Origin of the sequence: Vibrio sp. Vb1755 (genome assembly GCF_033338635.1) — a bacterium.
In the GTDB taxonomy this organism is placed as follows: domain Bacteria; phylum Pseudomonadota; class Gammaproteobacteria; order Enterobacterales; family Vibrionaceae; genus Vibrio; species Vibrio alginolyticus.
On the sequence record NZ_JAWOTA010000007.1, the window covers coordinates 57,672 to 115,342 of the forward strand.

Genomic DNA, 57,671 nt, shown 5'->3' on the forward strand with positions numbered 1-57,671 from the left:
AAGGAGCTGAGCCACATCTTTTGCCATATCGGTATAGTTATGGACTTCGGAGTGGAAAGAGAGGCCGTGATTTCTCAGATCAATACTGATCACCGTGTGATCTTTAATAAGATCGCGGGCGAGTAGACCCAGATTACTTAAACTACCAAACAATCCGTGAATCAAAACAACTGTTTGGCCTTGGCCTTCCTGCTTATAGTTGAGTAATGCTGACATTTTATCTTATTCGTGATGGGTTTAACGTGGAGTATCCGCGTGGATCTCGTTATAATCCCCCAGAGTTTAAACATTGAGAATGTGAAAAGCGAATGAAAACAATTGAGGTTGATGAGGATCTATACCGTTATATAGCTAGTCAAACTAAGCATATCGGTGAAAGCGCCTCGGATATTTTGCGACGCCTTTTAAACCTTGATGGTCAGTTGCAGGAAGCTAAAGCCGCGCCTGTAGTAGAGAAGCCACAAGGGATTGTAGTAAGTAAAGATGCGGGTAAAACGGAATCTGTTGATGTAGTGAAAGAAATGCGTTCGCTGCTTATTTCTGATGAGTTTGCCGGTCTAAAAAAAGCGATTGATCGCTTTATGTTGGTATTATCGACCTTACATAAATTGAATCCAGAAGGTTTCGCCCAGGCTACGAATGTAAAAGGACGCAAACGCGTGTACTTTGCAGACAATGAAGAAACCTTGCTAGCAAACGGTAATACGACCAAGCCAAAAGCCATTCCTGGCACACCGTTTTGGGTTATCACGAATAACAATACAAGTCGTAAAAGACAGATGGTTGAACAAGTGATGGCACACATGGGGTTCCAACCTGACTTAATAGAAAAAGTAACAGGTTCAATCTAAGAAACCTGATAGAAGCCTCATAATGCGTCGCAGTGAGCGGATATTATGAGGCTTTTTTAATTTTATTTGTATTGAAAGAAAGGATGTCAAACATGGCTATGCACCCTCGTGCTGGGCAAAAAGCGCAGCAGGAAGATCTTCACAATATCCCAGCACTCGTTGCTAACTACTTCTTACTTCAACCAGACGCGGCAAACGCAGAACACAAAGTTCAATTTGGTACTTCTGGCCACCGCGGTACTGCAGACAAGCACACTTTTAACGAAAACCACATTTTAGCGATCGCTCAAGCGGTAGCAGAAGTTCGTGCTGAGCAAGGCACAACTGGCCCGTTGTTTGTGGGTAAAGACACGCATGCGCTATCTGAACCAGCTTTTTCAAGTGTGATTGAAGTATTGATCGCAAATGGTGTGAAAGTGATTGTCCAACAAGACAACGGTTACACGCCAACACCGGGTATTTCACACGCGATTCTGACTTACAACATCAAACACGATGAAAAAGCAGACGGTATCGTTATTACCCCATCACATAACCCACCACAAGACGGCGGTATCAAATACAATCCGACACATGGTGGTCCTGCTGAAGCTGAGTTGACTCAAGCTATCGAAGATCGTGCGAACGAATTGATTGCTGAAGGTTTACAAGGTGTTAAACGCCTACCACTAGCAGAAGCAAAAGCATCGGATCTGTTTGTAGAGATGGACTTGGTGAAGCCATACATCGATGACCTGGTGAACGTTATCGATATGGAAGCAATCCAAAAGGCGAACCTGAAGATTGGTGTAGATCCATTGGGTGGCAGCGGTATCGATTACTGGCGTCAAATTGGTCAAGCATACAACCTAGACCTAACGCTAGTAAGTGAATCGATCGATCCTTCTTTCCAATTCATGTCACTAGATAAAGACGGCGTTGTGCGTATGGACTGTTCTTCTCCTTACGCAATGGCGGGTCTATTGGCACTGAAAGACGAATACGATTTAGCATTTGGTAACGATCCTGACTACGACCGTCACGGTATCGTTACGCCAAAAGGTTTGATGAACCCGAACCACTTCTTAGCCGTTTGTATTGACTACTTGTACCGTCATCGTGACGCGTGGGGTAAAGACGTCGCTGTTGGTAAAACACTAGTTTCAAGTGCGCTGATTGACCGTGTTGTTGCGGATCTAGGTCGTGAGCTATGTGAAGTGCCTGTTGGTTTCAAATGGTTTGTAGACGGTCTGTACACTGGTAAGTTTGGTTTCGGCGGCGAAGAAAGTGCTGGTGCGTCTTTCCTTCGTAAAGATGGCACGCCTTGGTCAACAGACAAAGATGGCATCTTGCTATGCCTTCTAGCAGCAGAGATCACTGCGGTAACGGGTAAGAACCCTCAAGATTACTATGAAGAGCTTGCAGCGAAGCACGGTGAATCTAAGTACAACCGTATTCAAGCTGTAGCAAATGGCCCACAAAAAGACGTGCTGAAGAAGTTGTCGCCAGAAATGGTCGCGGCTGAAACACTAGCGGGTGATCCAATTACGGCTCGTCTCACGCATGCGCCTGGTAATGGTGCTGCAATCGGTGGTCTAAAAGTAACAACAGCGAATGGCTGGTTTGCTGCTCGTCCATCAGGCACAGAAGATATCTACAAGATTTACTGTGAGAGTTTTAAAGGTGAAGAGCACCTAAAACAAATCGAAGCAGAAGCACAAGAAATAGTTAATCAAGTGTTTGCAGCCGCTGGTTTGTAAAACATCCAATGGTCAATGTATCTAGCAAAGGGTTGATGTGAAAACATCAACCCTTTCATGTTTAAGTGCCCCGAACAGCTTTATCTCCGGGCCATGAATCTGGTACCACAAACCAGAATTGACCGTCTTCCGTTTGTGCGTGTATGAATCGATCTAAAGGCTTTTCAATAGGTTGAGAGAAATCGTCTGTTCCGATCGCCCAGCATGGTTTATGTAAATGATAAAGGGGTTTACCAATTAAATCCCATTGACTTTGATAGCACCAGTAACCACTAATCTGACTTGGATTTAATTCATAACCCAAGCACTCGCTAGGAGTTGGCTCTGGAGTAAACGGATTAATATAGAGTCGTCCTTGCATCAATAGACGTTCTTGTGGAGCGTCGTTTAACGGAATTATTTTTTGAAATTCCGGGCGATCGCTCATTTTCAACTGATGAGTAAGCATTCTATTCAGTTTTGTATGCAGCTGGTCGTGAGCATTCGGACCATACCATACGCCGTTATAAAGAAGATAAAACTTAATCGCTACTTCCCAGTGTTCTATTTGATTTGATTCTGTATTCCGCAACACCAAGTCGATAGCACCAATAGTCTTACCTTCGATGTCGTTTAACTGAACCTCTTCCGCGATAACCTGATATCGTTCTGAACTAGAGAGAACTGCAGTGCATAAGTGCTGATATAAAAAGCCCAATCTTGGATTACCATTGTATTGCTCAGCGTTATTTAAAGGCGTTACCGAAAGATCCTCTAAGGTTGTAAACGGAGGGCGTAACTTGAAAAGAGGAGGTGAAGTGGCGATCCATTGGTAAAAGCGTTGCAGTTGGTTCATCCGTATCCCTATATGTATGGTGAGGCGACAAGCTTTGTTATTGTAACTAAATTTGCTTTTGAGGGTAGGGTGGCTAGCATCGATATTAGGGTTCGAGATACACTTTAAAGACCTAAATGATATCAAGGTGCCAGATGTCAAAACGTTGTTGTATCAACTAGGTTGCACACTCTCGGTCTGATTTCATCGAGAGGTTATTTAGGTTTACATGCGCTAGAAATTGGAAGTAATAATGAATAACTTAAAGCTAGAACAGATTCTTAATGACAAACTGTCACCGCAGTTAATTAAAGATTACGCACCAAACGGGTTACAGGTAGAAGGGACGCCAGCCGTAAAGCGTATTATCACTGGCGTAACTGCCTCTCAAGCCTTAATCGATAAAGCGATTGAGCTTAATGCAGACGCATTACTCGTTCATCACGGTTATTTTTGGAAAGGTGAACCTGAGCCAATTCGTGGTATGAAAGGTAAACGAATTCGTAGTCTGATCAAAAACGATATCAACTTATATGGTTATCACCTTCCTCTGGATATTAACCCAGAGCTAGGCAACAACGCCGAATTAGCTCGCTTACTTGAAATCGAAGTAGAAGGTGGACTTGAAGGACACCCTCAATCAGTAGCCATGTTTGGACGCTTGAAAAAACCGATGTCTGGTGCTGAGTTTGCGAGCAAGATCAATCAAGTTCTTGATAGAGAACCACTGCATATTGCTCCAGAGAATACCGATAAGATGATTGAGACAGTCGGTTGGTGCACTGGTGGAGGGCAAGATTTCATTGAACTTGCTGTACAACACGGGCTGGATGCATTTATCTCTGGAGAAATTTCAGAGCGTACCACTTATACCGCTCGTGAAATGGACATTCATTACTTTGCTGCAGGTCATCATGCTACTGAGCGTTATGGTGTTCAGGCTTTAGGAAAATGGCTAGCGGATGAATATGGCCTACATGTGGAGTTTATCGATATTGATAATCCGGTTTAGTGTTCGCTATTCATAACGTGAAACGCTGAAAAGAAAAAAGGGTTGAGACAAAATCTCAACCCTTTTGTTTATCTTCTAACTAAAAAGATCATTCACGTTCGTGAAGTGGAGAAAACTCACGCTGTGTCTCACCAGTGTATAGCTGACGAGGACGACCGATGCGGTTCAGTGGATCGCTGTGCATTTCGTTCCAGTGAGCAATCCAGCCGATGGTACGAGAAATCGCGAAGATAACCGTAAACATAGAAACTGGAATACCAATCGCTTTAAGAATGATACCTGAGTAGAAGTCTACGTTCGGGTACAGCTTCTTAGACACGAAGTACTCATCAGAAAGCGCAATGCGCTCAAGTTCCATTGCAACGTCTAGCAGAGGGTCTTGAATGTTTAGCTCTTTGAGAACTTCATGACACGTTTCGCGCATTACTGTCGCACGTGGGTCGTAGTTCTTGTAAACGCGGTGACCAAAGCCCATTAAGCGGAATGGGTCATCTTTGTCTTTCGCGCGGTCTACATATTCAGGGATGTTATCGACGCTGCCAATCTCTTCTAGCATTCTCAAGCAGGCTTCGTTTGCACCACCGTGAGCAGGTCCCCAAAGGGATGCAATACCAGCGGCAATACATGCAAATGGGTTCGCACCAGAAGAGCCAGCTAGACGAACAGTTGATGTCGACGCATTCTGTTCGTGATCCGCGTGTAGAGTGAAAATCTTATCCATCGCACGGGCAACCACAGGATTTACTTCATACTCTTCGCAAGGGTTTGCGAACATCATATGCAAGAAGTTCTCTGCGTAGCTAAGGTCGTTACGAGGGTAAATAAATGGCTGACCGATAGAGTATTTGTAACACATCGCCGCCAGTGTTGGCATTTTTGACAGCAGACGGTACGCTGCAATTTCGCGGTGTTCGTCGTTGTTAATGTCAAGAGAGTCGTGATAGAAGGCTGCAAGTGCTCCAACTACACCACACATTACCGCCATTGGGTGTGCATCGCGTCGGAAGCCATGGAAAAAGCTTGCGATTTGCTCGTGTACCATTGTGTGACGAGTAACGGTCGTTTTGAATTGCTCGTATTGTTCTCGGGTAGGGGCTTCACCATAAAGAAGGATGTAACATACTTCTAAGTAATCTGCGTTATTGGCTAATTGATCAATCGGGAAACCGCGGTGCAAAAGAATACCTTTGCCGCCATCGATGTACGTGATTGATGATTCACAAGATGCAGTGGCAAGAAAACCTGGGTCAAAAGTAAAGTAACCATTGGCTCCCAGCTTACGAACGTCAATTACAGGTGTACCTAGCGTACCGTCCATAATTGGCAGTTCGATTGGCGCTTGACCTTCAACATGAAGGGTCGCTTTCTTATCCGCCATAACAATCTCCTTTGTTTATTATTTAATCCGTCCAGGATGTTTATGTGCCATTTTTGTACTGTTGTTAAAGCTTAAAGTCAATTTTTCTCCATCTTTGTGTGCACTTGTTATGATTTTTCTCATGAAAATCGTTAAAAATCTGTTCTATGTAGCATAATTTGTTACACCAATTGTATTAGAATGTTGCTCGCCGTATATTGGCAAAGAAAATTTTAGTTAAATCCTTATAAATTCGGGGCTAGAAACAAAGAGTGAGGTTTGTTGCTGGATTCCGTTTGTTAACAACTTGTTTACACTTATCTGAGTGGTTACTCGCGATATTTGTTAAATAGATGTTAACTTTTGTACGTTTGGAAGCTGAAATTGGTTATAACAATAAATGCTCAATGGAGCTGAGTGAGCAAGCCCGTGAAAGAAAGAAAGTCAAGACCTGTTAATTTAGATTTACAGACCATCCACTTTCCTATCACAGCAATCGCATCCATCCTACACCGTGTGTCTGGGGTAATTACGTTTGTTGCGGTGGGTATATTACTGTGGTTACTATCCATTTCTCTGTCATCCCCAATGGGTTTTATGGAAGCCGCTGACATCGTCGATAGCTTCTTCGTAAAATTCATCCTGTGGGGAATTCTTACTGCACTTGCCTACCACATCGCAGGTGGTATCCGTCACTTATTGATGGATCTAGGTCACTTTGAAGAACTAGATTCAGGCACGATGAGCGCTAAAGTCGCGTTTGGTGCAACAGCAGTATTATCATTATTGGCGGGGATCTTGGTATGGTAAAACACGTATCTTCATTTGGTCGTAATGGTGTACACGATTTCCTACTAATTCGTGCAACTGCAATCATTATGACGCTATACACGATTTATCTGATTAGCTTCTGTGCATTTTCAGATATCTCTTACGCATCTTGGACCCAATTCTTTGGTGGTACCTTCACTAAAGTATTCACCATGTTGGCACTTGTCTCGATCCTGATTCACGCTTGGGTTGGTTTGTGGCAAGTATTAACTGATTACATTAAGTGCGCGAAACTACGTGGCGCACTACAACTTGGTGTTATTGCCGTGCTATTCGGCTATGTCTTCTCTGGTCTATTTATTCTGTGGGGTGCGTAAGTGTCTATTCCAGTTCGTGAGTTTGATGCCGTAGTAATCGGCGCTGGTGGTGCAGGTATGCGCGCTGCACTACAAATTTCAGAGCAAGGCCTATCATGTGCTTTGTTGTCAAAAGTATTTCCAACACGTTCTCATACTGTGTCTGCACAGGGCGGCATTACCGTTGCTCTGGGTAACTCGCACAAAGACGATTGGCAATGGCACATGTACGATACCGTTAAAGGTTCCGACTACATCGGTGACCAGAACGCGATTGAATACATGTGTAAAAATGGTCCTGAGTCAGTTATCGAGCTTGAAAAAATGGGTCTTCCATTCTCTCGTTTTGATAACGGTACCATATACCAACGTCCATTCGGTGGCCAATCTAAAGAGTTTGGTGGTGAGCAGGCTGCTCGTACAGCCGCTGCTGCAGACCGTACTGGTCACGCACTTCTTCACACGCTTTACCAGCAAAACGTAAAACACAAAACAACCATCTTCTCGGAGTGGTACGCTTTGGATCTTGTGAAAAACCAAGACGGCGCAATCATGGGTTGTACTGCGATTTGTATGGAAACGGGTGAAATCTGTTACTTCAAATCGAAAGCAACCATTCTAGCTACAGGTGGTGCAGGTCGTATTTACGCATCGACCACTAACGCGCACATCAACACGGGTGATGGCGTTGGTATGGCACTTCGCGCAGGCGTTCCAATGCAAGACATGGAAATGTGGCAGTTCCACCCAACAGGTATTGCTGGCGCGGGTGTTCTAGTGACGGAAGGTTGTCGTGGTGAAGGTGGTTACCTTCTAAATAAAGATGGTGAACGCTTCATGGAGCGCTACGCACCAAACGCGAAAGACCTTGCTGGTCGTGACGTGGTTGCTCGTTCAATGATGATTGAAATTCGTGAAGGCCGCGGCTGTGATGGTCCTTGGGGTCCACATATCAAGTTGAAACTTGATCACCTTGGTAAAGAAGTACTTGAATCACGTCTACCAGGTATCTGTGAACTGTCTCGTACATTTGCACACGTTGACCCAGTGAAAGAGCCAATTCCAGTAATTCCAACTTGTCACTACATGATGGGTGGTGTACCTACTCAAGTCTCTGGCCAAGCAATTAAGCAGAAGGCCGACGGTAGCGAGATGGAAGTACAAGGCCTTTACGCATGTGGTGAGATTGCTTCTGTATCGGTACACGGTGCTAACCGTCTGGGCGGCAACTCATTACTAGACTTGGTCGTATTTGGTCGTGCTACTGGCTTGCACCTTGGCGAAACGCTAGCAGCGCAAGCAGAAGCTCGTCCTGCAACAGAATCTGATATTGAAGCGTCTCTAGCGCGTACTATGCGTTGGGAAAACAGCACTGGTGGTGAAGATCCAGTTCAGATTCGTAAAGACCTACAAGCATGCATGCAAAACAGCTTCTCGGTATTCCGTGAAGGCGATGCGATGGCAACCGGTCTAGAAGAGTTGAAAGTGATTCGCGAACGTTTGAAAGATGCGCATCTAGCGGACAAGTCTTCAGAGTTCAACACGCAGCGTATTGAGTGTCTAGAACTTGATAACCTGATGGAAACCGCGTTTTCAACTGCCGTTGCAGCAAACTACCGTACAGAGAGTCGTGGCGCACATGCTCGTTTCGATTTCCCTGAGCGTGATGATGAGAACTGGCTATGCCACTCTATCTACAATCCGGAAACAGAAGCGATGACTAAGCGTGATGTGAACATGACGCCAACGCATCGTGAAGCTTTCCCGCCGAAAGTACGTACATACTAAAGGGAGGATACGACTATGAAATTAAACTTCTCTTTATACCGTTACAATCCGGATGTGGATACCAAGCCTTACATGAAAGAGTATACCCTTGAGGTAGACGAAGGCTCAGACATGATGGTGCTTGATGCATTGATTCTGCTAAAAGAGCAAGATCCAAGCATCGCGTTCCGTCGCTCATGCCGTGAAGGGGTATGTGGTTCTGATGGTTTGAATATGAATGGTAAAAACGGCCTAGCGTGTATCACACCGTTATCTGCTCTACAAGGCGATAAGATAGTTATTCGTCCACTACCAGGGTTACCTGTCGTGCGCGATCTTATCGTTGACATGACGCAGTTCTATGATAACTATGCGAAAGTTAAACCATTCTTGATTGATGATGGTGCATTACCACCATCACGTGAGAACCTACAATCGCCTGATGATCGTGCGCATTTAGATGGATTGTACGAATGTATCATGTGTGCATGTTGTACAACGTCTTGCCCATCATTCTGGTGGAACCCTGATAAATTCATCGGCCCAGCTGGTCTTCTCGCAGCGTACCGTTGGCTAATTGATAGCCGCGATACGGCAACAGATGAACGTTTGTCTGATCTTGATGATGCATTTAGCGTTTTTCGTTGCCATGGCATCATGAATTGTGTAAGTGTTTGTCCTAAGGGATTAAATCCGACGAAAGCCATCGGTCACATTAAGTCGATGTTGGTTAATCGTTCGGTTTAATTTACTCGCTCTTAGGAATGTCGCAGTGTTGCGGATCACCCGATATGACCGCTTCACTGCTTCAGTAATATTCGAGTAAAGAATACAAAAATTGCCGACCGTATTTTTAGTCGGCTCTTATAGCTCGGCAAAGACCGAAGCAAACGTGAAAACTACTGGTTAAGGGAAAATATGCACAACGGCGTGATGAAGGCATGGCTCGAGTCTTCACACTTGGCTGGCGCCAATGCAACGTATGTAGAGGACCTCTACGAACTGTATCTAAGTGATCCCGATCTGGTAAGTGAGGAGTGGAAACGTGTTTTTGAAGGCTTGCCTAAGCCATCAGAAGAAGTGGCAGAACAACCACATTCACGTGTCCGTGACTACTTCCGACGACTCGCTAGAGAAACAAAGCATTACAATGTCCAAGTTAGTGACCCAGATGTCGATGCAAAACAAGTAAAAGTTCTACAGCTAATCAACGCATACCGTTTCCGCGGGCATGAAGCTGCAGAATTAGACCCACTAGGTCTATGGCAACGCCCAACAGTGGCGGAGTTAGACCCTGCTTTTCATAATCTTACCGAAGATGACTTCGAAGAAACTTTCAACGTAGGTTCTTTTGCTGTTGGGCAAGAAACCATGAAGTTGAAAGATATCTATGAAGCCCTCAACAAAACTTATTGCGGTTCCATCGGTGCTGAATACATGCACATGACTGACACAGAGCAAAAGCGTTGGATTCAGCAACGCCTTGAGTCTGTCGTAGGCCAGCCATCATTCAACAAAGATGAGAAGCGCACATTCCTAGAAGAGCTAACAGCCGCTGAAGGTTTGGAGCGTTACCTCGGGGCGAAATTCCCAGGTGCAAAACGTTTCTCTTTAGAAGGTGGTGATGCGCTGATTCCGATGACGAAAGAGTTGATCCGTCATGCGGGTACAAGTGGAATGCGTGAAGTGGTTATCGGTATGGCTCACCGCGGTCGTTTGAACATGCTGGTGAACGTACTTGGTAAGAAACCTCAAGACCTGTTTGATGAGTTCGCCGGTAAACACGACGAAACTTGGGGTACGGGTGATGTGAAATATCACCAAGGTTTCTCTGCTGATTTTGCGACTCCTGGCGGTGATGTTCACTTAGCACTTGCATTTAACCCGTCGCACCTAGAAATCGTAAACCCAGTAGTCATGGGCTCAGTTCGAGCACGTCAAGATCGCTTGGGTGATAATCAAGGTAGCAAAGTGCTTCCTATCACCATCCACGGTGATTCTGCAATCGCTGGTCAGGGTGTGGTTGCCGAAACGTTCAACATGTCTCTTGCTCGTGGGTTCCAAGTTGGTGGTACGGTACGTATCGTCATCAACAACCAAGTAGGCTTTACGACGTCTAATCCTCGTGACACGCGTTCTACGATGTACTGTACCGATATCGCGAAGATGGTGCAGGCGCCAATTTTCCATGTAAATGCAGATGACCCAGAAGCAGTTGCTTTTGTTACTCGCATTGCATTGGATTACCGTAACGAGTTCAAGCGCGATGTCGTGATCGATCTTGTGTGTTACCGTCGCCACGGCCACAATGAGGCGGATGAGCCAAATGCGACTCAGCCTTTGATGTACCAGAAAATCAAAAAGCATCCTACACCACGCAAATTGTATGCAGATGTTCTGATCGATAAAAATGAATCAGATATCGAGACAGCGACTCAGTTAGTCAATGAGTATCGCGATGCATTAGATCGCGGTGAAGTGGTTGTTAAAGAATGGCGTCCAATGGCGTTGCACTCTGTAGACTGGTCCCCTTACTTAGGGCACGAATGGGATATGGAGTGGGATTCAAAATACGACAAGACACGCCTTATTGAGCTAGGCAATCGTCTGTGTCAGTACCCAGAAAGCCATAAACTGCAAAGCCGTGTTAATAAGCTATACAACGATCGTCTAGCAATGATGACCGGTGAAAAAGCCATTGACTGGGGTATGGCTGAAACATTGGCGTATGCTACATTGGTTGACGATGGCAAGCGTATTCGTCTTTCTGGTCAGGACTCGGGTCGTGGTACTTTCTTCCACCGTCACTCGGTTCTTCATAACCAAACCGATGCAAGCACTTACATTCCATTAGCGAATATTCATGACAACCAAGGGCCATTCCAAGTCTTTGACTCAGTATTGTCAGAAGAAGCTGTGTTGGCGTTTGAATACGGTTACGCAACAGCCGAACCAGGTGGTTTAACTATCTGGGAAGCACAGTTTGGTGATTTTGCCAACGGTGCACAAGTTGTTATCGACCAGTTTATCTCGTCAGGCGAGCAAAAGTGGGCGCGTTTGTGCGGTCTTACTATGCTTCTACCTCATGGTTATGAAGGTCAAGGCCCTGAGCACTCATCTGCACGTTTAGAGCGTTACCTTCAGCTTTGTGCTGAGCAAAATATGCAGGTTGTGGTTCCTTCAACACCGGCTCAGGTGTACCACATGATTCGTCGTCAGGTTGTACGCCCAATGCGTCGACCTCTCATTGTTATGTCGCCGAAATCTTTGCTGCGCCACCCTCTATGTACTTCAACGATTGAAGACTTGGCGGATGGTACATTCCAATCTGCAATTCCAGAAGTAGATGATTTAGAACCAAGCAAAGTGAAACGTGTCGTGTTCTGTGCTGGTAAGGTTTACTTTGACCTACTAGAGCAGCGCCGTAACAACGAGCAAGACGATGTTGCTATCGTGCGTATTGAACAGCTTTACCCATTCCCAATGGAAGAAGTACAAGCAGCAATTGCTCAATACACTAACGTTGAAGACTTCGTGTGGTGTCAGGAAGAACCTCAGAACCAAGGTGCTTGGTACTGTAGCCAACATAACTTCCGTGCCGCTATTCCTGCAGGTGCAAATCTTAAATACGCAGGTCGCCCAGCTTCTGCTTCGCCAGCAGTTGGCTACATGTCGGTGCACTTGAAACAACAAAAAGCGTTGGTTGAAGACGCTCTGAACGTGAACTCAAAAACTTCGAATTAAGAATTAGAAGTTAAAGGAAGAAACAGATATGACAATTGAAATTCTGGTTCCAGATTTACCTGAATCAGTTGCTGATGCAACCGTAGCGACATGGCACAAACAACCAGGCGACGCAGTAGAGCGTGACGAGGTTTTGGTTGACATCGAAACAGACAAAGTTGTGCTAGAAGTTCCAGCTCCGGAAGCTGGCGTTTTAGAAGCTATTGTTGAAGCAGAAGGTGCGACAGTACTTTCTAAACAAATCATTGCTAAATTGAAGCCAGGCGCAGTTGCAGGTGAACCAACTGCAGACAAAACAGAAGGTACTGAAGCATCTCCTGATAAGCGTCACAAAGCTGCGCTTAGCGAAGAAAGTAATGACGCATTAAGCCCAGCAGTGCGCCGTTTGTTGGCTGAACATGGCTTAGAAGCAAGCCAAGTGAAAGGCACTGGTGTTGGTGGTCGTATTACGCGTGAAGATATTGAAGCGCATCTTGCGAACGCTAAATCTGCGTCAAAAGAAGACTCGCCAGCAGTGGTTGACGTGCCGGCAGCGGCTCGCAGTCAGAAGCGTGTTCCAATGACTCGCCTTCGTAAGACAGTCGCTAACCGTCTGCTAGAAGCGAAGAACAACACGGCAATGCTAACGACGTTTAACGAAGTGAACATGAAACCAATCATGGACCTTCGTAAGCAGTACAAAGATCAGTTCGAAGAGCGTCACGGTATTCGTTTGGGCTTCATGTCTTTCTACGTGAAAGCAGTAACAGAAGCGCTTAAGCGTTACCCAGAAGTAAATGCTTCGATTGATGGCGATGACATTGTTTACCACAACTACTTCGACATTAGCATGGCGGTATCAACTCCACGTGGTCTAGTTACACCTGTCCTAAAAGACTGTGACAAGCTTGGTTTCGCTGATGTTGAAAAAGGCATCAAAGAGCTGGCTATTAAAGGTCGTGATGGCAAGCTAACGGTAGACGAGCTAATGGGCGGTAACTTCACTATCACAAACGGTGGTGTGTTCGGTTCACTAATGTCTACACCAATCATCAACCCACCTCAATCAGCGATTCTTGGTATGCATAAGATCCAAGAGCGTCCGATGGCAGTGGATGGCAAAGTTGAAATCTTGCCGATGATGTACCTAGCGTTATCTTACGATCACCGCCTAATTGATGGTCGTGAATCAGTTGGCTTCCTAGTAACGATTAAAGAGTTACTAGAGGACCCAGCACGTCTCCTATTAGACGTTTAATATCGCTAAAACGTCTAGTTATCGTAGGTAGCTAGACGTTAAAAATTTCAATGGCTAGACTAGCTCAACGTTTGGCCTTCATTTGAATCCTTCAGTATGAGAACTCATGATGAAGGATTGATTTGAGAAGACCCTACAGACGTACAAGCAGCCAAGACTGCAGCGTTATGGAAATAATAAATCCCTTAAGGGAAAAACAAACGGAATATCGAAATGAATTTGCATGAATACCAAGCCAAACAGCTGTTTGCAGAATTCGGTTTGCCTGTGCCAGAAGGCTACGCGTGTGATACACCACAAGAAGCTTTTGAAGCCGCAGGCCGTATTAGTACAGCCAAGAAAGTAGTTAAATGTCAGGTTCACGCTGGTGGCCGTGGTAAAGCGGGTGGCGTAGAGCTACACGATACAAAAGAAGGCGTTAAAGAGTTTGCACAGAAGTGGTTAGGTAAAAACCTAGTGACTTACCAAACTGACGCTAACGGTCAGCCAGTAACAAAAATCCTTGTTGAAGAAGCTTCAAATATTGCGAACGAACTATACCTAGGTGCGGTAGTTGACCGTGCTAGCCGTAAGATCGTTTTCATGGCTTCTACCGAAGGTGGTGTGGAAATTGAAAAAGTTGCGGAAGAAACGCCAGAACTCATCCACAAAGCAGCAATTGACCCACTAGTAGGTCCACAAGCTTACCAAGGTCGTGAGCTAGCGTTCAAACTTGGTCTTGAAGGCGACCAAATCAAACAATTCGTTAAGATCTTTATGGGTCTTGGCACTATGTTCTCTCAGTACGATCTTGCTCTGCTAGAGATCAACCCACTTGTGATTACTGGCGAAGGCAACTTGCTATGTCTTGACGGTAAGATCAACATCGACTCAAACGCACTGTATCGTCAGCCTAAGCTTCGTGAAATGCACGATCCTTCACAAGAAGATGAGCGTGAAGCACACGCAGCTCAGTGGGAGCTGAACTACGTAGCACTAGACGGTAACGTTGGCTGTATGGTTAACGGTGCAGGCCTAGCAATGGGTACGATGGATATCGTAAACCTACACGGCGGCAAACCAGCTAACTTCTTAGATGTAGGTGGCGGCGCGACGAAAGAGCGTGTTGCTGAAGCATTCAAGATCATCCTATCTGATGACAATGTGAAAGCGGTACTTGTTAACATCTTTGGTGGTATTGTACGTTGTGACATGATCGCAGAAGGTATTATCGGTGCGGTTAAAGAGGTAGGCGTAAGCGTACCTGTTGTTGTTCGTCTTGAAGGTACTAACGCTGACCTAGGTCGCGAAGTTCTTGCTAATTCTGATGTTGATATCATTGCTGCTGAGTCGCTAACTGATGCTGCTCAGAAAGTTGTTGCTGCTGCGGAGGCTAAATAATGTCTGTATTAATTAACAAAGACACTAAAGTAATCTGTCAGGGGTTCACTGGTGGTCAAGGTACTTTCCACTCAGAGCAAGCTATCGCATACGGTACGCAAATGGTTGGTGGTGTGTCTCCAGGTAAAGGCGGCCAAACTCACCTAGGTCTTCCTGTATTCAACACAGTTCGCGAAGCAGTAGAAGCGACTGGTGCAACAGCGACAGTCATCTACGTACCAGCTCCTTTCTGTAAAGATGCAATCCTAGAAGCGATTGACGCGGGTATCGAGCTAATCGTAACGATTACTGAAGGTATCCCTACTACAGATATGATCGACGTGAAAGTGAAGCTAGAAGAAACTGGCGTTCGCATGATTGGTCCTAACTGTCCGGGCGTTATCACTCCTGATGAGTGTAAGATCGGTATCATGCCTGGTCACATCCACAAGAAAGGCAAAGTAGGTATTGTATCTCGTAGCGGTACTCTAACTTACGAAGCAGTTAAACAAACCACTGACGAAGGTTTCGGCCAGTCTACTTGTGTTGGTATCGGTGGTGACCCAATCCCGGGTTCAAACTTCATTGATATCCTAAAACTGTTCCAAGAAGACCCTGAGACAGAAGCGATCGTTATGATCGGTGAGATCGGTGGTACTGCAGAAGAAGAAGCAGCAGCATACATTAAAGAAAATGTAACGAAGCCAGTGGTTTCTTACATTGCTGGTGTAACTGCGCCTCCTGGTAAGCGTATGGGCCATGCTGGTGCGATTATCTCTGGTGGTAAAGGTACTGCTGAAGACAAGTTCGCTGCACTAGAAGCGGCTGGCGTTAAAACTGTGAAATCTCTAGCAGAGATTGGCCAAGGTCTACGTGAAGTGACGGGTTGGTAATCGACCACACTACTTAATAAGTATTAAAAAGCCTGCGACTTCGCAGGCTTTTCTTTTTCCGTTTCCGTGGATTTATGTTTGTTGTTAGCAAGGTCTTTCGCGTTTAATACTCAATGCGATTATGCTTTGCTTTTAATCAGCTGGCTCAGCATAAATAAGGATGTTGCGCTGATCACTACGGAAGGGCCGGCCGGTGTATCGAAGTGCCATGATAGGCTAAGCCCCATCAGTACTGCCACAGAGCCAATAATGGATGCGAACAATGCCATTTGCTCTGGTGATGAAGAGACTTTACGTGCTGTTGCGGCTGGGATAATTAGGAGCGAAGTCATGATCAACGCGCCAACGAACTTCATACCTACTGCGATTACTACACCCACCATTAGCATTAACACCAATCTAACTAAGTCTGTATTCACGCCCTCAACAGCGGCAAGTTCTTCACTGACAGTGCTAGAAAGCAGTGGGCGCCAGAAGACGTACAAACACGCGCTTACCGCAACAACACCTGCGTAAATAAACATCAGATCTTGTGGAGAGACGGCAAGTAAGTCCCCAAATAGGTAGCTCATTAAATCGACGCGCACGTTTTCCAAAAAGCTAACCGATACTAAACCGATAGAGAGTGCACTGTGTGCCAAGATACCTAACAACGTGTCTGTAGCCACAAGTTGTTGCTTTTGCAGAGTGACAAGCAAAACGGCCAGAGCTAAACAGCAGACGAGTAGCGCAAGGTAGAGATTTACGTTGAGCAAGAAGCCCAGCGCTAGGCCCATTAACGATGCATGAGCTAGGGTATCTCCGAAGTAAGCCATTTTACGCCAAACGACAAATGACCCAAGTGGACCGGCAATGATCGCGATACCAATACCAGCAAGAATAGAAGGTAGGAGAAACTCAATCATGATGGTGATGTCCGTGTTTATGGTGGGAGCATGATATCGCATCACCGCTTACTGGCGTTCCGGATAAATCGTGATGATGGTGCTCATGGTCGTGATGATAAAACGCGAGAGACTCTCTCGCTGCATTGCCAAATAGTGCGATGTAAGAAGGGTGCTGAGTAATAGTGGCAGGTGAACCTGAGCAGCAAACATGGTGATGCAGACAAATAACATCGTCCGTTTTCGCCATCACTAAATGTAAGTCATGCGATACCATAAATACGCCACAATCAAAGCGGTGACGAATGCTCTCAATTAAGTCATAGAGATCGATTTGACCTTGGATATCCACCCCCTGAGCTGGTTCGTCTAATACCAATAGCTGAGGACGTTGAAGCAGAGCGCGAGCCAGTAACACTCGTTGGTTTTCACCACCGGATAAGCGATGCATATTACTATTAAGTAAATGTTCAGCGCCAACAAGCCGTAATGCATCAATGCACTCCTGCTTACTGTATTTTCCTGCTAAATTTAGAAAGCGGGTTACATTCAATGGAAGGGAGTCATTGAGCTTCAACTTTTGAGGAACGTAACCAATTTTCAGTTTTCTTTGTCGGTTCAACTTGCCGCTAGTTGGCTTTTGAAGACCTAAGATAACTTTGACTAACGTTGATTTTCCCGCTCCATTGGGACCAATTAGGGTAGTTATTTTGCCCTTTTCTAATTCCATACTAATGTTATCGAGAACTCTGCGGCCATCGAACTCGACGCATAACTGCTCAAGATGGACTAAGGAAGACATGAATGAAACTCATTTGCAAATCAATAATGTTATAATGTAACATTATCTCACTTTCCACGCCATATCCCAAGTAAAACTATGAAAAGAGCATTAATTCTTGCTGCCTCAGCAATGTTAACACTGCCAGTACAGGCGGTAACGGTACTGACGAGTATCAAACCTATTCAGTTGTTAGTAACAGAGCTTACTCAAGGAGTAACTTCACCAGACGTGTTATTGCAGTCTAACACATCACCCCATGACTACGCTTTGCGTCCATCGGATGTTAAAAAGGTCGCTTCGGCTGATTTGGTTATCTGGTACGGACATGATCTTGAACCGTTTCTAGAGAAAGTTGTTTCGGATAGATCGAATACTTTGACTATTAGTCAAATTCCAAATCTAGAATTGCGTGAATTTGATAGTGAGCACAACCATGACCATGATGGGCACGATCATGGCTCACATGATCCGCACTTTTGGCTAGGTGTAAGCCAAGCACAACAAGTGGCCAAGGCTGTTGTGAATCAACTTGTATCACTTGATCCGGAAAATGCAGCTCAATATCAAGCGAACCTCAAAAAGTTTGAACTCGAGCTAAAAGACACTGACCAACAGATAAAGCAGAAGCTGGCACCAGTAAAAAACAAAGGTTACTTTGTATTCCATGATGCTTACGGTTATTTCGAAGATCGTTATGAACTAAATCAAATGGGGCATTTTACTGTGAGCCCGGAACGCAAGCCAGGAGCGAAGACCTTAATTCAAATTCGTCAAAAGCTAAGTGGTGGAGATGTGGCTTGTGTATTTTCTGAACCTCAGTTTACCCCGGCTGTCGTTCAGAGCGTAATGAGAGGCAGTGATGTCACTAAAGGCGAGCTTGACCCGTTAGGGAGTACAATTGAAGCAAAACCTGGCAGTTACTTTACTTTTCTCAACAATATGGCGAATAGTTTTGAGCAATGCTTGAACAAAAAGTCAGATTAAGTGCTGTCGTAATGTAGGAGTAGTCTTTTTAACGTGATCCAGTAGTAAGAATTACAACCTTTGGTAAGGCGAGCCTTTTCTCAGAAAGTAATTGAGATATCATTACCAATAATTATCAGCTCAAAATAACCGTATCAATCCATGTTTTACAAACGATGAACGGTCACTTTCAGAGCACAAATTGATACAAAAGGTTTTCGTCTTGCTACGCCAATTAGCCCTTGCTCTGTTGGGCTTTGTCTTATCCTACCAAGCATTTGCGCTTCATAATGCAAATGCAATCTTTTACCCTTTGCCAACTCAGGCAAAGGGTACTTTTATCGCGGCTAAAAAGTTGTTCTTGGGTGAAAAGGGCGGTTTGTGGATTCATGACGTACACGGACGAGTCCTGTTTTACGATGGTCAAACTATATTGCCTAAATCAGGTAGCTTCCTACAAACGTCGGCTAAGCAGTTGGCTTATCATAAAGGTGCTTTTTGGACCTTTATTGAAAATGAGGTCTATCGAACTTATCCAAATCAGGAGCGACGTTTAGTCTTTAGTTTAAATCCAGGCTCACAAATAAGAAAAATAGGGTCTTCAAAGAACTATATTTGGGTGAGTGATGGCGCGCATTTCTATACCTACAATATCGACACTAGCGAGTTAAACTCTTTCTCTCTATTGCAGCTCTATCAACATAGTAATAATAGCTACGTTTACATTAATGATGCGGTGCTAGTTGAAACGAAGTGGGCACTAGCAACGACTTCCGGCTTCTATCTTTCTGAAGGTGATAAGTTTGACCATGTCGCTGCCTCAGGTCAAAACTACATTGAGAAAGTCTATTATTCACACACGCGAAGAGAAATTTTGATAGGTACATTGCGTGGCGCTTTAATTTTCAACATTTACCAGCCTGATAAAGAAGTGATTAGAATTGGCGGCTCACATGTTTTGACATTCGCAGAGACAAATCAAGAGTATTGGGTGGGGACAGAGCATGGCCTTTATTTGTACTCATTTTTTTCAGGTGAGGTCACCGAAGTCGCGCCTGCAAGCTTTCTTGAGTTAGAGTTAGATAACACGAAGATTTATTCGTTGTTGAGCGACAATATGGGAGGGATGTGGATTGCGACTAACCAAGGTATTCGTTATTACTCGCTATTTAGTAAAAAATTTGAACGAGTGACCTTTAGTAGTTATGACTCACACACCCTATCAGGACGAATTCGGCAAACTATTGAAGGTCCTGATGGTGCGCTTTGGTTTGCTGATGACCGAAAGATTTATCGTTCAGGAAAGAGTGGGATTAACCAAGTCTTAGAGTTGGAGTCGCAGATCAATGAATTTGCGTTTCAAAACGGCATGCTTTGGCTTGCAACCTCAAAAGGGCTGGAAATATTTGAGCTAAATGGTCTCAACAAGATTACATTTCCTTATTTACAGGTTATGGCTGGACATGCCGTAGAGCATGTGACCGTTGATGGTGATGACCGTCTTTGGGTATCAAGCGGATACCATCTTTACAATGTTGATACTGCTGCACAAAGCGTACGAAACTTTGGAAGTGAGTGGCTAGTAAGTCAGTATTTGCCTGCTAAGGTTACGCGCCTATATGATACTGAAGACGCCCTATTAATAGGCACCGATCATGGCGTATACCAATACAGTAATGACAACATCCAGTTTATCCGTTTTTCAGAAAAGTTTGGTGAATCATTAGACATGACCACGGCGGTTGATGGCAGCCAGTGGTTTGCTTCATCTTATGGTGTGTTTAAAACTGATACACGAAGCGATGAAAAACGTGTTGTTGAAATGAGTGAGCCCAACGCCAGACCTGCTTGCTTGATCAGAGACAGGCAAGGTGTATGGTTAGCTTCCTCTGTCGGTTTAAGCTATTACCACCTTTCGGGTGAGTTAGTGAAACATTACTCATCGTCATCAGGCTTAATGAACAATGAGTTCCTCCCTGGTATTTGTAGCGTTATACAGCAGACAGAAATTGGTGAGCGAGAGCTTGTTCTGGGGTCGAAGTACGGACTCGTAAAAGCAGAAGCATCCAAGCTGCTTGTATCTAATCCCCCAGAGTCTAAGTTTATTGTTAGCCAAGTAGTGCTTGAAAATGAAGTTCTGCAAGTTGGTAGTGCCGATCTGAATGGGCTCACACTGCCATATGGATCTTCGCTGAGTTTTTTATTCGGTGTGATGCCAAAACCAGACAGTCAAAATTTGTACTATCGATTGAACAACGATGACCCATGGCAAACGTTAGAGGGGGGCCAACTGACACTCGAGCACCTTAGTTCCGGTGAATATCACTTGCAGGTCAGTAATGAGTCTCAAGTTGCCACTGGAGTCGTTGGTTTAGAATCTCACTTTATCGTCCTTCATCCTTGGTATCTATCGCGATTTGCTATTTTAGGCTTTGTCGTAGCTAGTATTGCGGTCGTCGCATTACTTGTTTTCTGGCGCTCTCGCTACGTTGTACAGGCTAACCGTGATCTAGCAGCTCAAGTGACTCTCAAAACGAATCAGTTAAGACATCAAAGTAGAGTGTTGCTTACGAGCAACCAGCAATTACGTAAACAGATTCAAGTTAGAAACCTACTCGTAGACCATGTAGCTCTATCCATAAAATCAAGCGTCGACTTTATTGTGGCGAAACTACCTATGCCTCTGGATACTGCGACAGAGGATCATTTGGCTAAAACGAATTGGCAGTTAAATGAACTCAAAAGTGTTCCAAGTGATGTAAGTGGTGGGAGTCAGAACTACAACTTGAGTCAGATAACTCAGTCAGTGGTTGATGTATGGCAAGATGACTTTGCAAAAGCGGGTATTTTGGTAGAGCTAGAAGATGAGAGCAAGCAGAGCCGGGTTGCTCTGGAAAGTTTTAATCTTGATGTTATTTTCAATAGCATTTTTGCCAATATCATCAAGCGCTCTTTCCGAGGTCAAACGGTTAGAATTATGCTAGAAGAGGGACATGATATTGTGTCATTGAGCTTTCTTGATTACGGGACGCAATTACCTAATAAAGTCTCGACTGGGCTTCCATCTAACTTAAATCACTCTGAGTTGAGTATTGACCACCTTGCCCAACTAGTGACAACGAGTGGTGGTTATTTGGCTGTCTTCTCTTCTGATGCTCAAAACAAAGTCGAGATTACATGGCCATCTGCGAAGGAAAGGAGTTATCTGGATGAACCGCAGCAAGAACTCAATCCTGTAACTATTGCAGAAGATCAAGTCACACCAGAGAAAGAGTGGTTGCAAAAAGTCTATCAATTAGTGGCAGAGCATTACCATGATCCTGAATTTGGCACTGCGTCAGCCGCTAAAATGCTGTATATGTCTGAACGCTCTTTACAGAGACGTTTTAAATCTGCCTCGTCAAGAACGTTAAAAGACTATGTCACAGAGGTTCGTTTGGAAACGGCGTGTGAAAAGTTATTGGCGGGTGAGAAAATCAGTGAAGTCGCCTTTAACTGTGGCTTTAATGATCCATCTTACTTTAGCCAAAAGTTTAAGCTGCATTTTGGTTTGCCCCCTTCCAAGTTTGCTTTGACTCAAGAAAGCCAAGAAATTAACTAGAAAACCTTCATTATACGCTCCCTAATTAATAGTTAAGATGCTGGGGAGCTGCATACAGTGCTCTATTATTGCTGCAGTTGCTAACGCAGTAAGTTTCATTGTTTCTTCATCACATCTAGCCTACAAATCCATTCTCAACACGTAAGCACGATCACGTTCTATCTGTTAGTCGCGATGTTCATAGCAATAAGCATAAATGGCTTCAAGAGAATGATTTACTGATAGTTGCAACAAATAAATGACAGTTGTATTGCTGTATCAAAAGAGCGTTGTTCATTTGGGGGAGTGATGGCATGCGACATTCGTGAAAACGAAAACTGTGTTGAAAAGATGGATAAGGTAAAGAAGTTTTGAAAGAGGTGAAAAAAATATCGTGGTATAGCCGGGGGGACTATACCACGGGTGTCAAGGACACCTTCGCTTGCTGCCGGAGTGACATGTTGCCATGCCACCTCTGGAATTTATTAGAGAGGTTGCCCTCTCGATGGAGTAACTATACGAGAGGTTACTTATTTTTCTTATAAAAATAACGCCATGTTTATATGAGAAAAGCGACAACGTTTTGTTTTTTAATTAACCCACTGTTTTAATTTGCATTTTTTGTTTTCTATCTTGGTTTGTGACATTTTTGTTTCGTTAGGTGTCATTTTTAATTGTTAATTTTGACGTAAATAACGAGAGGAAATTTACGAAGTTAACGTTTGAAAGCGTGAAAACATTTACGGAATCTTTGATTTCACACAAGGATTGAAGGGGTATAGGGGAGTAATATTGGCAACCTAAACTTATTAAATAATAATATTTCTCATTAGCAATACTCTTAAGGGCCACTATGAAGTTATCAGAGATTAATCCTGGCGATACGGTGACGATTCGGTTGTTAGATGGTCTTTCATCAGATATCAGAAAGAAACTCATGGTAATGGGGCTGCTTCCCAATACAGAAGTCAAAGTGATTCGACGTGCGCCAATGGGCGATCCTTTACAAGTCGAAGTCCGTGGTGTGTCTGTCGCATTGCGAGAAACAATTGCTCAGAAAATTGAAGTGGAGCGAGTGTAATGCAATATCAAGTGCTAACCGTAGGTAACCCTAATAGTGGTAAAACGACGCTATTTAATGGTTTAACTGGCGCAAAACAGCAAGTTGGTAACTGGGCAGGCGTCACGGTTGAAAAGAAAACGGGACAATTCAAGCATGCTGGGGATGAGTTTTTGCTCACTGACCTTCCGGGTATTTACTCATTAGACAGTGGTAATGATAGTAATAGTATTGATGAATCCATCGCATCGCGTGCGGTTCTAACTCATCCTGCTGATCTCATTATTAACGTGGTGGATGCTACAAGTTTAGAGCGCAGCTTATATATGACGCTGCAACTTCGCGAACTTGGTCGCCCTATGATTGTTGTCCTCAACAAGATGGATGCGCTAAAGCGTGAACGTCAGATGATTAACGTTGCAGAGCTTGAGAAAACGTTAGGTTGTCCGGTTGTCAGTTTATCTGCAACCAATAAAACTCAAGTGGCAGAGTTTAGAGAAAAGCTCCATAAATCCATCGCTCAAGGAGTGCCACTTAAAGAATTGTCTTTGCATTACGGTGAGAAGATGGAGTCGGCAATTCAAACGGTTTCCGCACTTTTTAACGACCAAAACGTCGCTCATCGTGCACTAGCGATTCGTGCGCTTGAAAAAGACACAATGGTGCTCAATAGTCTTTCTGATATTGATAGAAGCAAAGTCTTGGAAGTCATTACGACGTTAGATTTGGATATCGATTTGCATGTCGCGGATACTAAGTACACGCATCTGCATGAACAGTGTAAAAAAGTTCGCCGAAGCGAAGGCAAGTTAAGTCGTAGTGTGACTGAAAGACTCGACCAGTTTATTTTGAACAAGTGGATTGGAATTCCTTTCTTCTTTGTTGTTATGTACCTGATGTTTATGTTCTCGATTAACATCGGTAGTGCATTTATCGACTTTTTTGACATTGGTGTGGGCGCATTGTTGGTTGATGGTGGGCATCACTTGTTAGACGGTCATTTGCCTGTGTGGTTAGTGACGGTTCTTGCTGATGGTATCGGTGGTGGTATCCAGACGGTTGCAACCTTCATTCCGGTTATCGCGTGTTTGTACCTGTTCCTAGCGGTACTTGAGAGCTCAGGTTACATGGCTCGTGCAGCATTCGTACTAGATAAAGTGATGCAGAAGATCGGCCTACCGGGCAAAGCATTTGTACCGTTGGTTCTTGGTTTTGGCTGTAACGTACCGTCAATCATGGCAACTCGTACTCTAGACCAAGAACGTGAGCGTAAACTGGCTGCATCTATGGCGCCATTTATGTCATGCGGTGCTCGTCTGCCTGTATACGCGCTATTTGCTGCGGCATTCTTCCCAGGTTCTGGCCAGAACATTGTATTCGCACTTTACCTACTTGGTATTGTGGCAGCGATCTTCACAGGTCTTTTCCTTAAGCACACGCTTTACCCAGGTAGCAGTGATAGCCTAGTAATGGAAATGCCAGACTATGAGCTTCCGACGCTACAAAACGTGGTGATCAAAACTTGGCAAAAGCTAAAGCGCTTTGTACTTGGTGCAGGTAAAACCATCGTTATCGTTGTTGCTATTCTGAGTTTCTTCAACTCATTGGGTACTGATGGCAGTTTTGGTAATGAAGACAGCGAAAACTCGGTGCTTTCTAAAGCTGCGCAAGTTGTAACTCCAGTATTCGCGCCAATCGGTGTTCAAGAAGATAACTGGCCAGCGACGGTTGGTATCATTACCGGTATCTTCGCAAAAGAGGCGGTAGTTGGTACGCTTAACAGTCTATACACCACGCCAAGTGACGGTGAAGACGCAGAATTTGATCTAATGGGCAGCCTAGAAGAGGCAGTAATGAGTATCCCTGAAAACTTAGCCGGTTTGAGCTACTCAGATCCACTAGGCATTGAAGTGGGTGACTTAACTGACTCAAATGCCGTTGCCGAAGAACAAGAAGTCGATGCTTCTATCTTCGGTAACATTAAATCGCAGTTTGCTTCTGGCAATGCCGCATTTGCTTACCTAATCTTTATCCTACTGTACACTCCTTGTGTGGCGGCGATGGGTGCTTACGTACGTGAGTTTGGTCATAAGTTCGCACGCTTTATCGCGGTTTGGACAATGGGCTTGGCTTACCTATGTGCGACGTTCTACAACCAATTGACGCATTTCGCAGATAGCCCAGTAACAAGTGGTATTTGGATGGCTGTGATCGTAGCTATCTTCTTTGGCACATACCGTGTGTTCAAACAAGTTGGTAAGAAACAAAACGGTGCATTAGAGGCGCAAGTAGCATGATTTTAAAAGAGCTTTATCAATACATTGCAGACAAAGGAACCGCCTCCCAGTCAGATCTGGCTAAACAGTTTGGGATGAGTGAAGATGGCGCCGACGCGATGTTAAACGTGTGGATTAAGAAGGGCAAAATTAGCCGCCTAGTCGACACTAATAAAGCTCATGACGTGACTCGTGTTCGCTACTCAGTGACTAAACAAGATGGTTTGTCTCTGACAGTCACCATGTAGCGACTATCAAAATTAGTCACCTAAAAATTATCACGTAAAAACGACAAAGCCGCATCAGCAATGATGCGGCTTTTATTTTGCTGGTTATTGTTTGTGAATACAGCGAAATTAATGTTCTTCAGAGTGTTTAGTCGCGCCTAACTCTAGGAACTTTAAACCAAGACTTAAAACTAAAATCGAAATAGGTAATGTTAAGATCGTCCAATCTAAGCTGTCGAAGTTAATCAGCACGAGCTCTAAGAACTTCACAAACAAGATCACGATGATGACTTCAGCCAAAATGTTTTTTAGATGGCCGATGTTTGGGGTTCTGATCCAATGCAAAACCGACTGCTCTTGTGTTTTCGCTTTAGCTTTGTTGGAAATAAATAGTGTGTAGATGCCGTGAGCAAAGATGAACAAAACTAGTGCGACAAGAAACGTATCCAGTGACTTGATCAAATAAGCGATCGCGATGTCTGCTTTATCTAAATGTGCGAGTGCTTCTGGAGGTGTTTGATTGAGAATGAAGACCGCAAATGCCGAATAGGTTTTTGCTGCACCCATAAGAAAAAGCAAGAATGAAGCAGCCATAGAACAGATAATGGCGATCCAGCTGACGTATCGGAATGTGTTGAAGACTTGTTTCATGATGACCCTCTCTAACTGAGCTGGTAGTCTAAACAAGTTTTATTTTAGTGATAATCCCAGAAAAATGAGAAAGATTGTTACAAATACGTATTAATCTTTCTCTGTCTATTTCAGCCGTATTCAAAGGCGAATTATTTTCGCTAGCAGTGCTTATGCTTTTTGGAAAATAGAACTCAGTGACAGCACATTTTTAATGCGACCAAGCAATTCGTTTTGCTCTTCTTCTGTACGGAATTCACCTTTGGTGTTACCCCAAACCGGTCCCGGCCATGCTACGTCATCTTTGAAGCGAGCAATATGGTGAATGTGCAGCTGTGGCACCATATTACCTAGCGCACCAAGGTTTAGCTTGTCTGGACGGAATGTTGCTTCCAGTGCTTGGCTTACCGCTTGAGACTCTAGCAAAAACTGTTGCTGTTCTTGCATTGGCAAGTGGTGAAGCTCTTTTAGGTTTGCACGTTTAGGGACCAAGATAACCCATGGCACGGCGTTATCTTTATGCAGAAGCGCCACACACAGTGGGAAGTGGCCGATAACGGTGGTGTCTTTTGCCAGTTGAGGGTGCAGTTCAAAACTCATTATGTTGTCCGATTTGAATTGAATGACATCAGTATACGCCAGATAAAACAAAAGGTTGACGCTTTCACGTCAACCTTTGTCATCATTTAGCTTGTGCTACTTAAGCTACCTACGTAAAAGCGGATTACATACGCTCTAGAGTATCAATACCTAGTAGAGACAGACCTTGCTTGATGGTCTTCGCTGTTAGCGCAGCTAGTTTCAGACGGCTTTGTTTCACTGCTTCGTCTTCAGCAACTAGGATAGGGCACGCTTCGTAGAAACTAGAGAACTGACCTGCTAGTTCGAATAGGTAGCTACACATGATGTGCGGTTGGCCTTCGCGAGCGACAGATTGAACCGCTTCTTCGAACTGCATAAGTTTAGCAATAAGTGCTTTCTCTTTCTCATCAGTGATTTTGATGTCGCCTTGGAGAGCGTCCATAGCAACACCAGCTTTAGCGAAAATAGAAGCTACGCGAGTGTATGCATATTGCATGTATGGTGCTGTGTTACCTTCAAACGCTAACATGTTGTCCCAATCGAACACGTAGTCAGTCGTACGGTGTTTAGATAAGTCAGAGTATTTAACCGCTGCCATTGCAACTGTTTTAGAGATCTTCTCTTTTTCTTCCGCATCTAGCTCAGGGTTTTTAGATTCGATCAGTTGTGCTGCACGAACTTCTGCTTCATCTAGAAGGTCGGCAAGGCGAACGGTACCACCCGCACGAGTCTTGAATGGCTTACCATCTTTACCAAGCATCATGCCGAACGCGTGGTGCTCAAGAGATACTGACTCAGGTACGTAGCCTGCCTTACGAACAATTGTCCAAGCTTGCATTAGGTGCTGGTGTTGACGTGAGTCGATGAAGTAAAGCACACGGTCTGCGCTTAGCTCTTCATAACGATATTTTGCACATGCGATGTCTGTTGTTGTGTATAGGAAACCGCCATCGCGTTTTTGAACGATAACGCCCATTGGTTCGCCATCTTTGTTCTTGTATTCATCTAGGAATACAACTTGCGCGCCATCATCTTCAACGGCAAGACCTTGTTCTTTTAGGTCTGCAACGATCTTAGGAAGCATGTCGTTGTACATGCTCTCGCCCATCACGTCGTCACGAGTCAGTGACACGTTTAGACGGTCGTAGTTGCGCTGGTTTTGGATCATGGTTACATCAACGAGTTTTTTCCACATTTCTGCACAGTACTCGTCACCGCTTTGCAGTTTCACAACGTAGTTTCGCGCCTTTACTGCGAAGTCTTCATCTTCATCGTACAGCTTTTTCGATTCGCGGTAGAAGCCTTCAAGGTCCGCAAGCTCCATAGAAACTTCGCCAGACTCTTGTTGTACACGTTCAAGGTTTGCGATAAGCATACCGAACTGAGTACCCCAGTCGCCGATGTGGTTCGCACGGATCACTTTGTGACCTAGGAACTCAAGAGTACGTACCACCGCATCACCGATGATGGTTGAACGTAGGTGACCAACGTGCATTTCTTTAGCTACGTTTGGTGCAGAGTAGTCAGCAACGATAGTTTGAGCTTCGTCTGCTGCAACGCCAAGACGTGAGTCAGCCAGTGCTGCTTCCGCTTGTTTTGCTAGGAACTCTTCGCTTAGGAAAATGTTGATGAAACCAGGACCAGCGATTTCTGTCTTGCTTGCAATACCATCTAGGTCTAGAACATCCAGTACTTTCTGTGCAAATTCTCGTGGGTTAGTACCCAGTTTTTTAGCAACGCCCATTACGCCGTTTGCTTGGTAGTCACCAAATTGTGGCTTTGCTGATTGGCGTACTGCCGCAGGACTGCCTGCAGGTGCGCCAGCGGCTTCTAGAGCCTGAGATACTTTGTCATTAATAAGTGCTTGGATATTCACACGCGTTTCCTTCAATTCAAGGACGAAGAACTCGGCGAAGTAAGTGCCGAGTTCTGTTGGAGTTCACAAAAATGGGGCTAATGATAACAACTTTATTGCTTTTCATACAGAGAGGAATTGGGGAAATTTATACTTTTTCGATTGAATGGAAATGTGGTTTGGTTTGCGTTTACTATTGCGCTCAGAGTAATGAGATAAATCGCCCCAAAAGAGAACCACAATGACGACTCAACTAGTTGAAAAACGCCTAGCGCCTAAATTGATGATCCAAGATCTGGATGCATTTATGGCGAAGATTGAAGAGCTTGCATCCCTGTTAAAACTGGATCTGAGCTTTGCTCAAGCTGACCATATTGCGCTGCGAATTAATGATACTGAAACAGCAAAAGCCGCGCATGAAGCATGGAATCAATACGGTAAGGTGATTTCACAAGCGAAAATCAACGGTCGCCCAATTATTGTTATTGAGTTCGATAAAGCGTTGGAAAGTCGTGGCTGGAAGATTGAGTGTCTGGAGCTGCCATACCCTGCGGAAGGCAAAATCTACCCAACTGAAAGCTGGGAACATGTGGAGTTTGTGATTCCGTCTCATGCCGAAACCGCAGATGAGTTTCTTGCTGATTTGAGACACACTTATCCAGCGTTTGGCGCACGCTTTAATGAGTTAGAAGAGCTGGGTGTGAAGATCAAACTGTCGAGCCCGAAAGGGGATGGCGAACGCTTGAATAACCCAACAGTGGCGTTTAAGTACCAAGGCATTTGTATCAAACTGCACCCGCATTCACTTAAGCGTATTGTGGAGTCTGAGCAGGCGTAAAACGCTAGGGTGAGAATTGCTGAGTTGCGATAGGCAAAAAGGGAGCCGAGGCTCCCTTTCGTAAGCGAATCACTATTTAGCCAGTGACTTGCTTTTTGGGTTGGTAATGGAAAGTTTTTTGCCTTTCAACTCTTCATCTAAAGGCAGTGTAAAAGTTTTGGCAAACGGCATTCGTTTACAATGATCCGCCTTGTCTCTAACGATAGTAATAAGAGCTTCTGTCTGTGAGCTTTGCTCTATTTTTAGGCTAAAATCATCGTTCTTACTGCAGCCGTTAGACTCTGTGATAAATGAAATTTGACTCTCACTTGTCCTATAAGTCTCTACCATCATTGCTTGGTGCTCAGACGTCTGGTTTGTTTGCAGTCCTGCGTTTGCTGAACATGCAGTTAAACTGATAGTGCCCAAACCAAGTAGGAATATCTTGAGTCTATGTTTCATCTCGTTACCTTTTTTTGCGTCGTACGAATGAACCTGCAGCCATTAACACCAGTAGGCCAATAGATAAACTGCCGCCTGAACTAGACTTTTTATTAACGTCGTTACCAGCATCGCCCGTATTATCTGTGCTGACTGACATATTTATGTTGCGAACAAATGCTTGCGCGCTGTAAATGCCACTTGAAAACGGGTGTTGGACGTATTCAAACGTTATCGTATTAGATGCTTTGTAAAGATCGATCTGGATCTCTTTATAATCGAGGAGTTGGTTGGTGCTATCGTAAATTTCACCATTAACTAAGATGAACAAGTAATCAAAACCATCGGACATTACTTTGAGATCCATGGTAAGTTTGCCCTTCGGAAGATCGGTCAAAACCAGCTCAGATACACCAGGATAAGCTCCCATATCCGCTGATTGCAGTTCACCATTTTCAGCCGTCCAAGCGTTTTGACCGGTATAAACATTTGCGTCTGCTAGCGGAATGGCATTACGCACTGATCTGCTTGCTTTATCTACACCTGAATACTCGAAAGTTGTTGTGAGTCTGGACAGTTTCGGATGATCGGTAAAGAGCTCTATCGTTGTTTCTGATCCCGAATAGCTAGGTTGGTAGCCGACGGTAATTTGACAGCTTTGCGAAGGCTTTAAGGTACCAGTACAAGTGCTTTTCTCGATGGTACTTCCGTATGATATTGTGCTTTGGTAGATGTTGAATGGGATAGTATCGTCATTACGAATAGTAAAGGTCTCTTGCTGCGCTTTTCGCTCAACGAAACGAAGATCTCGGTACTTAGTGAAGCTGATAGTATTGCGATGGCTATCTATCCATCCATTGTGTTGAAAATGAGCGACGTTGGCGTAAACACCATAAGCGTTTGGTTGAGCACATCCATCCCCCCAGCTGACCACGCCTAGCAATTTGTTGATACCGTTATCATCAACGATGAGTGGACCGCCGCTATCTCCTTGGCAGCTATCTTTACCTCCCCAATAGTATCCGGCGCAAATACCGTCATCTGATACATTAGAGTAGTTTCCTGGTAGGTTTTGGCAGGTAGCTCGATCTACGTATTCCAAATCTACTTGTTGTAAAACGGTTGGGTATATTCGGTCTGTCGTGGACGTATTTCCCCATCCAGCCACGTGCAACTTGTCTCCTACGCGTACGCTATCTAAAAGTTCTGGCGTTGCCAGGTCAATAGTTGCGCTATCGATATTGCGTTCTAATTCAATAAGAGCGATGTCATTGTTCGTTGTTATGTTGTTATATTCATCATGTGAATAGATATTTTTAATGGCGATGCGCTGTGCTTGAGACTCTCTGTTTTTGTCATAAAGACCAAGAACGATATCCAGATCGTCCGCATTAAGACCTTCCACACAGTGCGCAGCAGTTAATACGTATTTTCCACCTAGGAAACTGCCACCACAAAAGTGACCAATAGATGTAGGTTGTCCTTTACGTACCAGTGAAGCAATAAATTTCCAGTCGGAAGTGTTGGCAGGTTCGCCGCCGATAATGCGAGTGGATACATCATTCTGAACAGGCTCAAGAGTATCTGCGATTGTGGTTGCTGGTAAAGTCAGCCCAATCAGAAAAGCCACTAACGTTTTTTTCATTTTAATTCCGTAATATTAACGTGGTTTATTATAAGGAGGGCAAATGATAAACGGAATCATTCTCTCAGTAAATAGTTGTGGAGAAATGAAAAATTATAACGTATCGGTTTAACTTTGATGGTTAGAATTGGAGGGGGGATCTTCTGAAAAGATGAAACCCGCCAAGTTGGACGGGTTTCACTATCGTTGTAACTAGTACGGAGGGATTACAGGATCACTGTCTTATTCCCATAAACAAAGACGTGGTCATTGATCACTTTATTCAAAGCCTTACTCAATACGTTCTTCTCTACATCGCGTCCCGCTTGCGCCATATCTTGGGCATTGAATGTATGGTCGACAGGAATTACGTCTTGCTTGATGATCGGCCCTTCATCTAAATCATTAGTCACGAAGTGTGCTGTTGCACCGATGATTTTCACACCGCGATCGTAAGCTTGTTGATATGGCTTCGCGCCAATAAAAGCAGGTAAGAAGCTGTGATGAATATTAATGATTTTGTGGTGATATTTCTCAACAAACGTCGGCGTTAATACGCGCATGTATTTAGCTAGCACCAAAAAGTCAGCATCGTATTGATCGATCACTTCTAGCATCTTCTGCTCGTGTTCTTCACGGCTAAGGTTTTCATGGGTCACATGGTGGTAAGGAATGTCGAAGCGTTCAGTGAGAGTTTGCAGTTTGTCGTAATTCCCCACCACAGCGGCGATCTCAACATCTAGGCTTCCATCGTAGGTTTTCATCAGAATATCGCCTAAACAATGCGCTTCTTTTGTGACGAGAATGACGATGCGCTTACGGCGAGAGCCAACCAATTTACGCTTAGCACCTTGCGGGAGAGCTTGGTCCAAGTCGGCAAGAAACGTTTGATCGTTGAAGTACCCCTCCAACTCCGTTCTCATGAAAAAGTGGCCACTGGTATTATCAACAAATTCGTTATTGTGAACGATGTTGAGTTGGTGCTTGTAACAGATATTAGTAATTTTCGAGATGAGACCCGGGGCGTCAGAACAGTGGGTCAACAGTGTTTTCTTTTCCATAAATCAGGTACTTCCATGCATTAATATTTTAGCGTACGAATTTGTTATTATTCCCTGGCGGGTGTAACTGTACTGCCATGTTTCACCATAAATAATCTATTCTTACGTTGGTTTCAACAAAATATCCGCGTGTCGCCGCAAGCTGGTCAGATTGTGGGCTGATGTCACTCCTATTCCTCTGATATACTCTCGATAATTTTTCAAACTCAATACCAAGCATGATCGCAAAAACTTTTTCCTCTGATGGCGCGTTAGGTAAGGCCATTCCTGGCTTTCAAGCTCGTCAGCCACAAATCGATATGGCGGAAGCCGTCAGCAGTGCGATCAAAGATCAAACCCAGTTGGTGGTGGAGGCAGGAACCGGAACCGGTAAGACCTTCGCCTACTTAGTCCCTGCGCTGTTAAGCGGTAAAAAAGTGATCATCAGTACAGGCTCGAAAAACTTGCAAGAGCAGTTGTACCATCGTGACTTACCGCTCATGGTCAATGCGCTTGGTTTTTATGGCCAAGTGGCGTTATTAAAAGGGCGTTCTAATTATCTGTGTTTGGATCGTTTGAGCCGCCAAATGGTCGAAAGCCACACTAATGAATCTGACCCGACGTTATTAACTCAACTGGTTAAAGTGCGTGCTTGGTCATCAGAAACCAAAACAGGTGACCTTGGTGATTGTGATGATCTGCCAGAAGACAGCATGATCATTCCGACTATCACCTCAACCAATGATAACTGTTTAGGTAAAGAATGTCCGAGCTACACTGATTGCTTTGTATTGAAAGCGCGTAAGCGAGCCATGGATTCCGACATTGTTGTAGTGAACCATCACTTGTTTCTTGCTGATTTAGCGATCAAAGAAACAGGATTCGGTGAACTGATTCCAGAAGCCGATGTGTTTATTTTTGATGAAGCTCATCAGTTGCCAGATATTGCGAGCGAATATTTCGGCCAGTCAGTTTCAAGCCGCCAAATTCACGATCTTGCCAAAGACATTGAAATAGCCTATCGCACCGAAGCCAAAGATATGCGTCAATTGCAAAAAGTGGGCGACAAACTCATGCAAAGCGCAATGGACATGCGGATTGTATTGGGTGAGCCAGGCTTTCGTGGCAACTGGCGTGAGGCGTTGCAATCAGGTTCTATTAAGCGAGAATTATTGCGCTTAACTGACAGCCTCGAATTGGCGATTGATGTACTCAAAATAGCCTTAGGGCGCAGTCAATTACTGGATACCGCCTTTGAACGAGCAAATTTGATCAAAGGCCGTATCGACCGGGTATGTGATGTCGATATTACCGGTTACTCATACTGGTACGATACCTCGCCTCGTCATTTCGCTCTGCACATTACGCCTCTTTCTGTCGCGGACAAGTTCCATGAGCAAATAGAGATTAAACAAGGCGCTTGGATTTTCACGTCAGCAACCCTAGCCGTATCGGGCGATTTCAAGCACTTTACTGAGCGCCTTGGCCTCAAGCCTACAAAGCAATTTTCTCTGCCGTCCCCCTTTGATTATCAAAAGCAAGCGCGCCTTTGTGTGCCAAGGTATTTGCCAGAGCCAAACAGTAACGGCTTAGCGGATAAGTTAGTCCGAATGCTTGCTCCGGTGATTGAAGAAAATGATGGTCGCTGCTTCTTTTTATGTACCTCGCACAGCATGATGCGTGAACTAGGTGAGAAGTTCCGAGAAGTACTTGAGCTGCCTGTGTTAATGCAAGGGGAGATGAGTAAGCAGAAAACCTTGGCGGAGTTTATGGAACTGGGTAACGCTTTACTCGTGGCGACGGGCGCTTTCTGGGAAGGGATTGATGTTAGAGGTGATGCGCTGAGCTGTGTTATTATCGACAAATTACCGTTTACCGCCCCTGACGATCCGTTACTCAAAGCCCGTATCGAGGATTGTCGATTACGTGGCGGTGAACCATTTGCTGAAGTACAAATCCCGGATGCAGTGATTACGTTAAAGCAGGGAGTCGGGCGATTAATTCGAGATCAGAAGGATCACGGTGCGTTGATCATTTGTGATAATCGCCTCGTCACGCGAGACTATGGTGGTATTTTCCTCGGAAGTCTACCACCTATCCCAAGGACGCGAGACTTAGATGGAATCAAAGCATTCCTGAAAGCAGAACAATCTGTCACAGACGCAAGTGCTGAGGCATAACCCAATAAATGAGAGTTGTAGAGAGTTAAATGAGCGCAAAAATTCTTGCTATCGATACAGCGACTGAAAACTGTTCAGTTGCGTTGTTGGCTAATGATCAAGTGATTTCACGTAGCGCGGTTGCACCACGCGATCACACCAAAAAAGTACTGCCAATGGTTGATGAAGTACTCAAAGAAGCTGGCCTGACTCTACAAGAGCTGGATGCGTTAGCGTTTGGACGTGGTCCAGGTAGCTTTACTGGCGTTCGTATCGGTATTGGTATCGCACAAGGTTTGGCGTTCGGTGCTGACTTACCTATGATCGGCGTTTCAACGCTGGCTGCAATGGCTCAAGGTAGCTATCGCTTACATGGTGTGACCGATGTCGCTGTGGCTATTGACGCACGTATGGGTGAAGTTTACTGGGCACGTTACACTCGCCAAGCAAACGGTGAGTGGGCAGAGATGGATGCAGAGTGCGTAATTCCACCAGCACGTCTCGTTGAAGAAGCACAAGCAGACGACAAAACGTGGACGACAGCAGGTACTGGTTGGGATGCTTACCAAGAAGTATTAGCAGACCTACCGTTTAATTTGACGCATAGTGACGTTCTGTACCCTGATTCACAAGACATCGTGATTCTTGCTGAACAAGAATTTAAAAAGGGTAATACCGTGCCGGTCGAAGATTCGAGCCCTGTTTATTTACGTGATAATGTGACATGGAAAAAACTTCCTGGTCGCGAATAGTCCGTTTTTCATTAACCTGACAAAAAGCAGGGCGTTTGCCCTGTATTTTTATGGAGTGCTATGGCGTCGATTAATGGCTTGCCTCCTTCTTTGATTCCCGGTGCAAATCGCACTCATAAAGCCAGTCAAAAGAAGCAGGTAAATAAATCACAAACAAAGCAGCCTGTAGGTCAGCCTTCAAAGGTTGCTAACGCCGTGGCGCACTCCATAAAACACGTGGATGAGTCCCAAATTCACCGAGCTCAAGTGCAATATGACCTTCCTGAAGGGGGCGCACGTAAAGCAATGGAGCAGTACATGGATGTCATGAATCGAGCTAAAAAAGAGGAACTGGCTCAATTACTTGGTGTCGATATTTACGTGTGAGATCTCCCCAGCTTGGGGTTACTAATATTGAAAGGTGGTTTATGAAGGTTTTTGGACGGTTTTTTCTCGCATTATTTGCTACGGTTGGTTTGTCTGCGTGTAGCTCTTTGCCAGAGGAGCTAAATGCAAGCACAGAATTGGTCGTTACAGACTATAAAGCGTTTGCTGAGTCTCAGGGGCAAGTGAGTGAAGATGTTCGCCTTGGTGGAATCATCGCTAAAGTGGATAACTTTAAAGATAAAACGCGTCTAGAGATTGTAAACCTTCCTATCAGTAAGTCTGGTAAACCTGATATTGATGAAGAGCCTACGGGGCGTTTTGTCGCCTATTTTGATGGCTATTTAGAGCCTGTCGCCTTTAGTGAAGGCCGTTTGGTGACGGTTGTAGGCAAAGGAGCAGGGGAAGAAGAAGGAAAGATCGGTGAGCACGGTTACATCTTCCCAGTAATTAAGGGGGAAGGGTACCGTTTATGGAAAATTGAAGAACGTGTACGCATGTATGACTCGCCAACCTACTTTTACCCATGTTACTCGATTAACTGCCGCATGTGGCGTAATGATTTCCCGCAAGACGGTAAAGTGATAAAACAGGTCAAATAATCTGCGATGCATGAGCGTCAATTCGAGCTTCCTGCCGGCAAAATGGCAGCCCTTGAGATAGGGAACGAGAAAACGGCTGACTTGTCAGTCGTTTTTCTTCATGGGTGGTTAGATAATGCGGGCAGCTTTAAAGCGCTCATGGAGCAGTTGAATCAACTTAATCCTCACTTACACCTCCTCGCCATCGATCATTTTGGTCACGGTTTATCGAGTCATAAATCTCACGATAATTATTACCCCTTTCACGACTATATTGCCGATTTGTATCAGTTTTTGGACGAATTATCACCAAACAGACTGATATTAGTAGGGCATTCACTTGGTGCTTTAATCGCAAGTTGCTATAGTGCAGCGTTTCCAGAGCAGGTCGAAGCTCTTGTGCAAATTGAGGGAGCAGGACCTCTTCATGAGGATCCTACTAACAGTTTGCCTCGTCTTCGCGATGGCGTTTTAAGTCGAATAAGACAGCAAAACAAGCCAGAGCGAGCCATTGCCTCCTTCGATCTGGCGTTAAAATTACGCATGCAAGCCAACCAATTAACCGCTGAGCAACTTCTACCGATAGTCGAGCGTGGAACAGAGCAGCGAGGAGATAAATGGTATTGGCGGCATGACGCCAAGTTAAAATGTGCGTCGCTTTACCGAATGGCGCAAGCGCATGCTAACTCGATTACCAGCCAAATACGTTGTCCTCATTTGATTGTATTAGGCGATCAAGGATTTCAGAATTTACCATCTAACCAAGCTGATTGGGGAGAGAACCCACCGCAAGTGGTTTCTGTCAAGGGTGGTCATCACTGTCATTTAGAGCAAATACTCGAGGTCGCAACGCGAATTCTTGGTGTAGTTAACAAAATTTAAACAAGTGTTTGAGAGTTGCGTGCTCAAGCACGTTCGCTGTGCTGTAATAGCTTTCAAAATAAAAAGGACGCTATTTTTTAGCCAGTTATAAACGAGGAGTAACATCGTGGATAAACCATGGCTTTCACGTTATCCAAGTGACGTACCTGAAACCATTAATCCAGAGCAATATGAGTCTTTGGTAGAAATGTTTGAACAGTCTGTACAAAAATATGCAGACCAACCAGCATTCATGAACATGGGCTCGGTTATGACCTTCCGTAAATTGGAAGAGCGTAGTCGCGCATTCGCAGCGTATCTGCAAAACGAGTTAAAACTGCAAAAGGGTGACCGCGTTGCTCTGATGATGCCAAACTTACTGCAATACCCAGTAGCATTATTTGGTATTTTGCGTGCAGGTTGTATCGCCGTAAACGTTAACCCACTTTACACTCCTCGTGAACTTGAACACCAATTGAATGACTCAGGTGCGACGACGATTGTGATTGTGTCTAACTTTGCGAATACGCTAGAACAAATCGTCGATAAAACACCAGTCAAACACGTAGTGTTAACCAGTCTTGGTCAAATGCTGCCACGAGCGAAAGGTACGATTGTCGATTTTGTCGTGAAGTACGTTAAGGGCATGGTGCCTAAGTACGATTTACCTGGTGCAATCTCAATGCGTCAGGCTCTACGTAAAGGTCGTCGTCTACAATACGTTAAACCGTTTATGTCTGGGGATGACATTGCATTCCTGCAATATACGGGGGGGACGACAGGTGTCGCGAAAGGCGCGATTCTGACTCACCGCAACATGATTGCGAACGTTCTACAGGCAAAAGGCGCGTACGGACCGGTTTTATCTCCGGGGCGTGAATTAGTCGTGACAGCATTACCGCTGTATCACGTATTTGCTCTTACCGTAAACTGTCTGCTGTTTGTTGAAATGGGTGGTCGTAACTTACTTATTACCAACCCTAGAGATATTCCAGGGTTCGTGAAAGAGCTACAAAAGCATCCGTTTACTGCGATTACGGGCGTGAATACCTTATTTAATGCATTGGTCAATAATGAAGATTTCCACGAGTTGGATTTCAGTAATCTACGTTTAGCCGTTGGCGGCGGCATGGCAGTGCAGCGCTCAGTGGCAGAAAGATGGCAAAAGACCACGGGTTGCTATTTGCTCGAAGGTTACGGTCTAACAGAGTGTTCTCCGTTGGTGGCGGCATATCCGCATGATCTTGTTGAATACAATGGCTCTATTGGTCTGCCGGTACCATCAACAGAAGTTCGTATCGTGGACGAAGAAGGTAACGCTCTTGCGAATACTGAAACTGGCGAACTTCAAGTTCGTGGTCCTCAGGTTATGCAAGGTTACTGGCAACGACCTGAAGCAACGAAAGATACGATTAACGAAGACGGCTGGCTATCAACTGGCGACATCGTTAAGTTCGATGACGAAGGCTTCCTGCATATCGTTGACCGTAAGAAAGACATGATCTTAGTATCAGGCTTTAATGTTTACCCGAACGAAATCGAAGACGTTGTAGCACTTCACGGCAAAGTACTTGAAGTTGCTGCTATTGGTCAGCCGCATGAAGTGTCTGGTGAATTAGTGAAGATTTATGTCGTGAAACGCGATCCGAGCTTGACCAAAGACGAAGTGATCGCGCATTGTCGAGAACACTTAACTGGCTACAAAGTTCCGAAGTTGGTTGAGTTCCGCGAAGACTTACCTAAAACCAATGTCGGTAAGATCTTGCGTCGTGTTTTACGCGAAGAGAATGACGCTGAACTTGCGAAGAAAAGCGCATAAGCCGATTTCGTCGAGTCGAGAGATTTAAAAAATGATAGAATGCCAGCGTTTTGCTGGCATTTTTTATAGCGAGAAGTATGTGAACTATCAAATTATTACTAAAAACAAAGACCTAGAAGAGGTTTGCACTCATGCCCGAGAGGCAGACGTAGTGATGTTGGATACCGAATTCGTTCGTATTCGCACTTTCTACCCGCAGTTAGGTCTGATTCAGCTTTTCGATGGTAATCGCCTCTCGCTGATTGATCCGACTGAATTAACGGATATGACGCCGTTTGTAGCGCTATTAAAAGATACTTCTGTGCTAAAAGTGCTGCACGCATGTGGTGAAGATTTAGAAGTTTTCCAAAACGCTTTTGGTTGTACACCATTCCCTATGGTGGATACGCAGCTGATGGCCGCTTTTCTCGGTCACGGCTTATCGACAGGCTTCGCATCGCTGGTGGAAGAATATTTAGGCGTAGAGCTCGACAAAAGTGAATCACGTACCGACTGGATGGCTCGTCCACTGACACAAAAGCAATTAGATTATGCTGCCGCAGATGTTCATTACTTGTTACCGTTATACGAAAAGCTGTTTGATAAGGTGACGCAAGCAGGTTGGTGGGAAGCTGTACAGCAAGAAAGTGATTTACTCGTTTCGAAACGTATTCGCGTAACTAATGAAGAGAATGCCTACCTTGATATTAAGGGCGCTTGGCAATTAAAACCTTCTGAGCTAGCGATTTTAAAGCCATTGGCGACGTGGCGTTATCGTGAAGCAATCAAACGAGATTTAGCGCTGAACTTTATCTTCAAAGAAGGTGATCTATTAACGGTCGCTCGTCTTGGTTTAACGAACTTTAAGAAGATGGAAGCAGAAGATATTGATATCCGAGCGATTAACCGCCATGGCGCGAAGATTGCCGCGATTGTTAAGCAAGCGAAGCAAACACCTTCTGAAGAGTATCCTGCGAAAATTGAGCGTTTAATGGACTATCCGGGTTACAAGCAGGTCTTCAAAAATATGAAAGACTTGGTGAAATCGGCTTCGCAGAAGTCAGGTTTAGCCACGGAGTTCCTTGCCTCTAAAAAGCAGATCAATCAGTTGATCAGTTGGGTTTGGAAAAAAGATCGTGACCCAGAAGTATTGCCTGATTTGATGCAAGGGTGGCGTTTGGATTTACTCGGCGACAAGATGAACAAAGCATTAAAGTAATGAAAGATGAAAAAGGTTGGCCTCGATGCCAACCTTTTTCGTTCTAATTAGAGTATTCGTCTTGCGAGAGAAACTGATTACTTTTCTTCGTCTGGTAGCTTCACATTTAGCTCAAGAACTGAGATATCGTCGTCTTTGTGCTCAAATGTTAAGTCAACCATATTTGGATCAATTGCCACGTACTTGCTGATCACCTTCAAGATGTCTTCTTTTAATTGAGGCAAGTAAGACGGCGCAGGATCATTTTGGCTGCGGCGCTCTGCGACAATGATTTGCAAACGCTCTTTAGCTAGATTCGCAGAAGTTTTCTTCTGTGGACGGAAAAATTCTAATAATGACATGTCTAGCCTCCAAAGAGTCGTTTAAAGAGTCCTTTCTTCTCCTCAGTAAGGAAACGAAATTCAACCTGATTGCCTAATAAGCGATCAACGGTGTCAGAATAAGCCATACCCGCATCGGTGTTATCGTCAAAAGTGACTGGCACACCTTTGTTTGACGCGTTAAGCACGGCTTGGCTTTCTGGAATCACGCCCAGTAGTGGAATATGTAAGATCTCCTCAACGTCTTCAACGCTTAGCATTTCGCCTTGAGTGACGCGAGATGGGTTGTAGCGAGTCAGTAACAGATGCTGTTTTACTGGCTCTAGCCCTTGTTCTGCACGCAGTGACTTAGAATCTAAAATACCGAGAATGCGGTCAGAGTCACGCACAGAAGAGACTTCTGGGTTCGTTGTGACAATGGCTTCATCGGCATAGTACAAGGCCATTAACGCGCCTTGCTCGATACCTGCTGGTGAATCACAAATAATGAAATCAAAGCCCATTTCATCAAGTTCGCCGAATACGCGCTGAACACCATCTTTTGTCAGTGCGTCTTTATCACGAGTTTGAGAAGCAGGAAGAATAAATAGGTTGTCCGTGCGCTTATCTTTGATCAGCGCTTGGTTTAATGTCGCTTCGCCGTTAATGACGTTTACAAAGTCATACACGACGCGGCGCTCACAGCCCATGATTAGATCGAGGTTACGCAAACCGATGTCAAAATCGATCACCGCGGTCTTTTTTCCCTTAAGAGCTAGACCAGAGGCGATGGCTGCGCTTGAAGTGGTTTTACCAACGCCACCTTTACCAGACGTTACTACAATAATGCGTGCCATTTTTTTTCCTTTTTAGATTAAATCGCGAGAACTTCTAAATGTAATGATTCATCGGCTTTACTGATCATTACTTTCTTTTGCCAGTACTCGCTTTCAATTTGATCGCTTAACCAGTAGTCACCCGCAATGGATACCAGTTCTGCTTGTAAATCGTGGCAAATAATACGCGCTTCCTGCTGACCACTTGCTCCTGCAATCGCACGACCTCGAAGTGTGCCATGGATATGAATAGAGCCGTCAGCAATGACTTCAGCACCTGCACTGACGTGCGCCAGCACCACCAAATCACCATCTTTTGCGTAGATCTGTTGTCCTGAGCGGACAGGCGTACGAACTACTTTCGTTGGTGCCATTTTGGCAGGTGCTTGGCTTGGTGATTTGCTCGCCGACATAATGGCGAAGCCAGCTTCGGAAGCAAGGTTTTGTACACGCTTGTCTTTACAGCCCGTTACACCGACCGGAATAAAACCAGCATCTGAGATGCCTTGTTTAAGCTTAGGGAAATCAATGTCGCCTTGTACTTTTGCTATATTGATTACCAAAGGCGCGGATGCAAAAAAAGAAGGTGCTTGAGAAACTTTTTCTTGCAAAAATTCGACAGTCTTTGCGATCTCATTGTCAGAAAGGTGTAAAACTGACAATGTAAAACTGCTACCTTTAAGGTCTGGTGAATGGGTCATCGTGGACTTCTTGCCTTTATTGAAAGAGCGTTGCCTTAAACTAGGTATGTCATGTTATATTTCATCCTTTGACGCAGCAAGTTCTCTCGTGGGCAAATAGGTGAATTAATCTCAAATTTGCTATTAAGTTTGCGAGAATTTGACGTTTTCAACCTAATCCGCACTCAACGCGGCTAAATCAGCATAAAAGGCGTGTCATGCTTTGTTCTATTTATAAAAGCTCGAAAAAAGAAGGTACTTATCTCTATATTCCGAAAAAGGATGATTTTTCACAGGTTCCTGACACCTTAATGCAGATGTTCGGTAAGCCTATCGCTGTCATGACGATTAAACTTGATGGCCGTAAATTGGCACAAGTTGATATCGAAAAAGTGAAGGCTTCATTACAAAATGATGGCTTCTTTCTTCAGGTTCCACCGCCGCCGGAGAACCTATTAGAAAAGTACAAAGAACAAAAAGCCCAGCAGAAAGGCGAATAACGTCATCGTTTTTCATCTGGGATTTCTGCCTTGCTCAAGGAGGGCAATATGAAAAAAATACTGGCTACCATGCTTAGCGTTGGTATGTGTACCTCGGCTTTTGCTAGTAGCGAGGGTTTTGATGAATACTTGAATAAGCTGCGTGCTGAAGCTCGTGATAAAGGTATCTCAGAGCAGGTCATTAGTGCTGCTTTTGCTAATGTTGAGTACAAGCCCCGAGCAGTAAAAGCGGACCGAAACCAACCAGAAAAGAAACTGACATTGGATGAGTACATTCCTCGCGCGGTGCCTGAATGGAAGGTGAAGCAAGCCAGACAACTCTACAAAGAGCATTACACTGAGCTAAAGCGTATAGGCGATGAGTACGGTGTCCACCCGCGCTTTATTGTGGCACTTTGGGGAGTTGAAAGTAACTTTGGTAAGTTTACCGGCAACTTTAAAGTGATTGATGCACTATCCACAATGGCATTTGAAGGCCGTCGTGAAGAGTTTTTCCGTAAAGAGACCATGTCGGCACTTCAGATCCTCGATCAAGGCCATATTGAGCTAGAGAACTTTAAAGGCTCATGGGCTGGTGCGATGGGTCAATGCCAGTTTATGCCAAGCTCTTTCCTTCGTTTTGCTGCTGACGGCAACGGTGATGGTAAAAAAGACATATGGCAATCTGAAGCGGACGTGTTTGCATCAACCGCTAACTATTTGAGCAAGTCTGGTTGGGATGATAAATATACTTGGGGTCGCCAAGTTAAGGTTCCTAAAAATATTGATCGCAGCCTAGAAGGGCGCACGGCTGAAAAAGGCAAATACCTTCAAGAGTGGAGCCAATTAGGTATCACAAAATATGACGGTAGCCCGTTGCCAAAACTGGATGAAGACATCAAAGCATGGTTGATCATGCCGGACGACGAGAATGGTCGTACGTATCTGGTTTACAATAACTACAACGTATTGATGAAGTGGAACCGCTCTTACTACTTCGCACTTGCTGTGAGTCACTTGGCTGACCGCATTAAATACTGATCTGCCATCAAACAATTTGGCATCCAGTCTTCAATACAAGGGCTCTTCGGAGCCCTTTGTTTTTTCTATAACCAAATCGAGGTAAAGCGTGTTATCTGAACGTGCCGCACAAATGGTGATTTTCTCCGCTCTTCTTAAACACAAAAGCTTCACAGCTGCTGCAAAGAGCTTAGGCGTGTCGGTGTCTCATGTGAGTAAACAGTTGAGTCAGTTAGAAGCGTCTCTTGGTATCAAGCTTGTTCAACGCACTACGCGAAGCTTTACGCCGACAGAGGCAGGGAAAACCTTTTTTCATCACTGTGAGCAAGTGGTACAAGCGGTGAGCAGCGCCACATTAGAGATGGAAACCCAGCGGGATGAAGTAGCAGGTTTGGTACGTCTTGGGTTGTCGCAATCATTTGGTACCTTACACATTATTCCAGCGATTCAAGAGTTACGCGAACTGTATCCTCAACTTCAAGTGGAAGTACATCTGTTTGACTATAAGGTCGATATGTTAGCCGAAGGGCTCGATTTATGGGTAACCAACAACGAGCATTTGCCTGAAGGTTACATTGCGCAGCGTTTGACGGATTGCCAGTTTGTTGTTGCGGCATCGCCAGATTACTTATTGAAACATGACACGCCAACAGAACCGGATGACCTATCTGCTCACAACTGCCTCATATACAGAAGCTGGGAGCGTGACTATACGGGGTGGGCGTTTACCAAAGATCAGCAAGAATTGAACGTAAAAGTCTCGGGTAACTATTCAGTGGATCTGGCAGAAGCCGTCCGGGATGCGGCTATTGCAGGTTGGGGTATTGCCTACCTTGCCACTTACTTGCTGGGTGATGAGTTCAGAACGGGTAAGTTAATACAGCTGTTACCTGACTGGAAAGCTAGCCAGTCGATGCCGTTTTATGCGGTATACCCAAGCCGCCAACATATGCCAAAAAAAATATCCGCAGTGATTAACTTTATCAAACAGAAGATCGGCAACCCTTGTCATTGGGACCAACGTTTAGCACCTTACATCTCTATTCCTAAATAACAGGATCAATGACGTTGTAGAACGACACATAAAGTGATTCACTTCACAAAAATTTTTCCTGAACCAGAAACATATTTTCCATATGGAAACAATTAAAATAAGCAAACGTTTATCTTCAATAAATTCAAGTGGTTATTTTATTGGTCAGTTATTGGTCTCTTAAACTTTTCACACTGTTAACATCCTCAACTTGCAGCATTTTGAGTCCGCTATACAATCCGGTGCCTTCCATATCCCCCTTCCGTCGGATTCATTTTATGAACTCAATTATTGGTATCGTAGCCATACTATTCCTAGCATGGCTACTTTCTACAAATAGAAAAAATATAAAGCTGAGAACGGTGTCGTTTGCGTTTGCTTTGCAGGTACTGTTTGCGTTGTTGGTTTTATATGTACCAGCAGGAAGAGATGCGCTGAATTCAGTGAGCAGTGTTGTGTCGAATTTGATCAACTATGGTCAAGAGGGCATTGCGTTTTTATTCGGTAATTTGGCGACAGGGGGCTTCACCTTTGCGATCAATGTTCTGGGTATCATCGTTTTCTTCTCCTCTCTTATCTCAGGTCTTTATCACATTGGTGTGATGCCAAAAATCATTAACTTTATCGGTGGTGGTATTCAAAAGCTGCTGGGTATCGGTCGTGCGGAGTCTTTGTCTGCAACAGCAAACATTTTTGTCGGTACCATTGAAGCACCATTGATGGTAAAGCCTTACCTAAAACACATGACTGACTCGCAGTTCTTTGCAGTTATGACAGGTGGTTTAGCGTCAGTTGCTGGCGGAACGTTGGTCGGTTACGCATCACTGGGTGTCGACCTCAACTATCTTATTGCTGCTGCATTTATGTCGGCACCTGCCGGCTTGTTGATGGCAAAAATTTTAATGCCAGAAGATACGGATAAAGCAGCAGATATCGACATTAGCCAAGTTGAAATTCCACGTGCAACCAACGTAGTAGAAGCATTAGCCGATGGTGCCATGGCGGGAGTACGCATTGCTGTATCGGTCGGTGGTACGTTACTTGCGTTTATTAGTGTCATTGCAATGCTAAACGGCATGTTAGGCTGGATAGGTGATCTTATTGGGACCCCCTTAAGTTTTGAGCTCATCCTAGGTTTTGTGTTTGCGCCAGTCGCTTGGTTGTTGGGTATACCATGGCAAGAAGCAACCACAGCAGGCTCGCTGATTGGTAACAAGATTGTGGTGAATGAGTTCGTCGCTTTCATCCAGCTTGCAGAAGTGAAGTCTCAACTTAGTGAACACTCACAAGCAATCGTGACGTTTGCTTTGTGTGGCTTTGCAAACATCTCAAGCATGGCGATGCTGATTGGTGGGTTGGGCTCATTGGTACCAGAAAAGCGTGCATTTGTTTCTAAGCATGGTTTCCGTGCGATTATCGCTGGTGTCATGGCGAACTTAATGAGCGCTTCCATTGCGGGCGTGATTTTAAGTCTGTAATTGAAATAGATATCAACAATTAGCAAAAAGGCTCCTTGCGGAGCCTTTTTCGTATCTGAAATTTACGTTATTTGTCTGTGTGGAACTGTTCGCAAGCGAGCATCGTGTTCTCAATTAAACTTGCGACGGTCATTGGGCCAACGCCACCAGGAACGGGAGTAATAAAGCTCGCACTTTCACGTGCTTTGTCGTATTCCACGTCGCCAACTAGTTTGCCTGAATCAAGACGGTTAATACCGACATCGACCACCACTGCGCCTTTTTTAATCCACTCACCAGGGATAAAGTTAGGCTTACCAACCGCAACCACGACAACGTCAGCTTGACGCACATGACTCTCTAGGTCTTTGGTAAAACGGTGACATGTTGTTGTTGTGCAGCCCGCAAGCAGCAGCTCAAGTGTCATTGGACGACCAACAATGTTTGATGCACCAACCACAACCGCATGTTTACCACGTAGCTCAATGTTGTAACGGTCGAGTAGGGTAATGATGCCCTTTGGCGTGCAAGAGCGAAGCTTTGGAATACGCTGCGCAAGACGACCAACGTTGTAAGGATGGAAGCCATCCACGTCCTTCTCTGGGTGAATGCGCTCTAAAACATGTGTTGTGTCTATGCCCGCAGGAAGGGGTAATTGCACTAGAATGCCGTCAATTTCATCATCGTTGTTTAATTCATCAATCAGAGCTAGTAACTCTTCTTCTGAGCTAGACGCAGGAAGGTCAAAAGACTTAGAAACAAACCCAACTTCTTCACATGCGCGGCGTTTGCTACCGACATAAACCTGAGAAGCAGGATCTTCACCAACTAGAACCACTGCTAAACCAGGAGCACGTAGCCCAGCTTCAACACGTGCTTTAACACGTGCAGCCACTTCGGATCGAACAGTTTGGGAAATGAGAGTTCCGTCTATATTTTGAGCAGTCATGACTTTCCTTATAAATTAAGAAGGCAGATTATCTGCGGCGCATTGTCGCAGAATTTCTTATTAACATCCATACGCAAACGTTTGCTTTGTGGTGTTTTTGAACATTAAGCGTTTTAATGGACTTTTTTTAGGCATTCAGATCAGAATGTTATGAAAACCCGTTGATTTACCCGTTTGAACTCGTATAATCCTGTCCCTGTAGCGCGCCCTTAGCTCAGCTGGATAGAGCACGTCCCTTCTAAGGATGTGGTCATTGGTTCGAATCCAATAGGGCGTGCCATTTATTCAAAAGCCTCGATAACTCTTTGAGTTGTCGGGGCTTTGTCGTTTCTGGAAACGAATTTTTCTAAAGCGAAACTTGGTGGCTAGCACTGTTTTAGCTGATAATCATACATAAGTTGGAATACCTGACTAACAATAATGTCAGCTAGCTCATGTTTTTCTAAGGGAAGATTTAACTTTTTTACTCATTAGATAATATACTAATCGCATATTCACGTTTCATCTCTCAATATATACATCCTCAAACGGTATGCTATAAAGTAATTTTGGGATTTGATAATATTTACGCTCATAAATAATATCTGTTATTCATATTTGAAGAGAAATAACCTTGAATTTAGCACAAGCCCTCAGCATCCTCTCCAAGTCCTCACCCTATGCGGTGAGCACCGAAAGAGAGCAAAATCAAGATCTTCTGGCCGAGTACAAGCATCACATCTATATCGAAACTGAAATTGAAACTGATTTCAAGAAAGCGCTTCTGTCTGCAAAAAAAGATGAAATCATTTTTTTATGTGGCAGTAGTGGCGATGGTAAGTCGGAGATATTGACGCGATACAGCCAAAAACATAGAACAACGCATGATTTTCATCTTGATGCGACACATAGCTTTACTCCTAGCCAGACAGCGATCCATGCGTTAGATGAGCGTTTCAGTCAATTCAAAGAAAATGACAAGCCACTCGTTGTTGGCATTAATATTGGTATGTTGGGAAACTATGCTGAGGAAGGTGCTGAACAACATAGCGATGTGAAATCGTCGATAAAGGCATTTTTGGAAAATCAAACGGACGACATTCCAGCAAACCATACATTTCTAGATTTCGAACAGTATCCGAAATTCACTCTTGGCCACGAAGTGAGCACATCCGATTTTGCGGCTCAGTTCCTTGCTCGCTTAACTGAGCCAACTTTAGATAACCCGTTTTACGCGCTCTACGACAATGAGGTGAAAAAGTCCGGTCATAGCGTATTGACTGCAAACTACGCTTTATTGGGTTTGGATTCCGTTCAAAAGAACATTATCGCTCTACTACTCAAAGCGCGTTTGATCAAAGACCAATTTTTAACGGCACGTGCTTTACTAGATTTTGTTTTTCAGATCTTAGCAACGGATGGTTACCTTTTCGACAACTTATTCTCTGGCGCGGATAACGAGCTGCTGGAGCACATTCAGAGCTTTGACCCAGGCAATATTCATACTCGCAAGGTTGATGAGTTTGTTTTGCAATTTGGTTTAGGCATTGAAGATGAAGGTTTTACTCAGTTGAAAGAACAAGTGAAGCCACTCGGTGTATTTGACGTATCAAGTGCTGCTTCTTATCTGCGCATGGTTTACTTGCTCAAAGATGAAGAGCGGTTTGCAAACGAATACATCAACGAGTTGAAAGTCGACTTCGATAACTCCCTAGTTAACCAGTATGCAAATATCTGGTTGCTTCATCGCAAATTTGATGGTTCAGCTAAGCAGAGAAGAGATCTCAACAAGTTCTATAAAGATATCTTAATTTCGGCTATCCACCGTTACTGCAACCGTAACTCCCCCACGCTTGATAAAGACCAGTTTTTTATCTCGGAATACAATGGATTTAAAACTGCGGCAGAGTTAGAGGTTAAACCTGATTTTGAGTCTATTCAGAAGCAAGGCGTGATTAAGATAGGGGCATTCAATGCTTATATTAAAGTTGATGATCACTCTCTTCTTCCTATGCCAATAAGTATCAACTTGCTTGAGTTGCTAGAAAAGATTAATCAGGGATATCGACCGAATAAGCACGATAAAAATGCGGTGCTTTTGTTAGATGAGGTGATTGAACAGATCATCACGGTAGCAAACGAGAAGAACACCCTGTTTATCCTAAAAAATGATAGGCGCTACAAGATCGTCAATGAAGATGACGAATATTTCGAAGTGAGTGGTATGTAAGATGACAATGGATAAATACATCAAGCCGTTTAATCAAAAATTGCCACAAACGGCGGAAGACGTACCCAATAAAAACAGCTTGAACAGTTATTTGCCAATTCGCACCAAAGGTAATGAGTTTGATAGCGATGCGGTGATTGGTCTTGTATTACGTGGATTATTACGTAAGAAGATTGAAGGCTACAAATACGAGGATTTTGTCTCTGATTGTCAGTCTGCGTTTGAAGAGAAATTAGGCGAAGAAGAGTTTTGGGAAGTACTACGAGAGATGTACTTTGATAACAAAGATATCTTCTCTGTGAGCCCTGAGCTTTTACTATTTCGTGCGCAAAAAGGTGAGTTTGCAGCAAGTGACTCTCGTGTTGCTTCTATGTTTACCAACTTACTTCAGAACATGCGTGTCGAAGAGTTTGATGCAAAACTCAACTTTATCGAGCGAGAGATGCTTTCAACTCTGCGTGGCAAGATGAAAAGTGATTCATCGATGCAAGCAAGTGAGCATCCATACTTGCCATACCTATCTAAAGCATTTCGTGATGATTTGAAGTTTTTGGCAAGTCGACCTAAGTACCTGTTGAGTGAAATTGAATCGTTCTTGTCTTTTTACGGTTTTGCTTACACCGCTCAGTTAAGCCTATCTCTCACAGATTGGCGATCTGGTGAGGAGCCAACAGCGAAGCCGTTGTACTTCATCATGGATCATGAGCGTGCTAGTAATGAACGTACGCACATCAAAAATCACGGTTACAAGCTTTTTAATGAATCCGCGACTCGTTTGTTCCCAATGTTGACAATGTTAGAGCTTCTTCAGCCTAGCATGGGCGACAAGAGTGTATCCAAAGTACCATTGTGGGCGATTTCAAAGAGTATTCAAGAATCTCGCTATGAACACCTAAAGAGCGATTTAGAGAACTTTGCGCGGGCATTTAAAGCACAGCGCGGACTTGATACATCACTTGATGAATCGGAATCTGCGCTGGACTGGCTTGGCAACATCATGAAGTTAGCCATGGCACAGTTTAGTATCGGCGAGCGATTCAACATCAACAAAAAATACGTTTCTGAAGTAGAGAAGTATCTTGCTGCTCACTTCATTCAAAGCCGAGGTCGCAGTGGTCGAGTGTTGGTACTTAACCAAGATTACATCATTTTATTAACCAACCTTGTAGTTGGAGAAAAAGATAAACTCCGTTTCCACGAACTGATAGCTGCATTTAAACAGCGTGGCATTTTCGTTGATAAACAAACCGAACAAGAACTAATTAAATTCTATGAGCGCATTGGTAACGTTGAGCGCATGAGTGATAGTGGAGACGCAGTTTATGTCCGTAAAACAATTTGAGGCATTTCTAGTTGAGCAGTTTCTGGCTGATGCTGAAGCTCACATCAAGGCAGGTTTCCGTTATCAGTTCAAGTCACCAGATAGTGAAAATAGTGTGCGTTTGTACCAAGCGATGATCGCACATTCACAAAGTAGCATTAGTGCTAGCAACGGTATCGAGCTTCCATTTATTCAGTTGTCCAACTGTAAAATCGTACCTGTTATTCATAGTGAAGATCCTGCTGAGTACCAAGGCTTTACAGAAAACTATATCTCTCACCTACGTGATGAAGTTGCAGGCCAGTCTGGCTACTTGAAGGGCTGCGCGTTGGTGGTGATTCACAATAGCTTGTTGGATACGTTGATTAACTCGGCAGAGGATCTGGCTCAGTTTGGTCAGGTGTGGAGCCCAAGCAAGATCAAAGCGGCGATGAAAGGACTGATTGATCAACAAGACAAAGGCCGTGATGTGTCTAACTGTCTTTTGGATGATCAGTTTGATGCTATCCTTGAAGATGGCGCGACCATGTTCGGTTTTGAGTCACTATATAAAGCTGTGGAAGATGGTGATTTGCGCTTCAATGAACTTGGTATGTTTGAAGATCCACTAGTTGCAGAGATGAGTGGTAACTCGAAGCAAATCAAGAAACGTCTTGAAGACAACCGTGTTCTTTATGAAGAACTTTCTTTTGAAGTCGAGCACTTCGGTGATCAGCTTCAGGATCGTTTGAAGTCGTTTGGTGAAAAATTCATTAACGAAAACTTCTCTGAAACAGATGCTTGGAAAGATGTTGAGTTTGAAGCGTTTCTACAAGAGAAAAAACGCAATGCACAGCAGCAACTTGTCCTTGAAGAGGAGCAAGCCAGCGAAGGCATGACCATAACTGCGCGTAACCGCTCAGAAACTAAAGCCGGTATGCGTGATCGTCACCTTATCATTGAGCTAGATGAAGGCATCAATGACTTTGAATTGAAGCTGATTTTCCAAGGTGCAAGCAATCTAGATAAAAACCAGTTTAAAATTCAACCTTCCAAAGCACTTGGTAATAAAGAAGTTATTTCAACGCTGAATGGTTTTAAGACTACCCGCGCAAGCTTAAAAGGCACTTACAATAACGAGCCGTTATTTTTCAATTTGGCGTTGAAGCGTGAGAATAAATCAGAGGTATACAACTTTCGTTGCCTCGTTATTCGTAAGGGTGAGTTTTATATCGAGCCGATCAAAAACATCTTTTTGATCGAGCCTACTCCTGCTAAACAACGTTTAACGTTGAATATGGAAGCGAATCAGCTTCAAATCCAAGCTGAGGAAGGTGCAGTTTGTGCTCTGACAGATGCTAAACAAGTTGTAAACGTTGCAGAATACTCAGTGGTGGACTTTGAGGCTCTTGCCAATGAAGCGGATGAGATTGACTTCGCTGTTAAATCAGGTGACAACCAGCTTAAGTTCAATGTCGAAGGTGCAGTAGCAACAGACTCGTTGAGCTTGCCTTTGCTACTCAACCGAGGCCGTTACCACAAGTTATTCAAAGATGAATACAACGGCGAGTTTTACTCCCAAAAAGGTAAAGTTGGCATTGATAACAGCGAATTTGTTGTACCTGGTGTTCGTTTAAAACTGCTGCGCTGGGAAGAAGCCTTCATCAATGACAAAGTCGTTTCTATTTCTGACTGTGACACAATCAAGTTGGATGAGGTGCAAGCCATTGATGACGCAATGCATTCATCCTATGTCGAATTGTATGATTACCTTGAGCAGCGCCGTAGTACGCCATCTCTAGCTTCTTGGGGGGATGATTTCACGACACTTGTACAAAATGTAGTAGATGCAAGTCTTGCTTATTTTGAAGCGATTCCAACGGGCAGTATGCTGACCAAAGAGCAAAAAGTAGCGCTGCAAATTGGTTTGGTTAAATCTGAAGGCGAAGAATATTACTCTCCGTTTCACCCGTTAATCTTGGCTTACTACCTAAACCTACGCAAAGTGATTCGTCAAGATGAAAGCTTTGCTAGCTTGCCAGATGTGACGTTCGAGCGCCTATCGCCTAAAGGCTTATTACCATACGTTTATCATCCTCAGCATGAGTTTTCTTACAACCAACAAGTCAAAGAAAACGCTTTTTGGATCAAAAGTGTCCCTCAAGAGAAGAGCTCACTGACATTCGTTCGTAAACTCGTCAAAGAAAAAATCGATGAGTTCCAAACCGCATTTTGTCAGTTATTCACAGGTTCTGAGAAGAGCATCATCATTAACGCTGTGAATCAAGATAGCGCAGAAGAACTGTTCATGGGGCTAGTGGATTACATTCGCAGTCACTTGGAACAAGCTGCTTGTGTCCATGTAAACCTTTATGATGACAAGCTGACGTTCAACGCTTTTGACCGTTTTGCAGAGGCGGCAAGCTACGACGAGTTAAAGGAAAGCTTAGAGCTAAATAGAAATAAGAAAGTTCGTGAGCTTGCTGACACAATCATAGATATTCTGCGAACCCGCCTCACGTACAGTAAGTTCACCAATGAACAAGCGGAGAAGGGTGGTCAGGCTTATGCGCATATTTCATTCTTCCGAAACAACGGCAAAGTGGACTGTGCGGATATAGCGATTGAAGACATGACTTCTGGGATTGCATGTGACGGCCTCTTAACTGGAGATGCATCCGAGAGTAATTCGGGCTCTTACTTTACTGGCTTTGGTTTGAAGGGGATTGATTACCAAGACCATCCACACCTAATGATGGCGAAGTACGTTGGTGCTTTACTAAAGCCTGCACTAAAGCCAAATACGCCATACAACGGTACTAACGCAGTTGCGCTTGCAGTGAGTGAAGACTTCAAAGGCCTGTTAGAGCGCTCGTACGACAGCTCCATTTGGACAACTATCATTGATCCAAAAGTGACATTAGACTTCTTCCACAGCAATGAAGATGTAGTGCTAATTCACTATTCCGATCAGTACACCAGTTCATCCAGCTATGATGCGATTACCGTAACGGCGCAGCGTGGTCTGTTCGAAAAAGTCATTAAGCAGGGTGATGGTGGGCAAATTAACGAGTTCAATGCCTTTAATGGCGATTGGCTGTTGAAGATGATGACCTGCGCGCCAACTATCAACAAAGAGCGCAAAGGTGTTATTGGTGCTTATAAGTTTGTGACCAGCTTAGTGCATAACTCAGATATCACTTGGGTTCCGCTTTCTGTGGCAGAAATGATCCGTGTTTCAGGAAACATCGGCCTGAAAATGTCCGACAGTGAATTCTCGCGCAACGTTCATGGTTACAAAAAAGGTGAGATTTCTGATGATGTATTGCTCGTTGGTTTTAAAGGGCAAGACATGTACTTGCTGCCAGTGGAAGTAAAAACGGGTTCAATTCCTGACTACAAAAAAGCAGTCAAGCAATCAAAAGAGTTGTTGCGTTACCTGAGCGAAGATCTGCTTGGGAATGACAATCTTGCAAGCAAGCTTTACCGCGGTCTGTTCATGCGCCAAGTGCTAATACAGGTAGACAAGTACCGCTTGTACAACGTGTTCGCTCCAGACTACTTTGACGCACTGCTAGACAACAAAGAAGAGTGGCTGAAAGGCGATTACTCGCTAGCAAAAGTGGCTGATTACCCAGATGGATTTGTTGTCAGCAATCTTGAGGGCGCAGGTTGCTTGCAACCTGAATACCAAATGTTGGAAGGCGTACTAAAAGTTGACCTTCCGATGGGCTTGCTTCCTCGTTTGGTCGAAACGCCACTTCAAGAAGTGCTTAACGGGTTAGATATCGTCAAGTTATGCCACGTACCGACCGAATACGTTCTAGGTGGAAAAACTCAAGCAGAAGTGCTCGAAGCCGACTGCCAAACAGATGTTACGAGTGAAAACGTACACCAAGAAACAGCTGACTCTGAGATTGAGTTAGACACTGAATCTGAAGATCGTTGCTTTGAAGTCGAAGGAGATCAAACTGCTCCGGAGAAAGACGTTTCGGTGCAAGGTGCTGAAGCAGTAGATACCTTCAAGTCACAGCCATCGGGTACTAACTTAAATGTGCTCTTTGGTCACAATGCTTTGACACAAGCACCATTGAACTGGGAACCAACTAATACCGCCAAGTTTATGAATACCAACACCGGTATCATAGGCACTATGGGTACGGGTAAAACTCAGTTCACTAAATCGGTGATTACACAGCTTTATCGCAATCGGGCAGACAACGTAAACGGTGCGCCAATTGGCATGCTTATTTTCGACTACAAATCCGATTATGTAGACGACAAGTTCCAACAAGCGACAGTGGGTAAGAAGTTTAACCTTCATAAACTGCCATATAACCCATTGAGTTTGTTTGGTGACATGCCAATGCTGCCAGTGCACACTGCGCGTGGTTTTTCTGAAACCATGGGCAAAGCTTTTGGCTTAGGACAAAAACAGCAACTGCGTTTACGTAAGCTGGTGGGTGAAGCTTATGAGTTGGCTGGTATTCGCAAAGCGGATCCAAGCACTTGGACAAAACCAGCACCGACAATCTCACAGGTGTGGGACTTGTTTATTGAAACTGAACCTGATGAAGATTCGTTATACGCGGCACTTGAAAGCCTATACGAACTGGAGATTTTCGAAGACGACAACAGCAAGTGTATGAGCCTTTACGATCTTGTTGATGGCATTACAGTTGTTGAGTTGGCAGGTTACCCATCAGAGATCCAAAACCTCGTAGTGGCATTAACACTGGATTTGTTCTATTCACAAATGCAGAAGAAAGGTAAGCCAGAAGTTCAAGGCGATTTCCGACAAATCACCAAGATGATTTTGGTGGACGAAGCCGACAACTTCATGTCTCAAAACTTCCCAAGTTTGCGCAAGATTTTAAAAGAAGGTCGTGAGTATGGTGTTGGTGTGATTCTGTCTACTCAAGACATTACGCACTTCCAAACTGGTGAGAACGACTACTCAAGTTATGTGCTTACATGGGTCATTCACCGCGTTGCGAAGATTCGTCCGCAAGAGCTTAAAGCCATGTTTGGTGTGAACGAGAAGGCTGAGCAAGAGAAGCTGATGGAAACCATCAATAAGCTAGAAAAGCACTACAGCTTATACATCGATGGTGCTAAGAAGATAATCAAGATGCGAGATCGAGCATTTTGGGAGCTGTTGTAGCAAAACTTTGATTTAAAACGCCCTTTTAGGGCGTTTTTTTTGACCTTACTAATACTAATGCATTACGTCATATGTATAATTAGATGCATATCATTTGGGGTGTTAGTAATGGAACTCATCGATAAAATTCAAACGATCTCACGCTGGCGACGTGGAGATCAACGCGCTCCGCATAAACCCTTAATGTTGTTATATGCTTTATCTCAATATAAGCAAGGCCATGAGCGCTTGTTCCAGTTTGAGAGTGAAGTGGATAACCAGGTAAAAGAGCTGCTGGTTCAGTATGGCCTTTCGCGAAAAGCCTACCATCCGGAGTATCCATTTTGGCGTTTAGCTAACGAGCAAGATCCATTTTGGGAATTAAAAAATGGTGAAGAGTGTATTCCTCGTAAAAGCAATACAGACCCTAAAAAATCAGAGCTAATCAAATACAATGTAATGGCTGGGTTTGATGCGAATTCATACCAGAACTTGATCTCTAATCCTGAGTTGATAGACAAAATAGCTTCCAAGTTAATCCAAGACAATTTCCCTGATACGTTACAGGAGGAGTTGTTTGTTCGTTTTGGTTTCGAAGTTGATACGTCAACTAAGCAGCGTGATCCCAATTTTCGGATAAATGTTCTACGCGCTTACAACTATAGATGTGCAGTGTGTGGTTTTGATTTGGCTTTAGATACTGTCCCTGTTGGTATTGAAGCTGCGCATATCAAATGGAAGCAGTATTCTGGTGCGTGCGAAGTTTCAAACGGTGTTGCTCTTTGTAGCATTCACCATAAGGCATTAGATAAAGGTGTCATTGCTTTTAATAATGACCTAAAAGTGCAGGTTTCTCCTGCTGCGATGGGTGGTGCTATGGTTGAACAGTTAATCTGGCGTTACGAAAACAAACAAATTAGTTTGCCAAGAGAGGCCTCTTTATACCCAGCGGATAATTTTGTTGAATGGCATGTAAGAGAGGTTTTTAAGTCCTCATGAGAAGGTTTTAATGTATAGGTTAAACATGAATAAAATTTTAAATTGGAGCTTTTTATTTTTTGAATAAGTATTTTTTATATTTAGAGTGGAATTTATTAATTTAAAATAATATTAGAGTAGTCAGTGAGGTGGTGATTTATGGCGAATAGAAATGATTATATTATATTAAACAAAAAACTTGATAGATATGCTAAGATTCTTGAAGATAATGTTGGCACAAACCTAGGTAGTGATGAAGTAGAAAGACGTAGATTAGGTTTCTATATTTACATACTCGAACAGGTTTGTAATGAATCGGATGTTTGTACACTAGCCGAATCCGTCATTGATACTGCATTCAATAGGAAGGTTTTTGACCGAACTGTAAATGACTGTGGTGTAGATGCTATATATTTAAATGACAATACAAAAGAACTTAAGTTGTTTAACTTCAAATATCGAAAAGACTTTAAGCCAGGTTATACCCAAAAGTTGAACGATAGTTTTATGTCTACTAAGTTCCTAAACTTTGCCATTCAAGAAGATAAGAAACTTATCAATAAATACCCTCAGGATGTTAAAGAGAAGATATATAAAGTGTCTTCTATTTTAAATCGTCCAACAGATGAATGGACTGTTGAGTTGTATCAAGTTAGTAATGATGCGGAAGAAGTTAGGGAGCACAATAAAGAGCTTGAACACCTTGCTTCAACTTACGCTATCAAGGTAAAACCATTAGCTTTATCAACAATAGCTAGCTTTATGACAATTCGCCCAGAGAAAATTGATGCGAAGTTGCTAATCGATAGCGATGCCATAATGAGTTACTCCGAAGATAACAAAGCGTCAGCGAAGTCCTTTATTGCAAGACTTAAGTGTAGTGAGATCTTGC

At 44.1% G+C, this 57,671-nt stretch carries 48 protein-coding genes and 1 tRNA gene (2 of these 49 cut by a window edge); 34 read left to right on the forward strand and 15 right to left on the reverse strand.

Annotated elements, in window-relative coordinates; genetic code table 11:
- Positions 1-216, reverse strand: partial view of an alpha/beta fold hydrolase gene (locus tag R7E00_RS08795; protein WP_017819953.1) — the beginning only. The gene continues 552 nt to the left of window position 1, outside the view; the window shows 216 of its 768 coding nt (coding positions 1-216); the start codon lies at positions 214-216; the stop codon falls past the left edge of the window.
- A gap of 92 nt (positions 217-308) precedes the next feature.
- On the opposite strand from R7E00_RS08795, the gene seqA reads away from it, so the two are divergent.
- Positions 309-851 carry a replication initiation negative regulator SeqA gene (gene seqA / locus R7E00_RS08800; RefSeq protein ID WP_005382149.1) on the forward strand — a complete coding sequence of 181 codons (543 nt, stop codon included), beginning with the start codon at positions 309-311 and terminating at the stop codon, positions 849-851.
- A 92-nt stretch (positions 852-943) separates the two neighbouring features.
- Positions 944-2,590 (forward strand): phosphoglucomutase (alpha-D-glucose-1,6-bisphosphate-dependent), encoded by a 1,647-nt coding sequence (gene pgm / locus R7E00_RS08805; protein ID WP_053303294.1) that lies wholly within the window; start codon positions 944-946, stop codon positions 2,588-2,590.
- A 61-nt stretch (positions 2,591-2,651) separates the two neighbouring features.
- Here the strand turns inward: pgm and R7E00_RS08810 are convergent, their stop codons facing one another.
- On the reverse strand, positions 2,652-3,425 hold the full coding sequence (locus R7E00_RS08810; RefSeq protein ID WP_064369057.1) for a DUF1853 family protein: 774 nt from the start codon (positions 3,423-3,425) through the stop codon (positions 2,652-2,654).
- Between the two features lie 232 nt (positions 3,426-3,657).
- Here R7E00_RS08810 and R7E00_RS08815 point away from each other — a divergent pair, with 232 nt between their 5' ends.
- The gene (locus tag R7E00_RS08815; RefSeq protein ID WP_203346549.1) at positions 3,658-4,416 is read left to right on the forward strand and encodes a Nif3-like dinuclear metal center hexameric protein; all 759 of its coding nucleotides are present in this window, start codon (positions 3,658-3,660) and stop codon (positions 4,414-4,416) included.
- 88 nt (positions 4,417-4,504) lie between these two features.
- Here the strand turns inward: R7E00_RS08815 and R7E00_RS08820 are convergent, their stop codons facing one another.
- On the reverse strand, positions 4,505-5,794 hold the full coding sequence (locus R7E00_RS08820; RefSeq protein ID WP_005382163.1) for a citrate synthase: 1,290 nt from the start codon (positions 5,792-5,794) through the stop codon (positions 4,505-4,507).
- A 396-nt stretch (positions 5,795-6,190) separates the two neighbouring features.
- Between R7E00_RS08820 and sdhC the strand changes: the two genes are divergently transcribed.
- From sdhC to sucD, 8 genes are all read left to right on the forward strand, one after another.
- Positions 6,191-6,583 (forward strand): succinate dehydrogenase cytochrome b556 subunit, encoded by a 393-nt coding sequence (gene sdhC, locus R7E00_RS08825; RefSeq protein ID WP_017634811.1) that lies wholly within the window; start codon positions 6,191-6,193, stop codon positions 6,581-6,583.
- Positions 6,577-6,921 (forward strand): succinate dehydrogenase, hydrophobic membrane anchor protein, encoded by a 345-nt coding sequence (sdhD, locus tag R7E00_RS08830; RefSeq protein ID WP_005382169.1) that lies wholly within the window; start codon positions 6,577-6,579, stop codon positions 6,919-6,921. Before sdhC ends, sdhD begins: the two co-directional genes overlap by 7 nt.
- A complete protein-coding gene (sdhA, locus tag R7E00_RS08835; protein WP_005382172.1) occupies positions 6,922-8,688 on the forward strand; it encodes a succinate dehydrogenase flavoprotein subunit in 1,767 nt (588 codons plus the stop codon).
- A gap of 15 nt (positions 8,689-8,703) precedes the next feature.
- Positions 8,704-9,414 (forward strand): succinate dehydrogenase iron-sulfur subunit, encoded by a 711-nt coding sequence (locus R7E00_RS08840; protein ID WP_005382174.1) that lies wholly within the window; start codon positions 8,704-8,706, stop codon positions 9,412-9,414.
- A gap of 171 nt (positions 9,415-9,585) precedes the next feature.
- On the forward strand, positions 9,586-12,411 hold the full coding sequence (sucA, locus tag R7E00_RS08845) for a 2-oxoglutarate dehydrogenase E1 component (protein ID WP_005382176.1): 2,826 nt from the start codon (positions 9,586-9,588) through the stop codon (positions 12,409-12,411).
- Between the two features lie 28 nt (positions 12,412-12,439).
- Positions 12,440-13,648, forward strand: coding sequence for a 2-oxoglutarate dehydrogenase complex dihydrolipoyllysine-residue succinyltransferase (gene odhB, locus R7E00_RS08850; protein ID WP_005382177.1), 1,209 nt, complete (start codon positions 12,440-12,442; stop codon positions 13,646-13,648).
- Positions 13,649-13,861: 213 nt separating this feature from the next.
- A complete protein-coding gene (sucC, locus tag R7E00_RS08855; protein WP_005382179.1) occupies positions 13,862-15,028 on the forward strand; it encodes an ADP-forming succinate--CoA ligase subunit beta in 1,167 nt (388 codons plus the stop codon).
- Positions 15,028-15,900: a succinate--CoA ligase subunit alpha gene (sucD, locus tag R7E00_RS08860; RefSeq protein ID WP_005382181.1), complete on the forward strand. Its 873-nt coding sequence runs from the start codon at positions 15,028-15,030 to the stop codon at positions 15,898-15,900. The genes sucC and sucD overlap by 1 nt, the downstream gene beginning before the upstream one ends.
- 119 nt (positions 15,901-16,019) lie before the next feature.
- Here sucD and znuB read toward each other — a convergent pair whose 3' ends face one another.
- Together znuB and znuC are read right to left on the reverse strand one after the other, a co-directional pair.
- Positions 16,020-16,805 carry a zinc ABC transporter permease subunit ZnuB gene (gene znuB, locus R7E00_RS08865; protein ID WP_005382183.1) on the reverse strand — a complete coding sequence of 262 codons (786 nt, stop codon included), beginning with the start codon at positions 16,803-16,805 and terminating at the stop codon, positions 16,020-16,022.
- Positions 16,798-17,586, reverse strand: coding sequence for a zinc ABC transporter ATP-binding protein ZnuC (gene znuC / locus R7E00_RS08870; protein WP_017634809.1), 789 nt, complete (start codon positions 17,584-17,586; stop codon positions 16,798-16,800). Before znuC ends, znuB begins: the two co-directional genes overlap by 8 nt.
- 78 nt (positions 17,587-17,664) lie before the next feature.
- Here znuC and znuA point away from each other — a divergent pair, with 78 nt between their 5' ends.
- The 5 genes from znuA to R7E00_RS08895 all read left to right on the forward strand — a co-directional run bounded on the left by znuA (position 17,665) and on the right by R7E00_RS08895 (position 25,695).
- Positions 17,665-18,552: a zinc ABC transporter substrate-binding protein ZnuA gene (gene znuA / locus R7E00_RS08875; RefSeq protein WP_025998632.1), complete on the forward strand. Its 888-nt coding sequence runs from the start codon at positions 17,665-17,667 to the stop codon at positions 18,550-18,552.
- A 202-nt stretch (positions 18,553-18,754) separates the two neighbouring features.
- Complete coding sequence (locus tag R7E00_RS08880) at positions 18,755-22,132, forward strand: AraC family transcriptional regulator (RefSeq protein WP_005382189.1); 3,378 nt, start codon at positions 18,755-18,757, stop codon at positions 22,130-22,132.
- 832 nt (positions 22,133-22,964) lie between these two features.
- Positions 22,965-23,192 carry a FeoA family protein gene (locus R7E00_RS08885; RefSeq protein ID WP_005382190.1) on the forward strand — a complete coding sequence of 76 codons (228 nt, stop codon included), beginning with the start codon at positions 22,965-22,967 and terminating at the stop codon, positions 23,190-23,192.
- On the forward strand, positions 23,192-25,468 hold the full coding sequence (gene feoB, locus R7E00_RS08890; protein WP_017634807.1) for a Fe(2+) transporter permease subunit FeoB: 2,277 nt from the start codon (positions 23,192-23,194) through the stop codon (positions 25,466-25,468). Before R7E00_RS08885 ends, feoB begins: the two co-directional genes overlap by 1 nt.
- A complete protein-coding gene (locus R7E00_RS08895; protein ID WP_171344867.1) occupies positions 25,465-25,695 on the forward strand; it encodes a FeoC-like transcriptional regulator in 231 nt (76 codons plus the stop codon). The genes feoB and R7E00_RS08895 overlap by 4 nt, the downstream gene beginning before the upstream one ends.
- A 108-nt stretch (positions 25,696-25,803) precedes the next feature.
- Here the strand turns inward: R7E00_RS08895 and R7E00_RS08900 are convergent, their stop codons facing one another.
- The 3 genes from R7E00_RS08900 to argS all read right to left on the reverse strand — a co-directional run bounded on the left by R7E00_RS08900 (position 25,804) and on the right by argS (position 28,762).
- Positions 25,804-26,325, reverse strand: coding sequence for a YqhA family protein (locus R7E00_RS08900; protein WP_005382193.1), 522 nt, complete (start codon positions 26,323-26,325; stop codon positions 25,804-25,806).
- Between the two features lie 150 nt (positions 26,326-26,475).
- Positions 26,476-26,904, reverse strand: a complete 429-nt coding sequence (locus R7E00_RS08905) for an HIT family protein (protein WP_005382194.1) — start codon at positions 26,902-26,904, stop codon at positions 26,476-26,478.
- Positions 26,905-27,028: 124 nt separating this feature from the next.
- Entirely contained in the window at positions 27,029-28,762 is a 1,734-nt protein-coding gene (argS, locus tag R7E00_RS08910; protein WP_005388349.1) for an arginine--tRNA ligase, read from the reverse strand.
- Positions 28,763-28,982: 220 nt separating this feature from the next.
- On the opposite strand from argS, the gene R7E00_RS08915 reads away from it, so the two are divergent.
- Positions 28,983-29,579 (forward strand): VOC family protein, encoded by a 597-nt coding sequence (locus R7E00_RS08915; protein WP_065274265.1) that lies wholly within the window; start codon positions 28,983-28,985, stop codon positions 29,577-29,579.
- Between the two features lie 72 nt (positions 29,580-29,651).
- Here R7E00_RS08915 and R7E00_RS08920 read toward each other — a convergent pair whose 3' ends face one another.
- The 3 genes from R7E00_RS08920 to purU form a co-directional block, all read right to left on the reverse strand.
- Positions 29,652-30,020, reverse strand: a complete 369-nt coding sequence (locus R7E00_RS08920) for a hypothetical protein (RefSeq protein ID WP_005382200.1) — start codon at positions 30,018-30,020, stop codon at positions 29,652-29,654.
- Positions 30,021-30,024: 4 nt separating this feature from the next.
- On the reverse strand, positions 30,025-31,644 hold the full coding sequence (locus R7E00_RS08925) for a S1 family peptidase (RefSeq protein WP_005382202.1): 1,620 nt from the start codon (positions 31,642-31,644) through the stop codon (positions 30,025-30,027).
- Between the two features lie 206 nt (positions 31,645-31,850).
- Positions 31,851-32,684 (reverse strand): formyltetrahydrofolate deformylase, encoded by an 834-nt coding sequence (purU, locus tag R7E00_RS08930; protein WP_005382206.1) that lies wholly within the window; start codon positions 32,682-32,684, stop codon positions 31,851-31,853.
- A gap of 218 nt (positions 32,685-32,902) precedes the next feature.
- Here purU and R7E00_RS08935 point away from each other — a divergent pair, with 218 nt between their 5' ends.
- The 7 genes from R7E00_RS08935 to rnd all read left to right on the forward strand — a co-directional run bounded on the left by R7E00_RS08935 (position 32,903) and on the right by rnd (position 40,396).
- Positions 32,903-34,843 carry an ATP-dependent DNA helicase gene (locus R7E00_RS08935; protein WP_005382210.1) on the forward strand — a complete coding sequence of 647 codons (1,941 nt, stop codon included), beginning with the start codon at positions 32,903-32,905 and terminating at the stop codon, positions 34,841-34,843.
- A gap of 29 nt (positions 34,844-34,872) precedes the next feature.
- Entirely contained in the window at positions 34,873-35,574 is a 702-nt protein-coding gene (gene tsaB / locus R7E00_RS08940) for a tRNA (adenosine(37)-N6)-threonylcarbamoyltransferase complex dimerization subunit type 1 TsaB (RefSeq protein WP_017819943.1), read from the forward strand.
- Between the two features lie 60 nt (positions 35,575-35,634).
- Positions 35,635-35,940 carry a hypothetical protein gene (locus tag R7E00_RS08945; RefSeq protein ID WP_017819942.1) on the forward strand — a complete coding sequence of 102 codons (306 nt, stop codon included), beginning with the start codon at positions 35,635-35,637 and terminating at the stop codon, positions 35,938-35,940.
- Between the two features lie 41 nt (positions 35,941-35,981).
- Entirely contained in the window at positions 35,982-36,539 is a 558-nt protein-coding gene (locus R7E00_RS08950) for a Slp family lipoprotein (protein ID WP_005382214.1), read from the forward strand.
- Positions 36,540-36,545: 6 nt separating this feature from the next.
- Positions 36,546-37,400: an alpha/beta fold hydrolase gene (locus R7E00_RS08955; protein WP_005382215.1), complete on the forward strand. Its 855-nt coding sequence runs from the start codon at positions 36,546-36,548 to the stop codon at positions 37,398-37,400.
- A 106-nt stretch (positions 37,401-37,506) separates the two neighbouring features.
- Positions 37,507-39,198: a long-chain-fatty-acid--CoA ligase FadD gene (gene fadD, locus R7E00_RS08960; RefSeq protein ID WP_005382216.1), complete on the forward strand. Its 1,692-nt coding sequence runs from the start codon at positions 37,507-37,509 to the stop codon at positions 39,196-39,198.
- Positions 39,199-39,277: 79 nt separating this feature from the next.
- A complete protein-coding gene (gene rnd / locus R7E00_RS08965) occupies positions 39,278-40,396 on the forward strand; it encodes a ribonuclease D (RefSeq protein WP_031777213.1) in 1,119 nt (372 codons plus the stop codon).
- Positions 40,397-40,473: 77 nt separating this feature from the next.
- Here rnd and minE read toward each other — a convergent pair whose 3' ends face one another.
- Genes minE through minC form a run of 3 tightly spaced genes read right to left on the reverse strand, consistent with a single transcriptional unit; the run spans position 40,474 to position 42,232 of the window.
- Positions 40,474-40,737 (reverse strand): cell division topological specificity factor MinE, encoded by a 264-nt coding sequence (minE, locus tag R7E00_RS08970; RefSeq protein ID WP_005388332.1) that lies wholly within the window; start codon positions 40,735-40,737, stop codon positions 40,474-40,476.
- A 2-nt stretch (positions 40,738-40,739) separates the two neighbouring features.
- A complete protein-coding gene (gene minD / locus R7E00_RS08975) occupies positions 40,740-41,552 on the reverse strand; it encodes a septum site-determining protein MinD (RefSeq protein ID WP_005388331.1) in 813 nt (270 codons plus the stop codon).
- 17 nt (positions 41,553-41,569) lie between these two features.
- On the reverse strand, positions 41,570-42,232 hold the full coding sequence (gene minC / locus R7E00_RS08980; protein WP_005382304.1) for a septum site-determining protein MinC: 663 nt from the start codon (positions 42,230-42,232) through the stop codon (positions 41,570-41,572).
- A 197-nt stretch (positions 42,233-42,429) separates the two neighbouring features.
- Between minC and R7E00_RS08985 the strand changes: the two genes are divergently transcribed.
- The 4 genes from R7E00_RS08985 to R7E00_RS09000 all read left to right on the forward strand — a co-directional run bounded on the left by R7E00_RS08985 (position 42,430) and on the right by R7E00_RS09000 (position 46,221).
- A complete protein-coding gene (locus tag R7E00_RS08985) occupies positions 42,430-42,711 on the forward strand; it encodes a YcgL domain-containing protein (protein WP_005382303.1) in 282 nt (93 codons plus the stop codon).
- A gap of 48 nt (positions 42,712-42,759) precedes the next feature.
- Positions 42,760-43,731: a lytic transglycosylase domain-containing protein gene (locus tag R7E00_RS08990; protein WP_005388330.1), complete on the forward strand. Its 972-nt coding sequence runs from the start codon at positions 42,760-42,762 to the stop codon at positions 43,729-43,731.
- An 88-nt stretch (positions 43,732-43,819) separates the two neighbouring features.
- A complete protein-coding gene (locus R7E00_RS08995; RefSeq protein ID WP_017634801.1) occupies positions 43,820-44,764 on the forward strand; it encodes a LysR family transcriptional regulator in 945 nt (314 codons plus the stop codon).
- A gap of 257 nt (positions 44,765-45,021) precedes the next feature.
- On the forward strand, positions 45,022-46,221 hold the full coding sequence (locus R7E00_RS09000) for a NupC/NupG family nucleoside CNT transporter (protein ID WP_005382298.1): 1,200 nt from the start codon (positions 45,022-45,024) through the stop codon (positions 46,219-46,221).
- Between the two features lie 67 nt (positions 46,222-46,288).
- Here R7E00_RS09000 and folD read toward each other — a convergent pair whose 3' ends face one another.
- The gene (gene folD / locus R7E00_RS09005; RefSeq protein WP_005382297.1) at positions 46,289-47,149 is read right to left on the reverse strand and encodes a bifunctional methylenetetrahydrofolate dehydrogenase/methenyltetrahydrofolate cyclohydrolase FolD; all 861 of its coding nucleotides are present in this window, start codon (positions 47,147-47,149) and stop codon (positions 46,289-46,291) included.
- Between the two features lie 203 nt (positions 47,150-47,352).
- Between folD and R7E00_RS09010 the strand changes: the two genes are divergently transcribed.
- The 6 genes from R7E00_RS09010 to R7E00_RS09035 form a co-directional block, all read left to right on the forward strand.
- Positions 47,353-47,429, forward strand: a tRNA-Arg gene (locus R7E00_RS09010).
- A gap of 333 nt (positions 47,430-47,762) precedes the next feature.
- Complete coding sequence (gene dptF, locus R7E00_RS09015; RefSeq protein ID WP_054576708.1) at positions 47,763-49,358, forward strand: DNA phosphorothioation-dependent restriction protein DptF; 1,596 nt, start codon at positions 47,763-47,765, stop codon at positions 49,356-49,358.
- Position 49,359: 1 nt separating this feature from the next.
- Positions 49,360-50,700, forward strand: coding sequence for a DNA phosphorothioation-dependent restriction protein DptG (gene dptG / locus R7E00_RS09020; protein ID WP_054576709.1), 1,341 nt, complete (start codon positions 49,360-49,362; stop codon positions 50,698-50,700).
- Positions 50,681-55,822, forward strand: a complete 5,142-nt coding sequence (gene dptH / locus R7E00_RS09025; RefSeq protein WP_262606276.1) for a DNA phosphorothioation-dependent restriction protein DptH — start codon at positions 50,681-50,683, stop codon at positions 55,820-55,822. The genes dptG and dptH overlap by 20 nt, the downstream gene beginning before the upstream one ends.
- A 108-nt stretch (positions 55,823-55,930) precedes the next feature.
- The gene (locus R7E00_RS09030) at positions 55,931-56,800 is read left to right on the forward strand and encodes a phosphorothioated DNA-binding restriction endonuclease (protein ID WP_262606277.1); all 870 of its coding nucleotides are present in this window, start codon (positions 55,931-55,933) and stop codon (positions 56,798-56,800) included.
- A 138-nt stretch (positions 56,801-56,938) separates the two neighbouring features.
- On the forward strand, positions 56,939-57,671 hold the beginning of the coding sequence (locus tag R7E00_RS09035) for an AIPR family protein (protein WP_213917105.1). 974 nt of this gene lie beyond the right edge of the window; 733 of the gene's 1,707 nt are visible here — the first part of the coding sequence; the start codon lies at positions 56,939-56,941; its stop codon lies off the right edge, out of view.

What these genes read in the sequence shown, in the direction of transcription:
- seqA (WP_005382149.1), top strand. Translation starts at nt 309, where the DNA reads ATGAAAACAATTGAGGTTGATGAGGATCTATACCGTTATATAGCTAGT.
- pgm (WP_053303294.1), top strand. Translation starts at nt 944, where the DNA reads ATGGCTATGCACCCTCGTGCTGGGCAAAAAGCGCAGCAGGAAGATCTT.
- R7E00_RS08810 (WP_064369057.1), bottom strand. Translation starts at nt 3,425, where the DNA reads ATGAACCAACTGCAACGCTTTTACCAATGGATCGCCACTTCACCTCCT.
- R7E00_RS08815 (WP_203346549.1), top strand. Translation starts at nt 3,658, where the DNA reads ATGAATAACTTAAAGCTAGAACAGATTCTTAATGACAAACTGTCACCG.
- R7E00_RS08820 (WP_005382163.1), bottom strand. Translation starts at nt 5,794, where the DNA reads ATGGCGGATAAGAAAGCGACCCTTCATGTTGAAGGTCAAGCGCCAATC.
- sdhD (WP_005382169.1), top strand. Translation starts at nt 6,577, where the DNA reads ATGGTAAAACACGTATCTTCATTTGGTCGTAATGGTGTACACGATTTC.
- R7E00_RS08840 (WP_005382174.1), top strand. Translation starts at nt 8,704, where the DNA reads ATGAAATTAAACTTCTCTTTATACCGTTACAATCCGGATGTGGATACC.
- sucA (WP_005382176.1), top strand. Translation starts at nt 9,586, where the DNA reads ATGCACAACGGCGTGATGAAGGCATGGCTCGAGTCTTCACACTTGGCT.
- odhB (WP_005382177.1), top strand. Translation starts at nt 12,440, where the DNA reads ATGACAATTGAAATTCTGGTTCCAGATTTACCTGAATCAGTTGCTGAT.
- sucC (WP_005382179.1), top strand. Translation starts at nt 13,862, where the DNA reads ATGAATTTGCATGAATACCAAGCCAAACAGCTGTTTGCAGAATTCGGT.
- sucD (WP_005382181.1), top strand. Translation starts at nt 15,028, where the DNA reads ATGTCTGTATTAATTAACAAAGACACTAAAGTAATCTGTCAGGGGTTC.
- znuB (WP_005382183.1), bottom strand. Translation starts at nt 16,805, where the DNA reads ATGATTGAGTTTCTCCTACCTTCTATTCTTGCTGGTATTGGTATCGCG.
- znuC (WP_017634809.1), bottom strand. Translation starts at nt 17,586, where the DNA reads ATGTCTTCCTTAGTCCATCTTGAGCAGTTATGCGTCGAGTTCGATGGC.
- znuA (WP_025998632.1), top strand. Translation starts at nt 17,665, where the DNA reads ATGAAAAGAGCATTAATTCTTGCTGCCTCAGCAATGTTAACACTGCCA.
- R7E00_RS08885 (WP_005382190.1), top strand. Translation starts at nt 22,965, where the DNA reads ATGAAGTTATCAGAGATTAATCCTGGCGATACGGTGACGATTCGGTTG.
- feoB (WP_017634807.1), top strand. Translation starts at nt 23,192, where the DNA reads ATGCAATATCAAGTGCTAACCGTAGGTAACCCTAATAGTGGTAAAACG.
- R7E00_RS08895 (WP_171344867.1), top strand. Translation starts at nt 25,465, where the DNA reads ATGATTTTAAAAGAGCTTTATCAATACATTGCAGACAAAGGAACCGCC.
- R7E00_RS08900 (WP_005382193.1), bottom strand. Translation starts at nt 26,325, where the DNA reads ATGAAACAAGTCTTCAACACATTCCGATACGTCAGCTGGATCGCCATT.
- R7E00_RS08905 (WP_005382194.1), bottom strand. Translation starts at nt 26,904, where the DNA reads ATGAGTTTTGAACTGCACCCTCAACTGGCAAAAGACACCACCGTTATC.
- R7E00_RS08915 (WP_065274265.1), top strand. Translation starts at nt 28,983, where the DNA reads ATGACGACTCAACTAGTTGAAAAACGCCTAGCGCCTAAATTGATGATC.
- R7E00_RS08920 (WP_005382200.1), bottom strand. Translation starts at nt 30,020, where the DNA reads ATGAAACATAGACTCAAGATATTCCTACTTGGTTTGGGCACTATCAGT.
- R7E00_RS08925 (WP_005382202.1), bottom strand. Translation starts at nt 31,644, where the DNA reads ATGAAAAAAACGTTAGTGGCTTTTCTGATTGGGCTGACTTTACCAGCA.
- purU (WP_005382206.1), bottom strand. Translation starts at nt 32,684, where the DNA reads ATGGAAAAGAAAACACTGTTGACCCACTGTTCTGACGCCCCGGGTCTC.
- R7E00_RS08935 (WP_005382210.1), top strand. Translation starts at nt 32,903, where the DNA reads ATGATCGCAAAAACTTTTTCCTCTGATGGCGCGTTAGGTAAGGCCATT.
- tsaB (WP_017819943.1), top strand. Translation starts at nt 34,873, where the DNA reads ATGAGCGCAAAAATTCTTGCTATCGATACAGCGACTGAAAACTGTTCA.
- R7E00_RS08945 (WP_017819942.1), top strand. Translation starts at nt 35,635, where the DNA reads ATGGCGTCGATTAATGGCTTGCCTCCTTCTTTGATTCCCGGTGCAAAT.
- R7E00_RS08950 (WP_005382214.1), top strand. Translation starts at nt 35,982, where the DNA reads ATGAAGGTTTTTGGACGGTTTTTTCTCGCATTATTTGCTACGGTTGGT.
- R7E00_RS08955 (WP_005382215.1), top strand. Translation starts at nt 36,546, where the DNA reads ATGCATGAGCGTCAATTCGAGCTTCCTGCCGGCAAAATGGCAGCCCTT.
- minE (WP_005388332.1), bottom strand. Translation starts at nt 40,737, where the DNA reads ATGTCATTATTAGAATTTTTCCGTCCACAGAAGAAAACTTCTGCGAAT.
- minD (WP_005388331.1), bottom strand. Translation starts at nt 41,552, where the DNA reads ATGGCACGCATTATTGTAGTAACGTCTGGTAAAGGTGGCGTTGGTAAA.
- minC (WP_005382304.1), bottom strand. Translation starts at nt 42,232, where the DNA reads ATGACCCATTCACCAGACCTTAAAGGTAGCAGTTTTACATTGTCAGTT.
- R7E00_RS08985 (WP_005382303.1), top strand. Translation starts at nt 42,430, where the DNA reads ATGCTTTGTTCTATTTATAAAAGCTCGAAAAAAGAAGGTACTTATCTC.
- R7E00_RS08990 (WP_005388330.1), top strand. Translation starts at nt 42,760, where the DNA reads ATGAAAAAAATACTGGCTACCATGCTTAGCGTTGGTATGTGTACCTCG.
- R7E00_RS09000 (WP_005382298.1), top strand. Translation starts at nt 45,022, where the DNA reads ATGAACTCAATTATTGGTATCGTAGCCATACTATTCCTAGCATGGCTA.
- folD (WP_005382297.1), bottom strand. Translation starts at nt 47,149, where the DNA reads ATGACTGCTCAAAATATAGACGGAACTCTCATTTCCCAAACTGTTCGA.
- dptG (WP_054576709.1), top strand. Translation starts at nt 49,360, where the DNA reads ATGACAATGGATAAATACATCAAGCCGTTTAATCAAAAATTGCCACAA.
- dptH (WP_262606276.1), top strand. Translation starts at nt 50,681, where the DNA reads ATGTCCGTAAAACAATTTGAGGCATTTCTAGTTGAGCAGTTTCTGGCT.
- R7E00_RS09030 (WP_262606277.1), top strand. Translation starts at nt 55,931, where the DNA reads ATGGAACTCATCGATAAAATTCAAACGATCTCACGCTGGCGACGTGGA.